Source organism: Pseudomonas sp. 43mfcvi1.1, assembly GCF_900115935.1.
GTDB classification, from domain to species: Bacteria; Pseudomonadota; Gammaproteobacteria; order Pseudomonadales; family Pseudomonadaceae; genus Aquipseudomonas; species Aquipseudomonas bijieensis.
Genome location: NZ_UETT01000016.1, coordinates 112347 through 167086, shown reverse-complemented (window position 1 = coordinate 167086; position 54740 = coordinate 112347). Strand labels below are relative to the sequence as shown.

55 protein-coding genes, 1 tRNA gene, 2 pseudogenes and 1 riboswitch (2 of these 59 cut by a window edge) are annotated in these 54740 nt (G+C 61.4%); of the genes and pseudogenes, 28 read left to right on the top strand and 30 right to left on the bottom strand.

The annotated features are described in order from the left end of the window. Positions 1-286 carry the 3' end of an ACP phosphodiesterase gene (locus DTP52_RS26135; RefSeq protein ID WP_109755940.1) on the top strand. Its footprint begins 299 nt before the window's first position, so 286 of the gene's 585 nt are visible here — the last part of the coding sequence; its start codon lies off the left edge, out of view; its stop codon occupies positions 284-286. Between the two features lie 247 nt (positions 287-533). Here the strand turns inward: DTP52_RS26135 and DTP52_RS26125 are convergent, their stop codons facing one another. Both DTP52_RS26125 and olsB read right to left on the bottom strand, forming a co-directional pair. Beyond that, positions 534-1325, bottom strand: a complete 792-nt coding sequence (locus DTP52_RS26125; RefSeq protein WP_109755938.1) for a lysophospholipid acyltransferase family protein — start codon at positions 1323-1325, stop codon at positions 534-536. Beyond that, entirely contained in the window at positions 1325-2080 is a 756-nt protein-coding gene (gene olsB / locus DTP52_RS26120; protein WP_109755937.1) for an L-ornithine N(alpha)-acyltransferase, read from the bottom strand. The genes DTP52_RS26125 and olsB overlap by 1 nt, the downstream gene beginning before the upstream one ends. Before the next feature lie 144 nt (positions 2081-2224). On the opposite strand from olsB, the gene DTP52_RS26115 reads away from it, so the two are divergent. From DTP52_RS26115 to DTP52_RS26095, 5 genes are all read left to right on the top strand, one after another. After that, the gene (locus tag DTP52_RS26115) at positions 2225-3109 is read left to right on the top strand and encodes an acyl-CoA dehydrogenase (protein ID WP_109755936.1); all 885 of its coding nucleotides are present in this window, start codon (positions 2225-2227) and stop codon (positions 3107-3109) included. 174 nt (positions 3110-3283) lie between these two features. Then, positions 3284-4378 (top strand): serine hydrolase, encoded by a 1095-nt coding sequence (locus DTP52_RS26110; protein ID WP_109755935.1) that lies wholly within the window; start codon positions 3284-3286, stop codon positions 4376-4378. Continuing rightward, positions 4375-4686 carry an amidase gene (locus DTP52_RS26105; RefSeq protein ID WP_109755934.1) on the top strand — a complete coding sequence of 104 codons (312 nt, stop codon included), beginning with the start codon at positions 4375-4377 and terminating at the stop codon, positions 4684-4686. Before DTP52_RS26110 ends, DTP52_RS26105 begins: the two co-directional genes overlap by 4 nt. A 221-nt stretch (positions 4687-4907) precedes the next feature. Next, positions 4908-5498, top strand: a complete 591-nt coding sequence (locus DTP52_RS26100) for a YceI family protein (RefSeq protein ID WP_109755933.1) — start codon at positions 4908-4910, stop codon at positions 5496-5498. Between the two features lies 1 nt (position 5499). After that, on the top strand, positions 5500-6657 hold the full coding sequence (locus DTP52_RS26095) for a phosphatidylserine/phosphatidylglycerophosphate/cardiolipin synthase family protein (RefSeq protein ID WP_109755932.1): 1158 nt from the start codon (positions 5500-5502) through the stop codon (positions 6655-6657). A gap of 125 nt (positions 6658-6782) precedes the next feature. Here the strand turns inward: DTP52_RS26095 and bglX are convergent, their stop codons facing one another. Continuing rightward, positions 6783-9074: a beta-glucosidase BglX gene (gene bglX, locus DTP52_RS26090; RefSeq protein ID WP_109755931.1), complete on the bottom strand. Its 2292-nt coding sequence runs from the start codon at positions 9072-9074 to the stop codon at positions 6783-6785. A gap of 249 nt (positions 9075-9323) precedes the next feature. Here bglX and DTP52_RS26085 point away from each other — a divergent pair, with 249 nt between their 5' ends. The 6 genes from DTP52_RS26085 (at position 9324) to DTP52_RS26060 (ending at position 14134) form a co-directional block, all read left to right on the top strand. Further along, positions 9324-9932 carry a LemA family protein gene (locus DTP52_RS26085; RefSeq protein WP_109755930.1) on the top strand — a complete coding sequence of 203 codons (609 nt, stop codon included), beginning with the start codon at positions 9324-9326 and terminating at the stop codon, positions 9930-9932. Between the two features lie 136 nt (positions 9933-10068). Beyond that, positions 10069-10818 carry a YgcG family protein gene (locus DTP52_RS26080; protein WP_109755929.1) on the top strand — a complete coding sequence of 250 codons (750 nt, stop codon included), beginning with the start codon at positions 10069-10071 and terminating at the stop codon, positions 10816-10818. A 28-nt stretch (positions 10819-10846) separates the two neighbouring features. Then, positions 10847-11464 (top strand): TPM domain-containing protein, encoded by a 618-nt coding sequence (locus DTP52_RS26075; RefSeq protein ID WP_109755928.1) that lies wholly within the window; start codon positions 10847-10849, stop codon positions 11462-11464. A 227-nt stretch (positions 11465-11691) separates the two neighbouring features. Continuing rightward, complete coding sequence (locus DTP52_RS26070) at positions 11692-12909, top strand: SAM-dependent methyltransferase (protein WP_109755927.1); 1218 nt, start codon at positions 11692-11694, stop codon at positions 12907-12909. A 219-nt stretch (positions 12910-13128) separates the two neighbouring features. After that, positions 13129-13710 (top strand): DJ-1/PfpI family protein, encoded by a 582-nt coding sequence (locus tag DTP52_RS26065; protein ID WP_109755926.1) that lies wholly within the window; start codon positions 13129-13131, stop codon positions 13708-13710. A gap of 79 nt (positions 13711-13789) precedes the next feature. Further along, a complete protein-coding gene (locus tag DTP52_RS26060; protein WP_109755925.1) occupies positions 13790-14134 on the top strand; it encodes a YegP family protein in 345 nt (114 codons plus the stop codon). A gap of 160 nt (positions 14135-14294) precedes the next feature. On the opposite strand, the gene DTP52_RS26055 is transcribed toward DTP52_RS26060, so the two are convergent. Then, positions 14295-15314, bottom strand: a complete 1020-nt coding sequence (locus tag DTP52_RS26055) for a DUF4917 family protein (protein ID WP_109755924.1) — start codon at positions 15312-15314, stop codon at positions 14295-14297. A gap of 141 nt (positions 15315-15455) precedes the next feature. Here DTP52_RS26055 and yiaY point away from each other — a divergent pair, with 141 nt between their 5' ends. Beyond that, a complete protein-coding gene (gene yiaY, locus DTP52_RS26050; protein WP_109755923.1) occupies positions 15456-16604 on the top strand; it encodes an L-threonine dehydrogenase in 1149 nt (382 codons plus the stop codon). Here the strand turns inward: yiaY and DTP52_RS26045 are convergent. Beyond that, positions 16601-17764: an MFS transporter gene (locus DTP52_RS26045; protein ID WP_109755922.1), complete on the bottom strand. Its 1164-nt coding sequence runs from the start codon at positions 17762-17764 to the stop codon at positions 16601-16603. The genes yiaY and DTP52_RS26045 overlap by 4 nt on opposite strands. A 13-nt stretch (positions 17765-17777) precedes the next feature. Beyond that, the gene (locus tag DTP52_RS26040; RefSeq protein ID WP_109755921.1) at positions 17778-19013 is read right to left on the bottom strand and encodes an aminotransferase class I/II-fold pyridoxal phosphate-dependent enzyme; all 1236 of its coding nucleotides are present in this window, start codon (positions 19011-19013) and stop codon (positions 17778-17780) included. A gap of 258 nt (positions 19014-19271) precedes the next feature. Between DTP52_RS26040 and fos the strand changes: the two genes are divergently transcribed. From fos to DTP52_RS26025, 3 genes are all read left to right on the top strand, one after another. Further along, a complete protein-coding gene (fos, locus tag DTP52_RS26035; protein ID WP_109755952.1) occupies positions 19272-19688 on the top strand; it encodes a fosfomycin resistance glutathione transferase in 417 nt (138 codons plus the stop codon). 183 nt (positions 19689-19871) lie between these two features. Next, positions 19872-21221: a GGDEF domain-containing protein gene (locus DTP52_RS26030; protein WP_109755920.1), complete on the top strand. Its 1350-nt coding sequence runs from the start codon at positions 19872-19874 to the stop codon at positions 21219-21221. A gap of 253 nt (positions 21222-21474) precedes the next feature. Further along, the gene (locus tag DTP52_RS26025) at positions 21475-21978 is read left to right on the top strand and encodes a DUF4142 domain-containing protein (protein ID WP_109755919.1); all 504 of its coding nucleotides are present in this window, start codon (positions 21475-21477) and stop codon (positions 21976-21978) included. 86 nt (positions 21979-22064) lie between these two features. On the opposite strand, the gene DTP52_RS26020 is transcribed toward DTP52_RS26025, so the two are convergent. The 4 genes and pseudogenes from DTP52_RS26020 to DTP52_RS26005 all read right to left on the bottom strand — a co-directional run bounded on the left by DTP52_RS26020 (position 22065) and on the right by DTP52_RS26005 (position 24380). Further along, positions 22065-22469: a low affinity iron permease family protein gene (locus tag DTP52_RS26020; RefSeq protein ID WP_109755918.1), complete on the bottom strand. Its 405-nt coding sequence runs from the start codon at positions 22467-22469 to the stop codon at positions 22065-22067. 371 nt (positions 22470-22840) lie between these two features. Further along, positions 22841-23251 carry a type II toxin-antitoxin system HicB family antitoxin gene (locus DTP52_RS26015; protein WP_109755917.1) on the bottom strand — a complete coding sequence of 137 codons (411 nt, stop codon included), beginning with the start codon at positions 23249-23251 and terminating at the stop codon, positions 22841-22843. 40 nt (positions 23252-23291) lie between these two features. Further along, positions 23292-23468: pseudogene (locus DTP52_RS26010) on the bottom strand (type II toxin-antitoxin system HicA family toxin); the annotation flags it as partial. Positions 23469-23750: 282 nt separating this feature from the next. Next, complete coding sequence (locus tag DTP52_RS26005) at positions 23751-24380, bottom strand: LysE family translocator (protein ID WP_109755915.1); 630 nt, start codon at positions 24378-24380, stop codon at positions 23751-23753. Positions 24381-24525: 145 nt separating this feature from the next. Between DTP52_RS26005 and DTP52_RS26000 the strand changes: the two genes are divergently transcribed. From DTP52_RS26000 to DTP52_RS25990, 3 genes are all read left to right on the top strand, one after another. Then, positions 24526-25008 carry an Lrp/AsnC family transcriptional regulator gene (locus DTP52_RS26000; protein WP_024616088.1) on the top strand — a complete coding sequence of 161 codons (483 nt, stop codon included), beginning with the start codon at positions 24526-24528 and terminating at the stop codon, positions 25006-25008. 378 nt (positions 25009-25386) lie between these two features. Continuing rightward, positions 25387-25581, top strand: coding sequence for a hypothetical protein (locus DTP52_RS25995; protein ID WP_109755914.1), 195 nt, complete (start codon positions 25387-25389; stop codon positions 25579-25581). Positions 25582-25714: 133 nt separating this feature from the next. Next, complete coding sequence (locus tag DTP52_RS25990; protein WP_109755913.1) at positions 25715-25900, top strand: hypothetical protein; 186 nt, start codon at positions 25715-25717, stop codon at positions 25898-25900. A gap of 184 nt (positions 25901-26084) precedes the next feature. On the opposite strand, the gene DTP52_RS25985 is transcribed toward DTP52_RS25990, so the two are convergent. From DTP52_RS25985 to DTP52_RS25930, 12 genes and pseudogenes are all read right to left on the bottom strand, one after another. Continuing rightward, positions 26085-26158 (bottom strand) — tRNA-Gly (locus DTP52_RS25985). A 162-nt stretch (positions 26159-26320) separates the two neighbouring features. After that, positions 26321-27205, bottom strand: coding sequence for an alpha/beta fold hydrolase (locus tag DTP52_RS25980; protein WP_109755912.1), 885 nt, complete (start codon positions 27203-27205; stop codon positions 26321-26323). 310 nt (positions 27206-27515) lie between these two features. Beyond that, positions 27516-28208 carry a pseudouridine synthase gene (locus DTP52_RS25975; RefSeq protein WP_109755911.1) on the bottom strand — a complete coding sequence of 231 codons (693 nt, stop codon included), beginning with the start codon at positions 28206-28208 and terminating at the stop codon, positions 27516-27518. A gap of 35 nt (positions 28209-28243) precedes the next feature. Continuing rightward, the gene (locus DTP52_RS25970) at positions 28244-28462 is read right to left on the bottom strand and encodes a cysteine-rich CWC family protein (protein ID WP_109755910.1); all 219 of its coding nucleotides are present in this window, start codon (positions 28460-28462) and stop codon (positions 28244-28246) included. After that, positions 28455-29066 (bottom strand): annotated as a pseudogene (locus DTP52_RS25965) (GGDEF domain-containing protein); the annotation flags it as partial. The gene DTP52_RS25970 and the pseudogene DTP52_RS25965, both read right to left, overlap by 8 nt. Before the next feature lie 354 nt (positions 29067-29420). Beyond that, positions 29421-31196, bottom strand: coding sequence for an allophanate hydrolase (atzF, locus tag DTP52_RS25960; RefSeq protein ID WP_109755908.1), 1776 nt, complete (start codon positions 31194-31196; stop codon positions 29421-29423). Positions 31197-31218: 22 nt separating this feature from the next. Then, a complete protein-coding gene (gene uca, locus DTP52_RS25955; protein ID WP_109755907.1) occupies positions 31219-34848 on the bottom strand; it encodes an urea carboxylase in 3630 nt (1209 codons plus the stop codon). A gap of 303 nt (positions 34849-35151) precedes the next feature. Then, the gene (locus DTP52_RS25950) at positions 35152-35793 is read right to left on the bottom strand and encodes an urea amidolyase associated protein UAAP2 (RefSeq protein ID WP_109755906.1); all 642 of its coding nucleotides are present in this window, start codon (positions 35791-35793) and stop codon (positions 35152-35154) included. Positions 35794-35804: 11 nt separating this feature from the next. Beyond that, entirely contained in the window at positions 35805-36530 is a 726-nt protein-coding gene (locus DTP52_RS25945; protein ID WP_109755905.1) for an urea amidolyase associated protein UAAP1, read from the bottom strand. 13 nt (positions 36531-36543) lie between these two features. Beyond that, positions 36544-37332: an ABC transporter ATP-binding protein gene (locus tag DTP52_RS25940; RefSeq protein ID WP_109755904.1), complete on the bottom strand. Its 789-nt coding sequence runs from the start codon at positions 37330-37332 to the stop codon at positions 36544-36546. After that, entirely contained in the window at positions 37329-38144 is an 816-nt protein-coding gene (locus DTP52_RS25935; protein WP_060738777.1) for an ABC transporter permease, read from the bottom strand. The genes DTP52_RS25940 and DTP52_RS25935 overlap by 4 nt, the downstream gene beginning before the upstream one ends. 15 nt (positions 38145-38159) lie before the next feature. After that, positions 38160-39227 (bottom strand): putative urea ABC transporter substrate-binding protein, encoded by a 1068-nt coding sequence (locus tag DTP52_RS25930; protein WP_109755903.1) that lies wholly within the window; start codon positions 39225-39227, stop codon positions 38160-38162. Positions 39228-39287: 60 nt separating this feature from the next. After that, positions 39288-39389: riboswitch (guanidine-I (ykkC/yxkD leader) on the bottom strand. A gap of 304 nt (positions 39390-39693) precedes the next feature. Between DTP52_RS25930 and DTP52_RS25920 the strand changes: the two genes are divergently transcribed. Further along, positions 39694-40092 (top strand): hypothetical protein, encoded by a 399-nt coding sequence (locus DTP52_RS25920; protein ID WP_109755902.1) that lies wholly within the window; start codon positions 39694-39696, stop codon positions 40090-40092. A gap of 196 nt (positions 40093-40288) precedes the next feature. Here the strand turns inward: DTP52_RS25920 and DTP52_RS25915 are convergent, their stop codons facing one another. Beyond that, on the bottom strand, positions 40289-41401 hold the full coding sequence (locus DTP52_RS25915) for an enoyl-CoA hydratase/isomerase family protein (RefSeq protein ID WP_109755901.1): 1113 nt from the start codon (positions 41399-41401) through the stop codon (positions 40289-40291). A 132-nt stretch (positions 41402-41533) separates the two neighbouring features. Between DTP52_RS25915 and ung the strand changes: the two genes are divergently transcribed. Further along, a complete protein-coding gene (gene ung / locus DTP52_RS25910; RefSeq protein WP_109755900.1) occupies positions 41534-42226 on the top strand; it encodes a uracil-DNA glycosylase in 693 nt (230 codons plus the stop codon). 98 nt (positions 42227-42324) lie between these two features. Here ung and DTP52_RS25905 read toward each other — a convergent pair whose 3' ends face one another. The 4 genes from DTP52_RS25905 to DTP52_RS25890 are packed head-to-tail and all read right to left on the bottom strand — an operon-like array spanning position 42325 to position 46383. Next, the gene (locus DTP52_RS25905) at positions 42325-43365 is read right to left on the bottom strand and encodes an AbrB family transcriptional regulator (RefSeq protein ID WP_109755899.1); all 1041 of its coding nucleotides are present in this window, start codon (positions 43363-43365) and stop codon (positions 42325-42327) included. Next, a complete protein-coding gene (locus DTP52_RS25900) occupies positions 43358-44872 on the bottom strand; it encodes a tripartite tricarboxylate transporter permease (RefSeq protein ID WP_109755898.1) in 1515 nt (504 codons plus the stop codon). The genes DTP52_RS25905 and DTP52_RS25900 overlap by 8 nt, the downstream gene beginning before the upstream one ends. A 1-nt stretch (position 44873) precedes the next feature. Next, the gene (locus DTP52_RS25895; protein ID WP_109755897.1) at positions 44874-45335 is read right to left on the bottom strand and encodes a tripartite tricarboxylate transporter TctB family protein; all 462 of its coding nucleotides are present in this window, start codon (positions 45333-45335) and stop codon (positions 44874-44876) included. A gap of 55 nt (positions 45336-45390) precedes the next feature. Further along, complete coding sequence (locus tag DTP52_RS25890) at positions 45391-46383, bottom strand: tripartite tricarboxylate transporter substrate binding protein (protein ID WP_109755896.1); 993 nt, start codon at positions 46381-46383, stop codon at positions 45391-45393. 163 nt (positions 46384-46546) lie between these two features. On the opposite strand from DTP52_RS25890, the gene DTP52_RS31095 reads away from it, so the two are divergent. Genes DTP52_RS31095 through DTP52_RS25880 form a run of 3 tightly spaced genes read left to right on the top strand, consistent with a single transcriptional unit; the run spans position 46547 to position 48851 of the window. Then, on the top strand, positions 46547-46780 hold the full coding sequence (locus DTP52_RS31095) for a hypothetical protein (RefSeq protein ID WP_146206884.1): 234 nt from the start codon (positions 46547-46549) through the stop codon (positions 46778-46780). Positions 46781-46795: 15 nt separating this feature from the next. Next, positions 46796-47467: a response regulator gene (locus tag DTP52_RS25885; RefSeq protein WP_109755895.1), complete on the top strand. Its 672-nt coding sequence runs from the start codon at positions 46796-46798 to the stop codon at positions 47465-47467. After that, on the top strand, positions 47460-48851 hold the full coding sequence (locus tag DTP52_RS25880) for a sensor histidine kinase (RefSeq protein WP_109755894.1): 1392 nt from the start codon (positions 47460-47462) through the stop codon (positions 48849-48851). Before DTP52_RS25885 ends, DTP52_RS25880 begins: the two co-directional genes overlap by 8 nt. Before the next feature lie 59 nt (positions 48852-48910). Here DTP52_RS25880 and DTP52_RS25875 read toward each other — a convergent pair whose 3' ends face one another. Together DTP52_RS25875 and DTP52_RS25870 are read right to left on the bottom strand one after the other, a co-directional pair. Next, entirely contained in the window at positions 48911-49732 is an 822-nt protein-coding gene (locus DTP52_RS25875; protein WP_109755893.1) for an HDOD domain-containing protein, read from the bottom strand. 35 nt (positions 49733-49767) lie between these two features. After that, positions 49768-50709, bottom strand: a complete 942-nt coding sequence (locus DTP52_RS25870) for a folate-binding protein YgfZ (RefSeq protein WP_109755892.1) — start codon at positions 50707-50709, stop codon at positions 49768-49770. 149 nt (positions 50710-50858) lie between these two features. On the opposite strand from DTP52_RS25870, the gene DTP52_RS25865 reads away from it, so the two are divergent. Further along, positions 50859-51113, top strand: coding sequence for a succinate dehydrogenase assembly factor 2 (locus DTP52_RS25865; RefSeq protein ID WP_003184348.1), 255 nt, complete (start codon positions 50859-50861; stop codon positions 51111-51113). Beyond that, positions 51097-51549 (top strand): protein YgfX, encoded by a 453-nt coding sequence (locus DTP52_RS25860; RefSeq protein WP_109755891.1) that lies wholly within the window; start codon positions 51097-51099, stop codon positions 51547-51549. The genes DTP52_RS25865 and DTP52_RS25860 overlap by 17 nt, the downstream gene beginning before the upstream one ends. Here the strand turns inward: DTP52_RS25860 and nadB are convergent. Continuing rightward, a complete protein-coding gene (gene nadB / locus DTP52_RS25855; protein WP_109755890.1) occupies positions 51518-53134 on the bottom strand; it encodes an L-aspartate oxidase in 1617 nt (538 codons plus the stop codon). The two genes, DTP52_RS25860 and nadB, sit on opposite strands and share 32 nt — an antisense overlap. Positions 53135-53693: 559 nt before the next feature. Here nadB and rpoE point away from each other — a divergent pair. Both rpoE and DTP52_RS25845 read left to right on the top strand, forming a co-directional pair. Beyond that, positions 53694-54275, top strand: coding sequence for an RNA polymerase sigma factor RpoE (rpoE, locus tag DTP52_RS25850; RefSeq protein ID WP_003172477.1), 582 nt, complete (start codon positions 53694-53696; stop codon positions 54273-54275). A gap of 31 nt (positions 54276-54306) precedes the next feature. Further along, positions 54307-54740, top strand: the 5' portion of a protein-coding gene (locus tag DTP52_RS25845; protein ID WP_109755889.1) for a sigma-E factor negative regulatory protein. Its footprint extends 154 nt past the window's final position; 434 of the gene's 588 nt are visible here — the first part of the coding sequence; it begins with the start codon at positions 54307-54309; the stop codon falls past the right edge of the window.

Below are 54740 nucleotides of genomic sequence, written 5' to 3'. Positions count from 1 at the left end.
CACGGCCCGGGTGTACCAGGTACTCAATACCGAACCGCAGCTACCAGGGCGCTTGGCGCACATCGCGCCGCATATGGCGGCGGATGACTGGCTGGGGTCTTACCGGGAGTTCGAGGTGCTTGGGCAGGTACTGCGCGGGATTTCCCGGCGTCTGTCCCGGCCGGAGGAACTGGCGGGTGCGATGGAAGAGTTGATCAGGCTCTATGAGCCGTTGAGCGAGGATTTCCGGTTGTTCTACCCACAGCTTCAGGATTTTGCTCAAAACCAAGTCACACCGCAGGACTAATTGTGGGAGCGAGCCTGCTCGCGATGGCGTTGGTCCAGTTAACATCTCTGCTGAATGTTATGCCGCTATCGCGAGCAGGCTCGCTCCCACACAGGACTTTTGCCAGGCCGAATCTCATGGCCGCCGCAGATCAAATGTGGGAGCGAGCCTGCTCGCGATGTGTTGGTACAGTCAACATCTCTGCTGAATGTTAAGCCGCTATCGCGAGCAAGCCCGCTCCCACAAGGGATTTCCACAGGTTCTCGGATCAGGCCGCAATGGCAGGTCGCATCGGGGCTTGCTGCTTCTCCGGGATCGCCCCGAACAACGCCTTGTGCACCGCCTGTTGCGCCTGGAACGCCAGCGCCGCACGCTCCTGGCCGTGGCAGGCGATGGGTTGCAGCAGATGGATGTGCACCTCGCCCCGATCATTGGCGAACAGGCGCATCAGGTGCGACAGCAAATCATCATCGCCAATGAACGGTGCCAACGCGTCAGGTTCACCGTTACGCACATAGCGGATCGCCACAGGCTGCAAGGCGACATCGGCATCGATGGCCGCCGACAACAAGCGACCGTGGAAGGTGCGCAGGGAGCGACCATCGGTGGTGGTGCCTTCCGGGAACATCAGCAGCGGATGGGCCTGTTCCAGATGGCGGCTCATTTGCTTGCGGATCAATTGGCTGTCACCCGAACCGCGTCGGATAAACAGGCTGCCGGCCTTGGCGGCCAGCCATCCGGCAACCGGCCAGGTGCGCACTTCGGCCTTGGACAGAAATGACATCGGTGTGAGCATGCCCAGCAACGGGATGTCGGTCCAGGACACATGGTTACTGACCCACAGCATCGGCCGTTGTGGCAGTTCGCCGTGGACCGTCACGCAAAAGGGCAGGGCATGGCTCAGTCGCGCCATGAAGAACCTTGACCAACGCTGGCGACGGACCATGGAGTTGGCAATCCCCAGGCGCTCGAACAGGCCGAACACGCTGGCCATGCTCAGGCCCAGGGTCACCACCAGCAAGACTCGCGCGATACGCGCGTACACCCGCAACCGGCTCATTACACCGCTGCCTTGAAGTGGCGGGCGTAGCGCGGGCAGAGTTCGTCGCGCTTGAGCAGGATGAACACGTCGGCCACCTGGAAATCCTCGTCCCAGCATGGCTCGCCGCAAATCTTCGCGCCCAGGCGCATATAGGCCTTGAGCAGCGGCGGCATCTCGGCAATGACGTTGGACGGTACGTCCAGGCTCGGCAGCGGTTTTTTCGGTACGGCTTGCAGGTGCTCGGTGCACAGGTAGCGTTCGCGCAGGCGCTGCATGATCGCCTGGGCCTGGACGCCACCATCCTGCATCGGAATGCTCGCGCAACCCATCAGGTAGCTGTAGCCGCCTTCGTTCAGGACCTCGGCCAGTTCGCCCCACAGTACGGCGATGGTGCCGCCGTTGCGGTAGGCCGGGTCGACGCAGGTACGGCCGATTTCCAGGATCGGGCCCTTGAGATGGACCAGGCCGTGGAGGCTGAATTCTTCTTCGCTGTAGAACCGGCCCAGGCTGCTGGCGGCCTGGTGGTCGAGCAGGCGAGTGGTCGCCACGAGGCGACCGGTGTTCAGGTCGCGTACGCCGATGTGGGCGCAGTGAACATCATAGTCATCCATGTCCAGACCCTTTTCCGCGCCTTTGAGCTTGGCGTTGAATTCGCCACTGAAGACGTTGAAGCGCAGGGCCTGGGCTTCTTGCAAGGCGTGGGCGCCGATCAGGCGTTCGGCTTGCAGGCGGCGTTCATTGCCGGTGTCGCTGATGCGGGCGATCTGGGTCATAGCGAATCTCCGTGCGGGCTGTTCAGTTGCAGCCTGTCGACTTTCTTTATGCAGCCATGTTGTGCAAAGTCAGGCTATGTAGCCCCGGTGTCATCGCCATGAAGCTTTGGTGATGCTTATATGACAGCCCTCAAGGAGTCCCCCATGCCCTGGCACACTCTGATCGAACGCGGCGAGCGCCTGCCTGCCCATCCGGACCTGGCCGAAGGTTATGCGACCTTGTTGCAACGCCTGGGGCCGGTGACGCCGTTCGAACTGGCCGTGGCCGGGGCGCGGTTGATGGCGACACCGGGGCTGGCGTTCCTGGTGGGGTACCAGGCGGCGCTGCGGGTGCTTTGGCCCAGCGCGCCCCAGAGCCTCGGCGCCTTGTGCGCCACCGAACAACGCAGCTTGCGCCCGGCGGACATGCAGACCCGCCTCAGTGATTTGCGCCTGAGCGGGCGCAAGGATTTCGTCACCGCCGGCGACGCCGCCGAGTGGTTGCTGATTGCCGCCCGCTGCGAAGCGCCCGGTGAAACGCCGCGACTGAACCTGGCGGTGGTCTATCCCGGTGAGCCTGGCGTGACCCTGGAAAAACTCCCGGCCATTGCCCTGATGCCGGACGTCAGCCATGGCCGCGTCCTGCTCGATGGCGCGCTGTGCGAGTTGCTGGCAGGCGACGGTTGGGATGCCTACGTCAAGCCGTTCCGCACCCTGGAAGACCTTTATGTGCTCAGCGCGATGACCGCCTGGTTGTATGGCGTCGGACAAGAGTGTGCCTGGCCCCAGGCGTTGCAATTGCGCCTGCTGGGGCTGCTGGCCGGTTGCGCGGAGGTGAGCCGTCACAACCCTTCGAGTGCTGCCGGGCATGTGCTGCTGGGTGGGTTGTTCGCCCAGTTTGACGGGCTCGCTGGCGAGCTGAAGGACGCACTGGCCGCCGGGCCTGCAACGTGGTGCGAGATGTGGACGCGGGATAAGGCAGTGATGGAGATGGCAGCGGGCGCGCGGGCCAAGCGGTTGGCCAAGGCTCTGGAATATTCATTGGCTTGACGAGCCTCATCGCGGGCAAGCCTTGCTCCCACAGGTTCAGTGTTAAATGACAGTCTGTCGTAGACCTGTGGGAGCAAGGCTTGCCCGCGATGGCGTCGGTACTGTCGGCACAAACATCCAAACTGTCATCAAGCCTGCCTAAGCTCATCAGGTTCAATCCTGCGAGCCCCAAGCATGTCCAAAGGCTGGTTCCTGATCCCACTCCTGTTGCTCACCTTGGGCGCTCACGCCGAAGATTGGCCCAGCGAGCAGTGGCCAACCGCTCCGACCCCTACCGGGCCGGCCATCGAAGCCTTGGAGCAATATGCCTTCCCACCCCGGGACGACGTCACCCGCCGAGGCATCCGCACCGACGCGCTGCTGGTGATCCGGGACGGTCGGCTGGTCTACGAACGCTACGCCGGGCCAACCACTGCCCAGACCCCGCACCTGACCTGGTCCATCAGCAAAAGCCTGCTGGCGACGGTGTTCGGCGTCGCCTACGGGGAAAAGCGCTTTGCCCTGGATGATCCGGCAGCCAAGTACTACCCGCCCCTGAGCCGGCACCCGGGGCTGACCCTGGCCGATCTTTTCCATTGGGCCTCGGGCCTGGACTGGCAGGAAGACTACGAATACGCGCCACTCAACTCCTCGGTGGTGGCAATGCTGTATACCCGTGGACGGCGCGACATGGCGGGATTCACCGCGGAGCATGAAAGCGCCGGTCCGCCAGGCCAGGTGTTCCGTTATTCCAGCGGCGACAGCAACCTGCTGGCTGGCGCGTTGAAAAACATCGTCGGCCCGGCGCGCTACTCCGACTACCCCTGGACGGCTTTGTTCGACCCCCTGGGCATCCGCCATGCCACCTGGGAAACCGATGCCAGCGGCACCTTCGTGGGATCGTCCTACGCCTACCTCACGGCGCGGGACTTGGCGCGTGTCGGGTTGTTGATGCAGCGGGACGGCCGCTGGGGCCAACGGCAACTGATCCCCAGGGAGTGGGTCGCGTTCAATCGTGAACCTTTCGTCCACTTCCAGGCCGGCCAGGACGAGGCCGTGCCCGGCGGGCATTGGTGGCTCAACCGCGCTGTCGACCCGGCAATCCACCCCTGGCCCGACGCGCCGCCGGACACCTTCGCCGCGCTGGGCCATTGGGGCCAGGCGCTGTACATCATCCCCAGCGCCAAACTGGTGATCGTGCGTTACGGCGACGACCGCGACGGTAGCTATCGCCATAACGAACTGCTCAAGCGCGCCATGGCGGCGTTCGCCGCAAAGGTGCAGCCATGAAGCGCAAAATCTTGCTTAGCCTGCTGTCGGTGCTGCTCATTGCCTTGTTCGGTTGGGTCTGGCTCGAGCGGGTGGCGTTGCGGGCCTTTCCCGACATCATCAGTGCCTACACCGCCAAGGAATATTGCTCGTGCCGCTATGTGATGCAGCAACCGGCCGAGTATTGCCGGGGGTATGTGAAGCAGTCAGTGCCCACCAGCGATTTTCTCGAAACCGTTGAAGCCAAGCGCGTCACCGTCAGTGGATTGGGGCGCAGCAACAGTGCGCAATGGCTGGGGAAGCGGCAGGGGTGTCGGTTGGAACTCTGAGCTAACTTTTGGGTGCAAGGTCTGACGCCGTTCCTATTGTGGGAGCAAGGCTTGCCCGCGATGGCGATTCCTAAAACGCCATCGCGGGCAAGCCTTGCTCCCACAAACGAATCCCTTTACCACAGGTTCTGTGTGTTCTTGCAGTTATTGAAACAGACAGTTTGCAAGTGCCCTCGGCCCGGTTAAGGTTCGCCACAGGTTTATGTGCCCTGCGAGTGTGTATGTTCAAGCGGTTTTTCCCTCACGCTGTCGCCAGCTTGCTGCTGGCCTGCGTAGCGCTGCCGGCCCAGGCCGACTGGTACCTGGACGGCGAGTCTTCGCGGCTGTCGTTTATCAGCAGCAAAAATGGCAATGTCTCCGAGGTCCAGCGTTTCCTGGTACTTCACGGCCAAGTGCAGCCCAACGGCCTGGCCCGCCTGGAAGTGGAGCTGGAATCCGTCAACAGCGGCATCCCCCTGCGCGATGAGCGCATGCGCGCCGAGCTGTTCGAGATCAAGCAATTTGCCGAAGCCACCATCACCGCACAAATCGACCTGATGCCGATCCAGGACCTGGCCAGCGGCGCGCAGTTGGAGTTGCGCCTGCCGCTGACGGTGAACCTGCACGGCAAACAGCACGAGTACCCTGTCGAACTGCTGGCCACGCGCCTGGACGAACGCCGCTTCCAAGTGGTGACCCTGGAACCGGTGGTGCTCAACGCGGCGGATTTCGATCTGGCGCCGGGGCTGGAAAAACTGCGAAACCTGGCCGGGTTGTCGGCCATCAGCCTCTCGGTGCCGGTGAATGCGGTGCTGATTTTCACGGCGCGCTGACATGAGCGGCCCGGTATTCCCCTGGCGTGAAGGCAATCGCTTCGAGCTGTTGATCGACGGCCCGCAGTTCTTCCCGCGCATGCTGGTGGAAATCGCCCGTGCCCAGGAGCAGGTCGAGCTGGAGCTGTACCTGGTGGAAGCGGGCGCTTGCGCCGAAGCGATGGTCCAGGCTCTGGTCCAGGCCGCCGAACGTGGCGTTCGCGTGCGTTGCCTGTTCGATGACTACGGCAGCCTGGCGTTTACCCTGGCCCTGCGCAAGCGCCTGACCGAGGCCGGAGTGGAGTTGCGTTTCTACAATCGGCTGAGCTGGCGCCGTTGGGTGCGCAACCTCTACCGGGATCACCGCAAGCTGCTGTTGGTGGACCAGCGCCTGGCCGTGGTCGGTGGCACCGGAGTGACCGATGAATTCTGGAACCCCCTCGACGACCGCAGTGAGTGGCACGAAGTGATGGTGGAAATCGTCGGTCCGCTGGTGCTCGACTGGCAATTGCTGTTTGACCGCCAGTGGCTCGCCAACCGTCATCGGAGAGCCTGGAAACCGGCGTCCAACTTCGGCTTGCCGCGCCTGCCGCGCGTTCCTCCGGTGGGCGAGGGCATGGGGCGTGTGGCGTATGCCGACGCCCGCCAGCATCGCGACATCCTGCAATCGCTGTCCCGGGCACTGAACAGCGGCCAGAAACGCATCTGGATGGCGACGCCGTATTTCTTGCCGACCTGGAACGTGCGCCGTTCCTTGCGCAAGGCCGCCTCCCGGGGTATCGACGTGCGCCTGCTGCTGACCGGCCCGCGTACCGATCACCCATCCGTGCGCTACGCCGGGCATCGTTATTACCCACGATTGCTCAAGGCCGGCGTACAGATCTTCGAATACCAGCCGTGTTTCCTGCACCTGAAGATGGTGTTGGTGGACGACTGGGTCAGCATCGGCTCCTGCAATTTCGATCACTGGAACCTGCGTTTCAATCTGGAAGCCAACCTCGAAGCCTTGGATTCCAGGCTCAGTGGCGCAGTGGCGGCCAGTTTCGAACGGGACTTCGCCCAGAGCCTGCAGGTCAGCCTCGACGCCTGGCAGCGCCGGCCGCTGTGGAAGCGGTTCAAGCAGCGGGTGTGGGGGTTGGTGGATCGGGTGGTGGTGAATCTGTTGGATCGGCGGGGGTAAGGTTCACCGAAGACCCATGTGGGAGCGAGCCTGCTCGCGATAACGACCTGACAGTCAGTGATGCTGTGACTGATAGGCCCTCATCGCGAGCAGGCTCGCTCCCACAGGGTTTTGCAGTTATTGGGTCAGAGCAACTCAAAACTCTGCTGCTTCACGTCCTGGGAGTCCAGGCCGATCTGCACGTTGAACTTGCCCGGCTCAGCCGCGTACTTGAGCTGGGCATTGAAGAACTTCAAGTCGTCTTCGGTGATGGTGAAGTGGATGACTTTCTTCTCGCCGGCCTTGAGCATCACCTTGCGGAAGTTCTTCAGCTCCTTCACCGGGCGGATGATCGAGCCGGTCACGTCCTGGATGTACAGCTGCACCACGGTTTCGCCGTCACGCTTGCCGGTGTTTTCCAGGGTTACGCTGGCGTCGAGCTTGCCGGTCTTGTTCAGCGTGGTGGATGACAGGGCCATGTCCGACAGGCTGAATTCGGTGTAGCTCAGGCCATAGCCGAACGGATAGAGCGGGCCGGTGGTGTCATCGAAATATTGCGAGGTGTAGTTGCCCGGCTTGCCCGGCGTGAACGGCCGGCCGATGCTCAGGTGGTTGTAGTAGGTCGGAATCTGCCCCACCGAACGAGGGAAGGTAATCGGCAGCTTGCCCGACGGGTTGTAGTCGCCGAACAGCACGTCGGCGATGGCGTTGCCGCCTTCGGTGCCGCTGAACCAGGTTTCCAGGATCGCATCGGCCTGCTGTTTTTCTTCCAGCAACGACAGCGGACGGCCATTCATCAGCACCAGTACCAGCGGCTTGCCGGTGGCCTTCAGGGCCTTGATCAATTCGCGTTGGCTGGCCGGGATGTTCAGTTCGGTACGGCTCGACGACTCATGGGACATGCCGCGGGACTCACCCACGGCGGCCACCACCACATCGGCATCCTTGGCGGCTTTTACCGCTTCGTCGATCAGCACCTGGGCCGGGCGCGGGTCGTCCACCACTTCCGGGGCATCGAAGTTGAGGAAGTTCAGGTAGTCGAGCACCTTCTTGTCGCTGGTGATGTTGGCGCCACGGGCATAGATCAGCTTCGACTCAGCACCCAGGGCGCGAGTCATGCCATCGAACAGGGTGACCGATTGCGCAGGACGCCCGGCGGCGGCCCAACTGCCCATCATGTCGATCGGTGCCTTGGCCAGCGGGCCGACCAGGGCGATTTTCGCCGTCTTCTTCAGGGGCAGGGTCTGGTTGCGGTTTTCCAGCAGGACCAGGCTGCGGCGCGCCACGTCACGGGCATCGGAGCGGTGCATGCGGCTTTCGGCGTAGGTGTCGGCCGGGTCATCCTCGGCCTTGCCGATGCGCAGGTACGGGTCCTTGAACAGACCCATGTCGTATTTGGCCGCGAGCACTTCCCGTACCGCGTTGTCGATGTCGCTCTGCTCGATCTCACCGGCCTTGAGCAGCCCCGGTAGCTCCTTGCCGTAGAGCGAGTCGTTCATGCTCATGTCGATGCCAGCCTTTATCGCCAGCTTCGCCGCTTCGCGACCGTCCTTGGCGACGCCGTGCTTGATCAATTCGAAGATGGCGCCGTGGTCACTGACCGCCAGGCCCTTGAAGCCCCACTCCTTGCGCAGCAGGTCGTGCATCAGCCAGGTATTGGCGGTGGCGGGCACGCCGTTGATGGAGTTCAGCGCGACCATCACCCCGCCAGCTCCGGCGTCGATGGCGGCACGATAGGGGGGCAAGTAGTCCTGGTACATTTTCACCGGGCTCATGTCCACGGTGTTGTAGTCCCGACCGCCTTCCACCGCGCCGTACAAGGCGAAGTGCTTGACGCTGGCCATGATGCTGTCGGCCGCGTTGGCGCCGTTGCCCTGGAACGCCTTGACCATCACCCCGGCGATGCGCGACACCAGGTAGGTGTCCTCGCCGAAACCTTCGGACGTCCGGCCCCAGCGCGGGTCGCGGGAAATGTCGACCATCGGCGCGAAGGTAATGTCCAGGCTGTCGGCCGCCGCTTCCTGGGCGGCGATGCGGCCGGAGTGGTAAATGGCGTCCATGTCCCAGCTCGAGGCCAGGGCCAGGGGGATCGGGAAAATGGTGCGGTGGCCGTGGATCACGTCGTAGGCGAAGAACATCGGGATCTTCAACCGGCTGCGCATGGCCGCGTCCTGCATCGGACGGTTTTCATCGCGAGTGATGGAGTTGAACGTGCCACCGATATTGCCGGCGGCGATTTCCTTGCGGATCATCTCCCGAGGCATTTCCGGGCCGATGCTGATCAGGCGCAACTGGCCGATCTTCTCTTCGAGGGTCATTTGCTTCATCAGGTTACTGATGAACGCGTCCTTGTTCTCTATGGGGGCTGGCAGGTTGTCGGCAAATACGGATTGACTGGCCAGACTGACAAACAGGCCCAGCAAACACAGCTTCTTCATGAATAGTTTTCTCGCAAGCCTAAAGGGCGGGGATCACGCCACGCCGGTCAGCCAAAATGTGAGGAGCGGCTATTGTTGTTCAGTTAAATGCAGCACACTTTCGAACCCATTGGGCTGAACTTAGTTTCGCACTGCGCATCTTTTAGCCCATCGACCCGATTCAATCCAGTGCGGCGCAGATTATGCCCCAGACGCCAGTGAGATAGGTGCCGGGTTTTTCCAATGTCATGCCAGGGAGCGCTTCATCCCATGAATCCACGACTGAACCACCTTCGCAGCCTGCCGATGCTGGCCTTGATGCTGCTCACCACGCTGCTGGCCGGTTGCGGCATCAATAACATCCCGACCCTGGACGAACAGGCCAAGGCCGCCTGGGGCCAAGTGCAGAACCAGTACCAGCGCCGCGCCGACCTGATCCCCAACCTGGTGGAAACCGTCAAGGGCTATGCCCAGCACGAACAGGACACCCTGACCGCGGTGGTTGAGGCGCGGGCCAAGGCCACGTCGATCCAGGTGGACGCCAGCACCTTGGACAACCCGGAAAAGCTCAAGCAGTTCCAGCAGGCCCAGGACCAGTTGAGCGGTGCGTTGAGCCGGCTGATGGTGGTGGTCGAGCGTTATCCGGACCTCAAGGCCAACCAGAACTTTCTGGCCCTGCAATCGCAGCTCGAAGGCACCGAGAACCGCATCGCCGTGGCCCGCCGCGACTTTATCCTGGCGGTGCAGAAGTACAACACCGAGATCCGCACGTTCCCGGGACGCCTGTGGCACAGCGTGATGTACAGCGACTTGCCGATCCGCGAAACCTTCGAGGCGACCAGCCCCAATGCCGAGAAAGCGCCTGAGGTGAAGTTCTGAAAAAACTGTGGGAGCGAGCCTGTGGGAGCAAAGCTTGCTCGCGATGAACGATAACGCGGTCATTAGAAAGACCGAGGTGCCTTCGTCGCGAGCAAGCTCAGCTCCCACACCCGCTCGCTCCCACACAGGAGTTACGATGCGAGTGTTGAAAATTGGCCTGGTGCTGTTGCTCTGGGTGTTTGCAGTCACGGCCCAGGCCGAATTGAAGTTTCCGGCGCTGACCGGGCGGGTGGTGGACACCGCCCAGATGCTTGACCCGTCGGTGCGCGGGCAACTGGAGGCGCAGCTCAAGGCCCATGAACAGGCCACTGGTGAACAAGTGGTAGTGGTCACGCTGGCGGACCTGCAAGGCAGCAGCATCGAAGACTTCGGCTATCAACTGGGACGCCACTGGGGCATCGGGCAGAAGGACAAAAACAACGGCGCGCTGCTGATCGTCGCCCGGGATGACCGTAAACTGCGCATCGAAGTGGGCTACGGTCTGGAGGATCGCCTGACCGACGCCCAGAGTTCGGTGATCATCAACCAGGTGATTACCCCGGCCTTCAAGACGGGCAATTTCAACAAAGGCATCAGTGATGGCGTCGCGGCGATGCTGGTGGTGTTGGGCGGCAGTCCGCTGGATGAACCGACGCCGGCATACAGTGCGGACGGGCAGCAGGAGCAGGGTGATTTCGTCGAGCGCCATCCGGGGCTGTTCATCTTTCTGGTGATCCTGTTTATTTTGACGATATTGGTGTGCCAGATGCTCGGTATCCTGCCGAGCGGAAGCGGTGGCTCCAGCCGTTCGGGCGGAGGCGGTGGAGGCTTCGGCGGTGGAGGCGGTGGGGGCTTCAGTGGTGGCGGTGGCAGTTTCGGGGGCGGCGGTTCGTCGGGCGGCTGGTGACAATAATAATGAGCAGGCACTTTTGACCATGGCATTACTGACTGAACACGAACAACGCAAGGTCGCCGAAGCCATTGCCCGGGTCGAGCGAGATACCGACGCCGAGCTGGTCACCGTGTTGGCCGCTCGCGCCGACGACTACGCCTACATCCCATTGCTTTGGGCCAGCCTGTTGGCTCTGGTGGTGCCCGGCGTGGTCCATTACCTCACCGGCTGGCTGGCCATGCACAGCCTGTTGCTGGTGCAGTGGGTCAGTTTCATTGTGCTGTGCCTGGTGTTTCGCATCCCCAGGATCACCACGCACCTGATCCCCCGTTCCGTGCGTCACTGGCGGGCCTCCAACCTGGCGCGCCGGCAATTCCTCGAGCAGAACCTGCACCACACCGTGGGCAGCACAGGCATGCTGATCTTTGTTTGCGAGGCCGAGCGCTATGTGGAAATCCTGGTGGACGAAGGTATTTCCAAGCGCCTCGACAACAAGAACTGGGACGCCATCGTCGCGGCGTTCACCCAGCAGGTCCGCCAGGGACAGACGTTGCAGGGCTTCGTGACGTGTATCGAGGCCTGCGGCGAATTGCTCAAGGAGCACGTGCCGGTGACCCAGGAGCGCAATGAATTGCCGAATCGGTTGGTGGTGCTGGGCTGAAAATTTCCCGCCAGCACAAGCCTGTGGGAGCAAAGCCTGTGGGAGCAAAGCTTGCTCGCGATGAACGATAACGCGGTGAGCCTGCACTATCGCGGCGTATTCATCGCGGGCAAGCCTTGCTCCCACAGAGGCTACTGCTCACTACACGAACTTTTCCGTGCCCTCGCTGCCCATCCCCCCTAAAATACCCGCCATTCCCGATTCGCCCGCCCCGAGGCCGCTTGTTCATGTCCGCCACTGCAACCCCCGCCCGTTCCGCGCCGAATCACCACGCCCAGTTCATCGAGCTGCTGAACGCCAGCCTTGCGCAAAACACTTTCATCAAACTGGTTCTGGCCAAGTACGTCGGCGACGAAGCGGACCTGCAGCGGCTGATCATCAAGCAACTGACGGTCAAGGACCAGCCGTGCCTGTCCTTCGTCTACCGCTACAAGACCCGCGACATCACCAAGAATTTCCCGCTGGCCGAAGGCGTGGACACCATCGCCGCGCTGTTGCCAGCGTCGTTCAAGAACGCGCATTTGCTGGCGGTCACCGACGAGGCGCAGTTGGAATACAGCAAAAAGGGCAAGAGTTCGCTGTTCAAGAGCAAGCCCCAGCAACTACGGGAAGTGCCGTCTGCCGAGCACAATCGCGAGAAAAACCGCTTCCTCGACCTGAGCCGGCCTTTTTTGGCCGACCTGGGCGTGACCAACCACAAGCACGAGCTGATCCCGGCGATGTCGCGCAAGTGGAAGCAGATCAACAAGTTCATCGAGGTCTTCAGCCATGCGCTGACGTCTTCGCCGCTGGCCCTGGACAAACCGGTGCGGGTCTCGGATTTCGGTTCGGGCAAGGGTTACCTGACCTTCGCCATCCATGATTACTTGCGCAACACCTTGCAGGCCGAAGGCGTGGTGACCGGTGTCGAGTTGCGCGAAGACATGGTCAAGCTGTGCAACGAAGCCGCCGCGCGCCTGGAACATCCTGGCCTGAGCTTCCAGCACGGTGACGTGCGCAGCGTGGCGCCAAGTGCGGTGGATGTGATGATCGCCTTGCACGCCTGTGATATCGCCACTGATTACGCGATCCACATGGGCATTCGTTCGGGCGCCTCGATCATCATGTGCTCGCCGTGTTGCCACAAGCAGATCCGCCTGCAGATTCAGAGCCCGGCCTTGCTCAAGCCGATGCTGCAATATGGCCTGCACCTGGGCCAGCAGGCGGAAATGGTTACCGACAGTTTGCGGGCGCTGTTCCTGGAAGCCTGCGGCTACGAGACCAAGGTTTTCGAGTTCATCTCCCTGGAGCACACCAACAAGAACAAGATGATTCTGGCCGTCAAACGCGCCGAACCGGCGGACCCCTCCGAGCTGCTGGCCAAGATCCAGGAGCTCAAGGCCTTCTACCACATCTCCGAGCACTGCCTCGAAACGCTGTTGCGGGCGGATGGATACCTCGCCTGACCTACTGACACATTACCCCCTGCTCGCGATTGAACGATGACGCGGTGTGCCTGATAAACCGCGCCGCCTGAATCGCGAGCAGGCTCGCTCCCACAAGTTGCATCCAGCCTCCTGCGGTATGCAGCCCGTCAGGTAATCGCCGCTTATCCCTCATCTACCGACGTGCCGGTCTACCTTTAATGCGTTAACCCCTCACGCATTCCCAAAGGAGCCCTTCCCATGGCGGCCAAGAAAATCCTGATGCTGGTCGGCGATTACGTCGAAGATTATGAAGTCATGGTGCCGTTCCAGGCCTTGCAGATGGTCGGCCACACCGTGCATGCCGTGTGCCCGGACAAAACCGCGGGGCAGACGGTGCGCACAGCGATCCATGATTTCGAAGGTGACCAGACCTACAGTGAAAAACCGGGGCACTTGTTCGCCCTCAACCATGACTTCGCCAACGTCCAGGCCACCGACTACGACGCATTGCTGGTGCCGGGTGGACGCGCGCCGGAATACCTGCGCCTGAATGAAACCGTCCTGCAACTGGTGCGTGATTTCGACCTGGCGGGCAAGCCAATCGCCGCCGTATGCCATGGCGCGCAACTGCTGGCGGCGGCGGGCATCCTCGAAGGGCGCGAATGCAGCGCCTACCCCGCGTGTGCCCCGGAAGTACGGCTGGCGGGCGGGACCTATATCGACATTCCCGTGACCCAAGGCCATGTCCAGGGCAACCTGGCGACCGCACCGGCCTGGCCTGCGCATCCAAGCTGGCTGGCGGGGTTCCTGACTTTGCTGGGCACGGCCATCACTTTGTAAACGCTGCATAGCGCACTGGCAGGACAAGCGCAGCGGGTCTTTACTCTCGGGGCATGTCTTCATTGCCAGGAGAAAAATCATGTCCGGATGGTACGAAATCAGCAAAAGCAGCAGCGGCCAGTTTCGGTTTGTGCTCAAGGCGGCCAACGCCGAGACCATTTTGACCAGCGAGCTGTACACCACCCGCAGCGGTGCCGATGGTGGCATTGCTTCGGTGCAGAAAAACAGTCCGTTGGCCGAGCGCTATGAACTCAAGAACACCAAGGACGGCCACCCGTACTTCAACCTCAAGGCGGCCAACCACGAAGTGATTGGCAGCAGTGAGGCGTATTCATCGGACGCCGCCCGGGACAAAGGCATCGCCAGCGTCAAGGCCAACGGACCGACGACGGTCATCAAGGACAAGACCGTGGTGGCGCTCTGACAGGACGGTAATAAGAGGATCTGTGGCGAGGGGACCTGTGGGAGCAAGGCTTGCCCGCGATGCAGGCGCTGCGATTGTGCAGGCTAGCCGAGTTATCGTTCATCGCGAGCAAGCTTTGCTCCCACAAGTGAACCCCTCGCCACTCAGGGTTACCCTGCCTTTAAACCTCCACCGGCACCGACAGCTTCGGATCGCCCAGCGGGTGGCTCTTGGCATCGAAGAAGCGCAATTGCACCTCCAGTCCCTGGAACACCTTGGCGTAATGGCGCTTCTGATGCTGGATGAACGCCTGGCTACGGGGATAGATCGAAATCGCCACGGTTTTCGGTGCGGCCAGGCGCAGGGCATGGACAATATGCCGGTCTTGCTCGCCCAGGGCCTGGCCGAACAGACACAAGTTGTCGCCGTGCTGCAGCAACTGCTCATAGCAGAACGACAGGTAGTCGCTGCTGCGGATGGTCTTGAGCTTGTCGCTGCTGGGGCCTTCATTGACGAACAGCGGCACGTCGTCGAGGGTCTTGAGGGTGTTGTTGATGGCGAAACTGCCGAGCAAGGTGCCTTCGGTGGAGGTGAGCTTGCGCGCCGTGCCGTCCTGGTTACGCACCAGGTGCAGGCCGCCGTGCAAGTACAGCAGGCGCGGTTTGTCCGTGGTCGCCTGGCTCAGGTCGAAACTGTGGTCATCGCCCAGGAACAGGTCGCTGATGGTCTCGGGCGCGTGCTGGATCGCCCAGTAGTTGAGCAGGTCGTAGTTGGTGGTGAACACCGTGCGGTAGCGTCCCAGCTCCTGGTTGAGCGTCGCCAGGGTCGAGGGTTGCACCAGGCGCCATGGGATATGCACCGCATGCACGGTGTTGATCAGCGCTTCCTTGATCGCGTAGTAGCGATTGCGCGGGGCGGCAGAGCTGACGGCCAGGGCCTTGTTGATCCGACTGGTGGTTTTCAGCGCACCGAGCACCTGTTCGAAACTGCGGGTTTGCATCGCGTCGAACACGCTCAGCTCCGACGGGCTCAGGGGTTTTTCTTCGACAACGCGGGCATTTTCGAACAGCGAGTCATAGCCGAAATCGTCCCACACCGCGCGGCTGGCTCCATTGCCCACCAGCAGGCCGCTGAAGGCGGTATCGGCGCGCACGGCCTCCCAGTCTTCGAGCCGGGTGTCGTATTCCTGGAAATCGGTCATCGCAAGGGTCATCTCAAAAACGTGGCAAAGGCAGGTCGCGACTTTATCACGACCCAGTCTTGAGCCAGATCAAGATACGTCATGACTACTGGGTCATTCTGTAGGCCCGCCGATCCGGCCTCTATCCTGGAGCATGACCTCATGAGCAGCACTTTTTTCATTCCCGCCGTGAACATCATGGGGCTGGGCTGCCTCGATGAAGCAATGACCGCCATTCGCAACTACGGCTTTCGCAAGGCCCTGATCGTAACCGACGCGGGGCTGGCCAAGGCCGGTGTCGCCAGCAAGGTGGCTGAGCTGCTGGCACTCCAGGATGTCGACTCGGTGGTTTTCGACGGTGCCAAGCCCAACCCAAGCATTGCCAATGTCGAACTCGGGCTGGGGCTGCTGAAGGAGAGCCGGTGCGACTTCGTCGTGTCCCTGGGTGGCGGTTCGCCCCACGACTGTGCCAAGGGCATCGCCCTGTGCGCCACCAATGGCGGGCAGATTCGTGACTATGAAGGCGTCGATCGTTCGAGCAAACCGCAATTGCCGTTGATCGCCATCAACACCACAGCAGGCACCGCCAGCGAGATGACCCGTTTTTGCATCATCACCGACGAGACGCGCCACGTGAAAATGGCAATTGTCGATCGCAATGTGACCCCCCTGATGTCGGTCAATGATCCGGCGTTGATGGTGGCAATGCCCAAGGGCCTGACGGCCGCCACCGGTATGGATGCGCTGACCCACGCGATCGAGGCTTATGTCTCCACCGCCGCCACGCCGATTACCGATGCCTGTGCGCTGAAGGCCATCACCTTGATCAGCAACAACCTGCGCCTGGCCGTGCGCGACGGCAGCGATCTGCCAGCCCGGGAGAACATGGCCTACGCGCAGTTTCTCGCAGGGATGGCGTTCAACAATGCGTCGTTGGGTTTCGTCCACGCCATGGCGCATCAACTGGGTGGTTTCTACGACTTGCCTCACGGTGTGTGCAACGCGGTGCTGTTGCCTCATGTGCAGAGTTTCAACGCCTCGGTATGCGCTGCTCGCCTGACCGACGTGGCCCATGCCATGGGCGTCGATACACACGGAACCAGCCCGGAAGAGGGGGCCCGGGACGCCATTGCGGCGATCCGCAGCCTGGCTCATGACGTGGACATTCCGGCCGGTTTGCGTGACCTGGGCGTACGCCTCAACGACGTACCGGTGCTGGCCGCCAACGCCTTGAAAGACGCCTGCGGCCTGACCAACCCACGGGCGGCGGACCAGCGGCAGATCGAAGAGATTTTCCGCAGCGCGTTTTAAGCGGCCCGGGGCGGCACGCACCTCACACAGAGCATCGCCGCCGCCCCCAGCAGTACGCACAACGCCGCCAGCGGCCATGCCTGTTGGCTCAACGACAGGCTGGCCATGGCGCCGATCACCGAGGCCATCAGTTGATGCAGAAACCCGCTCAACGCCATGGCATAGGCGCCGGCCACCGGTGAGCCTTCGTTGGCCAGGGACAGGCTGATGGGGTAGGTCAATGACTGGCCAAACACCGCGAAACAATACGGCAGCCAGAAGAGCAACGCGATGCTGTCCAGGGTAAGGCTGCCTGCCAGCATGGTCGCGCTGCCGCCCAGCACCAGCGCGATGCCCCAGCCCATCATTCGTCGTTGGCCGGTACGCAGTACAAAAGCGTTCACCGCCAGCGCCCCGAGCAAGTACGCCGCACTGACCGGCCAGCCCAGCAGGCCGTATTCAATGGGCGACCAGTGGAAGCTTTCCTGCAGGATCAGCGGCGCTGCGGTATTGAAGGCGACGATCACGCCGTAACCCAGCCCACCGGCCAATGCCGGCAGCAGGAACGCGCGCTGTCGGAGTATTTGCCCGTAGATACCCCACGCCGATTGCCCGTTGCTGGCGTTTACCAGCACCGGGAACCGAGCCCGGGACACCGCTGCCGCCATGGCCAGGCTGACGGCGCCCAAGCCCTGGAAAATCGCTTCCCAACCGAAAGCGGCCTGGATCAGCGAGCCCAGGTACTGGCCGATCCCGAGGGCAATCACAAAGGCGATGGATATCCATGACAGCGCCTTGGCCAACAGGTCGCCGCTGAAACTGTCACGGATCAATACTCGCGCCATCACCGAGATACCGCTGGCGCCGATGCCCTGGATCAACCTGAGCGTCAGGAACGCCTCCACGGTTGTGCCCATTGGAAGGGCCAGGTTACCCAGGCCGTATAACCCCAAGGCCGCCAGCAAGACCGGCTTGCGCCCCAGGCGTTGGCTCAGGCTGCCCCACAGCAACATGGGCAGCGCCATGCCAATCAGATACACCGACAAACCCCAGGAAACCCGGGACGCATCGGCGCCCAGGTCCCGGGCTATATCGGGCAGGGCCGGCAAGTAGATGCTCATGCCCAGTTGTGCCAGGAAGACGGTGGTGCAGGTGACGATCAGGGTTGTACGGTTCTTCATCGAGCGTCCTGTCTCAAGGGCGGATGTCACGCCCGTGGGTCAGCAGCAGTTCGGTGATCTTTTCGCAAAACGAGCGAATCACGTTCGGCTCCATGTCGGCGCGCAGGGTAATGCGAATAGCCGCCTTGCCTTGCGGCACCACGGGGAAAAAGACCGCCGAGGTGAAATACCCCAGTTCGGCCAGTTCGACCGCCAGGCTGTTGGCCAGGGCCGCTTCACCGCAAGGCACCATACGGATTGCCATGGGGTTGCCGCGCTGTTCGGTACGCACGAGGCTGTCGAAGAGGCGAATATTAGCCTGTAAGCGCTCCTGCAAGGTGCTGAATTCCCGGCTGCGGTGCAGGCGGATCGAGGCCATGCCGGCGCCGATGGCTGCTGCGTTCAGGCTCTGGGACCAATTGCTCGGCCCACCATAACGCTGCACCAGCGCCTTGTGCCGTTCACTGCCAAACATGACCAGCCCGCCACTGGCGCCAAATGACTTGGCCAGGGAAGCCACGATCAGGGTGCGTTCATCCACGGCAGGGACGCGCGAACGGACCAGGCCCGCGCCGGACTCCCCGACTGCGGACAATGCGTGGGAGTCATCCAGATAGAGAAACAGACCGTAGCGTTGCTTGAGATACATCAGGCTGTCGAGGTCCGCCAACCCGCCCATGCTGTAGGCGCCGTCAGCCACGTACGCCACGCTGCGCTGGCGTTTGCACATGTCTTCAATGAAATCCATGTCGTTGTGGGGGCAGGTGATGACCTGGGTTTCATCGGCGCAGGCGGCCTTGCTGTGGTTCATCGAGTAATGGGCGTGTTTGTCGAACACCATGACGGGCGAACAATTGTTGGTGAACGCACCGCTGGCCAGCAGTGGCAGGATTCCAGCGCTCGCCGCGCTGCACGACAGGGCACTGAGACAACTGGCGCCAAACAGCTCCGACAATTGGGTTTCGTACTGGTCCAGGATCGCCAGCTTGCAGCGATTCTTTGAGTTGGCGACCCGAAGGGTTCCGGTTTCCCACAGTGTGGTCATGGCGCCGTCCAGCAACGCGGGGTGGTAGTCCAAGCCCAGGTAGGAAGTGGTGCAGAAGTGATGGAAGGTGCGACCGTATTGGTCGACCAGCACGTTGGGTGTCTTGACCTCGACATTCAGCCCTGAGACTTTTCCGGCCTCGGTGCTCTGCCAGTTCTGGTCTGCGAGGGAAATGACCTTGCGATAGTTGGTGAAGTGGTGGGGCGCTTGAGCAGTCTGGTTCATGGTGCGATTACATTCCTTGGTGAGTGGTGCTGTCCGTGGGGTGTTTCAATAGCGGTGTGTTTCCAGACTTTACAGATTGTTGTGCAGGGCTTTGAATCGGCTGTTTCCGGCGTGTTTGAGTGTCACTGGAGATTTCTGCGTAGGACTTTGCCTAAGGCCCTGGGCGGGGAATCCCTCGGCGACGTCGGAGCTTGGGAACGTCATGGGTTCGCCCCAAGCCCGCTGGGTTATCACTATTTTTCTGAAGGTTGCTTGCTGATGCTTTCTGGCCTCAATCATCTGACCCTTGCCGTCACCGACCTGGATCGCAGTGTGGTTTTTTATGGCGAGCTGTTGCAGCTGCGTCTTGAGGCCAAGTGGAACAGCGGGGCCTATTTGTCGCTGCCGGGATTGTGGTTGTGCCTGTCTTTTGACCCGTTGCGCAGGGCTGAGCCGGCGCTGGACTACACCCATTACGCTTTCAGCACCAACGCCGAGGATTTCCCGGCGCTGGTGGCGCGGCTGAACGCGGCCCGGGTGGCGTCGTGGCGGGATAATCGCAGCGAAGGGGATTCGTTCTACTTTCTCGACCCGGATGGGCACAAACTCGAGATTCACGTAGGAGACCTGGCATCCAGGCTGAAGGCCTGTCGGCATGCTCCTTATGCCGGAATGGAGTTTTTTACGGAGCCGTGAAGGGGCGGCTCTCTGGAGGCGCAGGCGATGAGCCCTGCTTATCTCGCGCAGTTTGCATACTGATCACCTACGCTATCCTCATCGTATGATGGGTGCGCGTCGGGTCCGCACGCTGTACCAGCGTGGTGAACCGGCGATCCCCGGTTCACTCACCGCCGCATTGTCCGGATGACCTCCTGCCCCATGGACACTCGAAGCTCCGCGCCGCTGGCCAGCTACATCGACCTTCTGCTGGACGCCGTGTGTGCCGTCGACGGTCAAGGGCGTTTCGTGTTTGTCAGTGCCGCCTGCGAACGCATTTTTGGCTACACCCCGCAGGAGCTGGTCGGCCAACCAATGATTGACTTGGTGCATCCCGCCGACCGCCAGCGAACCCTCGAGGCGGCGCGGGAGATCATGAACGGTGAGCCCAAGCTCAATTTCGAGAACCGCTACCTGCGCAAGGACGGTCGGGTGGTGCATATCCTGTGGTCGGCACGCTGGTCGCCGGCGGATCAACTGCGCATTGCCGTGGCCCGGGACATCACCGAACGCAAGCAGGCCGAGTCCCGCCAGGCGGCGTTGTATGCGATTTCCGAGGCGGCCCATGCCGCGGCTGACTTGCTGGCGCTGTTCAAGCGCATCCACCTGATTATTGGCGAGTGGCTACCGGCGCTGAATTTCTCGGTGGCACTGTATGACGAGCAATGCGCGCAACTGAATTTTCCCTATCACGTTGACGACCGGGAAGGGCAGCCTGAACTGCCGGGCACCGTTACCGGGCGTTTGTGCGCCGAGGTGATTCGCAGCGGCCAGCCAATCCTGCTGACGCCCGGTTGCAGCCAGCTGCCGTCGGGGTTCGCCGACCTTGTGGCGCAGCCGGACGCGCCGTGTTGGCTGGGCGTGCCGCTGAACTCGCAAAGCGGCACGATTGGTGCGCTGATCGTCAGGAGTGCGCCGGACACCGAGCGCTACACCGAGCAGGACAAGGAACTGCTGCAATACGTCTGCGCACAGATCACCATCGCCATCGAACGCAAGCAGTTGCACGCCCGGTTGCAGCACATGGCTCAATACGATCAGCTGACCCAGGTACCCAACCGCGAATTACTCCGTGAACGGTTCAAGTGTGCACTGGCGACCGCCCGCGCTGCATCCGGGCGCATGGCCTTGTTGTACATCGACCTGGACCGTTTCAAGCAGGTCAATGACACCTATGGCCATGGGGTTGGCGACATGCTGTTACAAGCGGTGGCTAGTCGGCTCAAGGGCTGTATACGCGACACCGATACTGTGGCGCGTATTGGCGGAGATGAGTTCGTGGTCTTGCTGCATAGCATCCAGGCCCTGGAGGATGCCCACGGCGTGCAAGAAAAAATCCGTCATGCACTGGCCCAGCCACTGCGTCTGGACGGCCACTGCCTGAGCATCGAACCGAGTATAGGTGTGGCCTGTTTCCCCGACCATGGCACTGAAGATGTCGCACTGTTTCGCCATGCCGACGAGGCGATGTATGCCGCCAAACGCCACAATCACAGGGCGTTCGGTATCTGATAGCGCACCACCGTTCGTCGTGGTGCCGCTGGCTTTTTTCAACCTTTCGAGCGTTGTCCTTTTCAGATGTCAGGCGGGCTCCGCTCGCCGGAAACATCGTCCATGATCGAACGAAGAGGCTTGAAGCGGGTCGCAGAAGTAGGAGAACCCCCCTCGCGGCTGTTGACAGCTACTCAGCGGAAAGCGAAATCGGGTGGGTTCTGATTCAGAGGCGGGAACCCCGCCAGAACTTTTATCAGAGGAGGGCGCGACCATGAGCCGTATGGCCAGCTTTTTTCGCACCACCAGTGTCATCGTACTGATGGGCCTGGGTGCCAATAGTGCCTGGGCCCAATCGCCTGCCGAATTCATCAACGATGCTTCAGCCAAAGGCATGGCCGACATCGAAGCCAGTCGCATGGCCCACGGGAAAGCCGAATCCAGAGAGGTCAAGGATTACACCATCATGGTGATCAATGACCGTACCACCGCCAATCAACACCTGGCGAAGATCGCCAAGAAGCTCGACTTGCCTGTCGCTCCCCGGGAGGAAGTGGCTGACAAGGCCAAGGCCTTGATGCCGCAGGTCCAGGAAGGCGAGTCCTTCGAGGCTGCTTATGCCGCCAGCCAGGTCAAGGCCACTGAAGAGGCCATCGCGCAGATCCAGCAGCAGGCCCAGACTACCGAAGTGCCGGAAATCAAGGCCTTCGCCGATGAGACCCTGCCTAAGTTGCAGACCCATCTCGAAATGGCCAGGGCGTTGCAAGCCAGCCGCTGATCCGCTGGTTTTTGTATCCAGGACCGGGACGTTCGCGTCCCGGTTGATTTTTGCCTGTCGAAGGAGAACCTTTCAGCGCATCTGCGTCAGCACTGGTTCAGGTCCACTTTGTTCTTTTCTTCCAGGCCTTCAAGGTTCTTGGCTTCGCCCTGGCCCATGGCTTGGTAGTGCTTTCTCAGCGCCTCCAGTTGCTTGAGGTCCAGCGACTCGAGCCCGAGCATTGCATTCTGCGCCTCCTTGGTTGCTCGCAGTAACTCATCGACCTTGAGGTGCAGGATGTCGGTATCGCGGTTCTGCGTGTTTTGGATCAGGAACACCATCAGGAAGGTAATGATCGTGGTTGACGTGTTGATGATCAGTTGCCACGTGTCATTGAACTGGAAAAGAGGTCCGCTAAGGGCCCAGAGCACCAACAACACGATGGCCCCCAGAAATGTCTTTGGGCTTCCCGCCCAGAGAGCCAGTTTTTGAGCGATTTTTGCGAAGGTCATTGCTGTGTTCCTTATGGATGCACCTGTCTGGTGTGACAGCAATGAAACGATGAAAATTCTACTTACATTTCAGTCGCCAACATCCGTCGACGTTCATCGGCCGGCACGATGACAGTCGCAACGATTGCCACTCTCGCAGGTCACTGCTGAAAGCCCTCGGTATCGGAGTACATCATGAATCTCGCCCGCACTTTTTGCCTCGCCTGCGCTTTGTCGCCCTGCAAGGCTGTTTCGACAACTCGGATAACGAGACCAAGGACAACACTGATGGCACCAAGTCTTCGGTGCAGATGCAAGAGTCTGGAAAGGAGAGCAAATAACGTATAGCTGAAACCTGTGGGAGCTCGCTCCCACAGGTTGTGGCGGTTTTCTCACCGGCCTTGCTGCAACACCTTCAGCGCTGCCGAAGCGAGGAAGCCGGATCGGCTCTTCTCTTCAGGATGGTGCAACACATATTCATCAATACGATTGAGCAGGTAGCCGGGCAGCGTGATGTTGAGTTTCTGCGCCTTGCCCAGGTACTTGGTCACATCGATGTCCACCAGCGCCCAGGTGCAGCCGGCAAATTTCGGATTGGCTGCGTGCAAGGTAACGGTGTTGGCCGGTGGAATCGGCGAACCATCTTCAGCCAAAATCTCGAAGTGTCCCTCAATGGCCTCACGGGCCATCGCCATGGCCTCGTCCAGGTCGTCGCCTGCAGAAAAACAACCGGGAATATCCGGCACTTCAACACCCCAGGCGTGCTTGTCATCGCCCATGGAAATCGCAATCGGGTAAAGCATATTCATCGTCCTCCGGGAACGTCGCGCAACGAGCCGGCTGAAGCAGCGCCTGTTGCAAAATACTGATGGCCGTCTTCTTGAGCAGGTCCTTCTTCGGATGAGGAACCGTGACCAATCCCGGTTTGGTCGGGTGCCTGAAGTGATGGTGGCTGTCCCGAACCCGCACCAGATACCACCCGTCTGCAATGATTTGGCTTATCAAAAATCGGCTATTCACAACACCTCCGTGTGGTGTGCTTGGTGGGTACTATACCTACTGAAAATTAATGATCAACACTATACCTACCAGGGACGCCACTGGTGGGTTCGCGCAGGCATTGCAACGAAGTCTAGAAGCGGTGTTGTACAAGGGCGGCAGAGGGGCAGGGTGGGTTTATTTCGGGATGTGAGACAGGGCGAAAAATGCGGGTGGGGCGAGGGAGCTTGCTCCCGGTGGGGGGCGAAGCAGCCCTGGATTTACAGCTCAAACACCAGGAGCCACTCCGCGAAGCTGCGGTCGCTATGACTGCTGCACAAACGTCAGCCGTACAGCAAAACCAATCAGAAGACTCCCGAACAACCACTGCTGTACACGCTGGGCCGAAGGCGATCGCTGAAGCCAGCGTCCAAGTGCGACACCCACCAAGGCGTAAGTGCTATCGAAGAGCAGGCCGACGCCGACCAGCACCACGCCCAGGGTCGCGAATTGCCCCAGCACCGGCCCGCCCTGTGGATCGATGAATTGCGGTAACAACACTGAACAAAACAGCAAGGCCTTGGGGTTGAGCAGATTGGTCAGCAGCCCACGCCGAATCGCCTGGTACCAACGCCGCTTTCCGACCTCGACAGTGGCGTTTTCAAAACTCGGCACCAACGTGCTCCGCAGGCATTGAAAACCGATCCATAACAAGTAGGCAGCCCCGGCCAGGCGCACGACATCGAATGTCCATGGCGCGGTCTTGAACAAGGCCGAAAGCCCCAGCGCCGCCAGTGCAACATGACACCCACGAGCAATCCCCAGGCCCACCGCCGTCGCCAGCGCAGCGCCCCTGCCCTGACGGGCACCGGTTTGCAGCAGCAGGATCATGTCCGGCCCGGGCAACACGTAGACCACCATCAAGGCCATCAGGAACAACCAGAGCTCTGCCATGCCACACCCCCTTCATCGACGATTCGCGAGTGCCCAGTCTATGGCGTAGGGGCAGGGCAGGTGGTTGCGAAGTCAGCTTCTAAAGCTTCATTAATGGGCATAACCTGCCAGCTATTCGCACCATTCCATCGGAAACTGCCAATTCATGAAACTGGATGCCTTCGATCGCAAAATCCTCGCCGCGCTGCAACGCGACGGCCGCCTGAGCAACGTGCAACTGGCCGAAGAAATCGGCCTGTCCCCGTCACCCTGCCTGCGCCGGGTGCGGATGCTCGAAGAGGCCGGTGTCATTCGCGGTTATCAAGCCATCCTGGACCGTGATGAAGTGGGGCTCGGACTGACGATCTTTGTCGGCGTGAAGGTTGAACGGCACAACGACGAACAAGCCGAAGCGTTTCGCCAGGCGGTTACGGCATTGCCGGAGGTGATCTCGGCTTTTCTGGTGTCGGGTGAATCGGATTTTCTGTTGCAAGTGGTGGTGCCGGACCTGCGGGCCTACGACCGTTTTCTCACCGGGCGGCTGCTGAAACTGCCGGGGGTGAGCGATATCCGCAGCAACTTTGCGATCCATACGGTGAAGACGCCGGGGGCGTTGCCGTTGGGGCATTTGCCGGGCACTGAGCAATGAACGACACAAGTGGGCGGCCAAGATCCCAAAAGCCCCGCTGTGAAAAACACCGGGGCTTTTTGTCTTGTCGTTAGGTGGGAATTTTGCGACTCCCATTCTCAAGCGTTGGGTCTATCTATTGTTTCTCGGCTTTTTTTCTAACTCAACTTTCGGTCTTGGCGTAATGACTAACAACGTAGGCGCGCGCCCTACGCAATTCTCGGATTCTGCCTACAAGCTAAGCGAGAGTCGCCCGCTATCTCCAATTGCTCGGATAGGAAATAGTGCTTCTCCGACGGACTATGCAATGGGCAATGAGTGATTGACGCCCGACAGATTTTGTCGGCGTTGCAGAAAGCGACGCTTGGGGCGGTGTCCCAAACCTTGGAAGGATGATCAATGCTTCAGAACGACCGCGATAATTTAGAGCTCGATAAACTATTGGTCGAAACCCGAAAATTGTTGGCTGAGACTCGCAAGCTTACGGCCGAGGAAACGAAGCTGAAGCACGAAGCCTTCTGGTACCCATACGCAGTAGGGGCTGGAGTAGTGACCGCCATTGTCGCTGTTGCGGGTTTTGGGATTAAAATTTGAGCGCCGGTTCGCCGCAATGCGCCAATACCCACCCTACATGACGGGTACTTGAGCTTTGCAAGCACACGGCTCACATTGCTCGAAATGGTTTACAGACTCAGCACGGCCCGCGACCTCGGAGGAGAATGAGACGATGCCTACACATCGCAGTTATCAAGCCAGCATCGAGCAATTGCATCAAGAGGTAGAGGCGTTAGCTGAAGAGATGAGGCGCCCGACTCCGACCACAATCCGGGTTACGTTGCTGCCGTTCAGCATCGGTGCTGCGTTCGCCCTGACCCTGTTTACCGTTGTCGCTTTTGTCGCAAAGCATGTTTGATTCCTGGTCGCCCTGTGAGATCGCAAACAAATTATCGGCGTCTATGCACCCTTGCTCTCTTTCATAGATCCTTGGTGTGAGCGTCAGGGGCGCAACCTCCACAAACACCAGACCAAAAAAAACCGGCCACCAAGGGCCGGTTTTTTATCCCTCGCCAACACACAGCGCGGGACCAGAATTCGATTGGAGCGGGTGAAGGGAATCGAACCCTCGTTATCAGCTTGGGAAGCTGGAGTAATGCCATTATACGACACCCGCTCAGAGCGGCTGACTTTGTACCAGATGTGGGCACGGATTTGAAGTTTTTCTTCACATGGCGTGCGGTCAGTCGTCTATGCGAGCCTCAAACCAGAGCGGTCGTTGGCGGGCAAGCCCCGTTGCTGAAGGCGCAGGATGGGGCTTGCTCGCCAGGACTCGGTTTCAGATGGCCAGTGCATGGTAGCTCTGCACATAGCTATAGCGCGGTCGGCTTTCGTGGTGTTCCGGTGTGAGGAAACCCATCAAGGCGTTGCGGCTGTCGCGGCAGGCGGCTTTGTGTTCCATGTCCAGGAAGTGCCCGGTGGCTTGCAGTGTGCTGAAGGTGCTGTGCTCGACATGGTTGGCGAAGAGCCTGGCGTCGTCGGCCGAGGTGTATTCGTCCCATTCGCCGTTCAGGAACAGCACCGGCACGTTGATTTTCTTGGCCGCATTGATGTAGCACTGCTGGTCGCTGTTGAGCACGTCGGTGATGTGGAAGCGCATCTGCCCGTACTCATGTTCGGCCAGACTGCTGACATGGCGATAGTTGAAGCGCTTGAACAGTGGCGGCAAATGCTTGCCGATGGTGCTGTTGACCAAGTGCCCGACACGGTCGCCGTCCAGGCTGCCCAGGTAATCCACACCGCGTTCAAGGTAGTCGCGCATCGGCGCATTGAGCACTGGCGAGAACGAGCTGATCACCGCTTTTTCGATGCGTCGTGGCCGGTGGGCCAAGGCGCTCAGCGTGGCGGCGCCACCCCAGGAAAACGACAGCACGTGCTCGGCGGCGAAGTGGTCGATCAGTTCCAGGAGGATCTGCCCTTCGATCTCCTTCGTCAGCATTTTCTCGTGCCGATTGTGGGCCTTGGACTTGCCCGCGTAGGGCTGGTCGTACAGCACGACATTGAATTGCGGGTAGAGGTTTTTGGCGGTCTGTGCAAACGACGCGGTGGTGGCCATTGAGCCGTTGACCAGAATGATGGTCTTTTGTGCGGCGTCTGCGCGATAGAACTCCGTGTAAACCCGATACTGACCCTGTATATCCAGCACAGCGATTTCTGGCCTCATGTCATAAGACTCCTGGCAAGCGGGTATGCGCGCAATGAGATTGCACGGGCAATGTGACAGGTAGGCATACGCCTGGAAGATAAGGCCCATGTCGATCCAGAAAAATGGTCGACGGGTGTTGTTATAGGCGGGCAGTTCGCCGGCGGCACAAGGCGGAACCTGAGGGTTCCAGCCGGCAAAAAGTTTCTTGGAAGTATGTTGTGACTCATCGGTCACATTTCGGCCGACGGTTTGATTCAAGCAGGGGGACGAGCGTTGCGCAAGTACCTCTTGGAAAATTGTTCGACACTTCTGCCCAGCGGTAGCGGGTTCAGATGAGATGGACTTCTTCGGAGCTCAGGGCGCGGTATTGGCCCGGTTCGAGATCGGCGTCCAACGTCAGCGGGCCCATGCGCTCGCGATGCAGGCGCAGTACCTTGTTGTTGAAGTGGCCGAACATGCGCTTGACCTGATGGTAGCGCCCTTCAACGATGCTCAGGCGCGCCGATCTTTCCCCCAGCAGCGTCAGTTCTGCCGGTTGGGTGGTGAGGTCTTCGAAGGCAAAGTACAGGCCCCGGGCGAAGGTGTCGGCATATTCGGCGGTAATGATTTGCTCGGTTTCGACGTAGTAGACCTTGGGCAGTTTGGTCTGCGGTTGGGTCAGGCGCCGTGACCAGGTGCCGTCATTGGTGATCAGCATCAGCCCGGTGGTGTTGAAATCCAGGCGCCCGGCGATGTGCAGGTCATCCTTGTCCGCTTCGTCCAGCCAGTCGAGGACAGTGGAGTGTTGCGGATCGCGGGTCGCACTGACGCAGCCGGGTGGCTTGTGCAGCATGAAGTAGCGCGCGGGGCGGCCTGCTTGCAGCACTTCATCGTCGATTTCAACGCGACTGAATTCACGTACGGAAGCATGGGGATCGCTGACGACTTGGCCATCGATCCGCACCCGGCGCTCCACCAGCAACAGGCGTACTTGTTGGCGATTGAATCGCGGCAGATTACTGAGGAAACGGTCGACGCGCATGGGCAGTTCAGGCAGGGCAGCGGAGGGCGGGTATCTTACGCGATTGGTCGAGGCTTGGCGCGCAACTGGGCTTCGACCTGCGCGCAACGCGGGCACAGGCAGGCGCGATCACGCAGCTCGGCTGGCAATGCCTCGAGCACGGCCGGGTCGATGCTCACGCCGAAACACCAGCAGGCCCGGTCGACGGTTCGTGGGTCGGCCAGGGTGCAGTCATTGGCGCCACCGCAGGCCGGGCAAAGGTCGGGTTTATTCATAACTGGAGTGAGGCATTTCCACGCAGGTTCGGTTGCACCCGGTTTGCCGGGCGCGTTGCAGTGCATGATCGGTCCGCGACAGCAGGCTGTGCAAGGTGTCTTTGTCCTGCAAGGTGGTGAGGCCGAGACTGACGGTGACCAGCAGTTGTTTTCCACTGCAGAAATAGCGCTGCTTTTCGATGTACTGACGAATTTTCTCAGCGATTTTCAGACCGGTCTGTCCATCGGTGTCCTTGAGCAGGACGACAAAGGCTTCAGTGCTCCAACGACATACGATGTCCGAATGCCGCAGGCTTTGCGTCAGGTCGCGAGCGAATCCGGTCAGTAGTTGATCGGTGGCGATATGACCATGGAGGGTATCCAACCGTTTGAAATCGTCCAGTTCCAGCAGCAGCGCAGTCAAGGGTTTGGGCTCGCGCTGGGCTTCATGCAGGGCCTGCACAGCCAGCAGGTCGAAGCCACGGCGGTTTGGCAGTTCGGTCAGGCTGTCGAGAGTCGCTTGGGCATCAATGCGCTGTTGGTAGCTGTTGATCAGCCGATAAACGATTATCAGGACAACCAGCATCACGAGGGCGCCGATCAGCAGGTTCAAGTACAGCGTCTTGAGCATGTGGTCGCGTACTGAGGCATGGGCTGCGTAATAGCCCAGCAATGCAATGATCAGGAATCCTGTACCGAGCAGCGCCGCCACGGCCAGGAGCGGCTTGTGCTGGGAATACAACGGCGAACGGAGCGACATGGCGTTTCCCTTGGCGCAGACCCAATGAAATCAGTTTAGTGGCCCTGTGGGAAAAGGTGCTCGGATTTGCAGGTTTGCAAGATTGTGGCGAGGGGATTTATCCCCGCTGGGTCGCGAAGCGGCCCCAATGCACTCTGTCTGATACACCGCGCTGACAGGTTTTGGGGCTGCTGCGCAGCCCAGCGGGGATAAATCCCCTCGCCACAGAGTACTGTTTACTCAAGGGTAATTTAGATAAGCCCGCCATCCCCCCAAATGACTGATGTCCTGCGCGCCCTCCAAACCATATGCCTCGCAGATGAATCCGCTTTCCCAGCGGCCATCGGCCAGTTGCACCTTGCCCAGTCCCAACGGTGCGGGGATGCCAGTCAGGAATGAGCCCAGTTCACTGCTTGGCAGTTCCCAGACCTCGACCTCGATCGCCACGCCGCCTTCGTCGACCCGAAGCATGCCGGGACGCAAGGGTGGGCCGCCGGCCAAGGCATAAAGGCGGTAGTCCGCCGAGCTTTGGGTGACCTCGATCAGCCGGGCACCGCGTTGCTTGAGTTGCCAGTTCAGCGCCAACCCGTCCAGGTGTGCGCCACACACCACCAGCCGCGCGCGGTCGTGGCGAGCCGGGGCACCGGGAACTGGCAAGGCCTTGTCCCGTTGACGCTGCAAGGCATCGGCCACGCTCAAGAGGTACTGATCGGTGAAGGCTCGACCGAACAGCGTCACTCCCCAAGGCAAGCCGTTGGCCATGAACGCACTGGGAACGGCGACGGCGGCGTAGTCCAGCAGATTCATGAAGTTGGTGTAGTAACCCAGCTCCGAGTTGCGTAGCACGGGTTCGGCGGCCAGTTGGGCGAGGGTCACCGGACGGCCGATGGTGGGTGTGAGCACGCAATCGAGCGCGTCCATGGCGCGGTCGCATTGGGCTTTGAGCGCTTGCAAACGGTACCGGGCGCGGAAGGTTTGTACGCCATCTACCGTCGGTGCTTTCGCCAGGACGGCGCGGATGACCGGCAGTACGGCCTGCGGCTCGCGCTCTATCAATGGGCCGGCAACGCTGTAGCGTTCGGCTACCCAAGGTCCTTCATAAAGCAACCGCGCCGCTTCCAGGAATGGCGACAAGTCCAGTTCCACGGCTTCGCCGCCCAGGCGTTCGAGCCGCTCGATGGTTTCCATAAACAGTTGCGGACCTTCAGGGCAGCCGAAAAATGCCAGGTCCTGCTGGCGCGGCACGCCGAAGCGAAAGCGCCGGGGCGCGCCGAACGCGGAGCCATCGTTCCACTGCGGGTTGTGGCGGCTGTAGTCGTCACGAGGGTCTGGACGGGCCGTCAGTGCCAGTAACTGGCTGGCTTCTTTCGCCGTGGCCGTGAAGGTCGTGACGCAGTCCAGCGTGCGACAGGCCGGGACCACGCCCGCCGTGGAGATCAACCCCAGGGTGGCCTTCAACCCCACCAGGTTATTCAGTGCTGCAGGCACTCGACCGGAGCCGGCGGTGTCGGTGCCCAAGGCAAAGCTCGCCACGCCCAGGGCCACGGCCAGCGACGAGCCGGCGCTCGAACCGCCTGCCGGGTAGTCGGGCAACACGCTGTTGCGGCAAGCGCCGTAGGGCGAGCGAGTGCCATTGAGCCCGGTGGCGAATTGGTCGAGGTTGGTCTTGCCCAGGGGGATCGCGCCCAGTGCCAGCAATTGCTCGACGACGGTGGCCGAACGGTCCGGCACGTAGGCAAACGCCGGGCAGGCGGCCGTGGTCGCAATGCCGGCCAGGTCGATGTTGTCCTTGATGGCAAAAGGAACACCGTACAGGGGCAGGCTTTCCAGGTCGCGGCTTTCCAACGCGGCCAGGTAGGGTTCCAGTTCTTCGACCGTGAGCAGGTGGATGAACAGGTGATAGTCCGGATTCAACGCCGCGGCTTTTTCCCGCAGGCCCAATAGCAATGTGCGTGGCGTCAGTTCGCCGCTGCGGTAGGTATTGCGCAGGTCGTCCAAGCGAAGAGAGAGGTTCATGGTGTTAATCCTTTGATTGAGTTCAGTCACGGTCCAGTACCACGACGCGCTGTCCGGCGCGCACCGCCGAACCGGGCTGCACGCGCACCTCGCGCACTACGCCAGCCGAGGGCGCAAGCAGCGGGATTTCCATCTTCATCGACTCCAGAATCACCAGCACATCACCGGCGGCGACCCGCGCGCCAACATCCACCTGAACCTGCCAGAGGTTGCCGGCGATGTGGCTGTCGACGCTCAGTTGATTCTCGCTCAGCAGCGAATCTTCGCTTGGCGCGATGGCCGCTTCTTCACTGTCGAAGTGCGCCTGGCCACTGGCGATCCAGCGCTCGCGCTCGGCATCGAAGGCGCGTTGTTGCTGCTGTCGGAACGCGGCGATGCTGTCCGCCTCCTGCATCAGGAAACGCTGATAGTTAGCAAGGTTGAGCTGGCTGTGTTCGATGTTCAGGTCGAAACGGCCCAGGGGGAAATCCCGGCGAATGCGCAGCAGTTCATCGGCGCTGACCGGGTAGAAGCGGATCTGGTCGAAAAACCGCAGCAGCCAGGGCTTGCCGTCGAATGCGGCGACATCCCGATAACGATTCCACATCTGCAACGTGCGGCCGACGAACTGATAACCGCCGGGACCTTCCATGCCGTACACGCACATATAAGCACCGCCGATGCCCACCGAGTTTTCCGCGGTCCAGGTCCGGGCCGGGTTGTATTTGGTGGTCACCAGCCGATGGCGTGGGTCCAGCGGCGTGGCGACCGGTGCGCCGAGGTAGACGTCTCCCAGGCCCATCACCAGGTAGCTGGCGTCAAACACCGTGCGTTGCACTTCGTCGAGGTTGGGCAGGTCGTTGATGCGTCGGATGAACTCCAGGTTGCTCGGGCACCAGGGCGCGTCCTTGCGCACCGTGGTCATGTATTTTTCGATGGCCAGTTGGCAGGCCGGATCATCCCAGGACAATGGCAGGTGGACGATGCGCGAGGGTACTTGCAGGTCCTGTGCGGCGCACACCGCGTCCCATTCACCGACAATGATGCTCAACAGGTCGGCCAGGGGCATTCGCTCGGGTTGGTAGTGCACTTGCAATGAGCGAATGCCCGGCGTGAGGTCGATCACGCCAGGCAGTTGCTTGTGTTCCAAAGCCTGCATCAAGGCGTGGCCGCGAAAGCGCAGTGCCAGGTCCAGTTCGGGGGCGCCGATTTCCAGCAGCAGATGGGTGTCGCCGGCTAATCTCGCCACGAGGCGGGTATCGTCCTGGGCGATATCCAACACCACAGGCGACCCCCACCCCTGTGGGAGCGAGCCTGCTCGCGATGGGGCCATATCAGACACCGCATCAACTTCATTGCGAGCAGGCTCGCTCCCACATTGATCCCATTCCAAGGCCAGTGAGCGGGCGGTCTTCAGGTCCACCGGCACGAACCGCACCTTGTCCCCCGCCTTGAGTTGCCCCAATTGCCAGAGGTCGGCCTCGATCACCGTCACCGGGCAGACGAAACCGCCCAGGCTCGGGCCGTCGGGGCCGAGGATGACAGGCATGTCGCCGGTGAAGTCCACGGCCCCGATGGCGTAGGGGTTGTCATGGATGTTGGAAGGATGCAGCCCGGCCTCGCCACCGTCGACGCGTACCCATTCGGGTTTCGGCCCGATCAGGCGTACGCCGGTGCGGCTGGAGTTGAAGTGCACTTCCCAGGCCGTGTCGAAGAATGTCTGGATGTAGCGCTCGGTGAAGTATTCGGGCGCGCCGTGCGGGCCGTAGATCACGCGGATCTGCCGCACGCTCGGCAAGTCCAGCAGCGGCGCGCTCGTTGGCGGCAAGGTCGAGTGCTCATCCAGCGGCGCCAGGTGCAGCACGTCACCGGTGCACAGCGCTCGTCCGCCGTGGCCGCCAAACTGGCCGAGGGTGAAGGTGCTTTTACTGCCCAGGTAATCCGGCACTTGCACGCCGCCTTGCAGGCACAGGTAGCTGCGCGCCCCGGCGCCAGAGATGTTGCCGATCGCGAGGGTGGCACCGGCACCAATCGACAACGGAGTGTTCATCGGCACGGCTTCACCGTCGAGCGTGAGGGCAATCGCCGCACCAGTCACCGCCACCCGGGCAGCGCAGTTGAAACGCAGCAGCGGCCCGTTCATGGTGATTTCCAATGCCGCTGCCCCGTCTTCGTTGCCCAGCAGGCGATTGCCCAGGCGCAGCGAACGGCTGTCCATCGGCCCTGACGGCGGCACCCCGACCGCCCAATAACCGAGGCGGCCGGGATAGTCCTGGACGCTGGTCTGGGTGCCGGGGCTGAGGACTTCAACGGTATTGGCGCGATAGACCAACGCTTCCAGGCAACGCGTCCACGGCTGGCCGCTGGCGAACGGCGCGTCGAGGAGAATCTGTTGCAGGTATTGGCGGTTGGTTTCGACGCCGTACAACAGGCTTTCGTCCAGCGCTTGATGCAAGCCCAGGCGCGCCTGCTCGCGGGTCGGCGCCCAGCGAATGACTTTGGCGATCATCGGGTCGAAATAGGGCGGGATCTGGCAACCGGCCTCGACCCACGTGTCGATTCGCAGTTGTGTACCGTCGGCCTGGGGGAAATTCACGGCAGTCAGCAGCCCTGGGCTCGGCTGGAAATCCCGGCCCGGATCTTCGGCGTACAAGCGCGCCTGGATCGCGTGGCCCTCGGCTTTCAGACCCTGGCTCAATTCGCTCAGTGGCGGCAGGTCACCGGCGGCCAGTTGCACCATCCAACGCACCAGGTCCACGCCCCACACCTGCTCGGTGACGCCGTGCTCCACTTGCAGGCGGGTGTTCACTTCCAGGAAATAGAAGCGTCCCGCGTCGCTGTCGAAGACGAACTCCACAGTGCCGGCGCTGCGGTAGTTCACGGCCTTTGCCAGTTGGATCGCCGCTGCGCAGAGCTCGTCGGCCATGCCCTCGGGCAGATTCGGCGCAGGCGTTTCTTCGAGGACTTTCTGGTTGCGCCGTTGCACCGAGCAGTCGCGCACGCCCAGGGCGATCACCTGGCCCTGGCCGTCGCCGAACACTTGCACCTCAAGATGCCGCGCGCGCTCGATGTACTTCTCGATGAACACCCCGGCATCGCTGAAGTTGTTCTGGCCCAGGCGCTTCACTGTTTCGAAGGATTCGCTCAGCTCGGCGGCACTGCGACACACGCGCATGCCGATGCCGCCGCCGCCGGCAGTGCTTTTGAGCATCACCGGATAGCCAACCTGCGTCCCCGCCAGCAGCGCGGCGTCGAGGCTGTCGAGCAGTTCGGTGCCTTCGAGCAGTGGTACGCCGTGTCGGCGCGCCAGGTCGCGGGCGGTGTGCTTGAGGCCGAACACCCGCAGTTGCTCTGGCGTCGGACCGATGAAGGCGATTCCGACAGCCTCGCAGGCTTCGGCGAAGGCGGCGTTTTCCGAGAGGAAACCGTAGCCGGGGTGAATCGCCGTCGCGCCGCTGCTTTTGGCGATCGCCAGGAGCTTGTCCACCGCCAGGTAAGTAGCGGCCGCCGCGCCTTCGCCCAGGCAGTGGGCTTCATCGGCCTGGAGGATATGCAAGCTGGCGGCGTCGGCCTGGGAATACACCGCGACGCCTTCGACTTTCAGTTCGCGCAAGGTCCGCAGAATGCGGCAGGCGATGGCGCCACGGTTGGCGATGAGGATTTTTTCGAACATGGCATTGCCCCCTCAGGCATGAGCGCTGCCTGAACTGGGATGCGGGCCGTCCCGCGGTTTTCGATGGCCGCCGGGGTCGTCCCTGGCGGCAAACTTCCAAACACCACTGCCCCCCTTGTGGGAGCGAGCCTGCTCGCGATAGCGGTGGTACATCCAACATCAATGTGACTGACAGATCGCTATCGCGAGCAGGCTCGCTCCCACAGGGGATTGGTGGTGTTCATAAAATCTGTGTTTATTTAATGCACTGCCCCGACCGGCTCTGGCACAACACAAACAGCCAGCGCCGCAGGCGGCTGAATTTCAGTTCCATATCAAGAGCTCCGCTGGCGTGGGGTTGTAGGCGTTGCACGGGTTGTTCAGTTGTGGGCAGTTGGAGATCAGGACGATCACATCCATCTCGGCCCGCAGGTCGACGTATTTGCCTGGCGCCGAGATGCCGTCTTCGAAGGTCAGGCCGCCGTCGGCGGTGACCGGCACGTTCATGAAAAAATTGATGTTCGGCCCGATGTCGCCCTTGCCCAGGCGCCCGTCGTGGGCGCAGGCCCGCAGGTAGTTGTCACGGCAGCTGTGCATGTAGCGTTTTTCCAGGGCGTAGCGCACGGTGTTGCTTTCCTGGGCACAAGCGCCGCCAAGGGTGTCGTGGCGCCCACAGGTGTCTTCGACGATGGTCAGCATCGGCTGGCCGAGGTTGGAGTACAGGACGCTGCCGGTGCTCAGGTAAACGCTGTTTTGTCGGCGCAGGGTGCGCTGTACGTCATAGCGCTCCTTGGGGTTGGCCAGGCTGTAGAACAGCGTATCGACCGCCTGGTTGCCTTCCAGGTCGAGGATGCGCAGGGTCTGGCCCTTCTTGACTTCCGTCAGCCAGGGCTCCCCGGCGGGAATGGTGGCGCGGTAGATAGCGCTTTCAGGCTGCTTTTGTACGGTGGCGATGGCGAGTGACATGGCAGCGATCCTCAGGCGAACAGGCGGTCGGTGTTGATGAAGCCGCGCTGGTTTTCCGGGCGCGACTGGCGGCAGTGCTCGGCGACGCTGGGGTCAGCGTTCATCCAGCTGAGCTTGAGCGGTTGCGGGGCGTATTGTGGATTCGGGTCCATCGGATGTTGCAGCGCGGTCAGCACCACCAGGGTGTCCATCGGTGCATAGAGCTCGATGTAGTCGCCGGCCTGGGAGTTGCCTTCAACGAAATGAAAGCCTCCGGCCTCATCGACATCGACCCGGCTGAACAGGTTGAGGGTCATCAGCAGGTCGGACAGGCCCAGCCCCCATTTGCCCAATTCCACCAGCAGGTTGTCGGTGCCGTTGCGAAAGAAGCCGTTGCGCAGTTCCTGGTAGCGGCCCTGGCCGTATTTTTCAGCGACTTCCTCGGCGCAGAGCACGCCGCCCAGGCTGTCGCTCCAGCCGCAGGTGTCGGCGGTGATGGCCGCCAGTACCCGGCCCATGTCCGAGTACAGGCAATGGCCGGCGGTGAGTTTGGCGGTGTGTTGGCATTTGAGGCTGTCGGGCAGGTTCAGGCGTTCGGTTTTTTCGTGGGCATTGAGCAGCGTCAGGCTCACGTTGGCTCCGCCGCGCAGATCGGTCAGGCGCAGCAGTTGGCCGCGCTTGAGCACGAAGGAACGGTGGCCGCCACCGGGCAGCAATTCTTCGGCGAAGGGTGGAAACATAGAGATCGAATCGGTCATGGCAAAACTCCTTTCAAGCGATACGCAACGTACCGGCCAGTTCGGTGGGCAGGGCGTCGACGGCGGCCCGGGCGGTGCGGCGGTCGCTGTTCAATGGAATGTCGTAGGTGATGCGTGCGCCATAGGCGCTGGGGGCGTGCGGGTCGACACGGACTTTGTCGAACACCAGCAGGCGTGTGCCGAGGCTGAAACCTTCGGACAGGTCATGGGTGACCATGAACACCGTCAGCCGGGTCTCGCGCCACAGCTCCAGCAACAGGGCGTGCATGTCTTTGCGGATGCCCGGGTCGAGGGCGCCGAAAGGTTCGTCCAGCAGCAGGACACGAGGCTTCATGATCAGCGCCTGGGCAATGGCCAGCCGTTGTTGCATGCCGCCGGACAGTTGCGCCGGGTATTTGTCCAGCGCGTGGCCGAGGCCGACTTTTTCCAGCAGTTGCGCAGCCTCTTCACGGGCCTGACGCTTGGCGTTGCCAAACAGCCGTCCCAGCAGCGCCGAACGCGGCAATTCCAGGCCCAGGACTACGTTGTCCAGCACGGTCAGATGCGGGAACACCGAGTAGCGTTGGAACACCACGCCCCGGCTGGCATCCGGTTCGCCGGCTAACGGCTCGCCATCCAGGAGAATCTGTCCGCGACTGGCGCGTTCCTGGCCCAGCAGCAAGCGCAGGAAGGTCGACTTGCCGCAACCGGACGCGCCCACGAGTGTGCAGAACTCACCCTCGGCGACCCTCAGGTTCAAGCGTTCGAGCACTACCTGATCGGCGTACTGTTGCCAGACATTGTTCACTGTGATGAAACTCATGCCTTCGCCCCCTCATACCACGGGAACGCTTGCCGGGTCAGGCGCTTGAGGCCCCAGTCCATCAGCCAGGCGAGCAGGGTGATCCACACCACGTACGGCAAGATCACGTCCATCGCCAGGTAACGTCGTACCAGGAAAATCCGATAGCCCAAGCCATCGGTGGAGGCGATGGCTTCGGCAGCGATCAGAAACAGCCAGGCCGAACCGAGCATCAGCCGCAGGGAAATCAACAGGCGTGGCAGCAACTGCGGTAGTACCACCCGCAACATCAGGGTCCAGGTCGAAGCGCCGAGGGTCTGGGCCTTGATCAGCAGCTCGGGCGGAATTTCCCGGGCGCGCTGTTCCAGGTCCCGGGCCAGGCACGGCGTGATGCCAATCACGATCAGCATCACTTTCGACAGTTCCCCCAGGCCGAAGACGATGAACAGGATCGGCAGGATCGCCAGCGGCGGTACCATCGACACCACGGTGAGCAGCGGCGATAACGGCGCGCCCAACAGCGGCAACGTGCCGGCGGCGATGCCCAGGCACAGTCCGGCCAGGGCGCTGATGCCCAGGCCGATGGCCAACCGCCGCAGGCTCGACGCGGTGTCTTGCCAGAGCAGGTATTCGCCGCTGCGGGCATCGGCGGTGAAGGCCAGGCGTTTGACCGCATCGGCCATTTGTACGGCGCTGGGCAGCAGTTTGTCGTTGGGGTTATCCGTCAACCGTTCGGCCGAGCCCATGAAGTAGGCGAACAACACCAGCGCGAATGGCAGGATCACCAGCAACAAGCGGCTGGGCCGATCCGGGTAGCGGTTGATCAGGCGCATGCCAGGTCCTCCGGTCTACAGCTTGGCGTCGGCGGCCAGCTGCACGTAGGTCGGATCAAAGCGCAGCTTGAGGTTGGCCTTGTCGCCGCGGGTCACGCCATTGGCGAATGTCATGCCGACCGCGTCGGTGCTCTTGGCGCCTTCGCCCAACAAGCCGTGCTGGAACGAGAACGCGGCCACCTTGCCCATGGTGGCGGGCAGTTGTTCGCTGGTGGCGAAGTCGAGCGCTTCCTTGGGCGTGGCGAACAGCTTGGTGGTGTCCAGTTGCGATTGGAAACCGGCCAGGTCGGTGCCCGAGGCCTTGGCCATGTGCTCCAGTGCTGCCTTGCTTGCGGCGTTTTTCGCGTTCATCAGGGCCACCACTTCAAACCAGGCACCGGTCAACGCCTTGCCCAGGGCCGGGTTGTCGTGGAGGGTCTGGGTGTTGACCACCATCATGTCCATGATCTCGCCGGGGATCTGGCTGGAGTTGAACACCTCGCTCACGTCGGGTTGGGCCTTGATGTCCGAGAGCATCGGGTTCCAGGTGGTGACGGCCTTGACCTGGTCGGTGTTGAAGGCGGCGGAAATATCGGCGTCGGAGGTGTTGACCACTTTCAGGTCTTTCTCGGTGAGACCGACCGAATCGAGGGCGCGGGCCAGCAGGTAATGGGAGACCGACAGTTCGACCAGGTTGACGTCCATGCCCTTGAGGTCAGCGACCTTCTTGCCCTCACCCTTGAGGACGATGCCGTCGTTGCCGTTGGAGAAGTCGCTGACGATCAGCGCGGTGCTGTCCACGCCACCGGCGGCGGGAATGGTCAGGGCGTCCATGTTGGTCATGGTGCAGCCGTCGAACTGACCGGCGGTGTACTGGTTGATGGATTCGACGTAATCGTTGAGCTGCACGACATCGATCTTGATGCCGTACTTTTTCGCCCACTTGTCGACAATGCCTTGGCTGCCGGCGTATTCCCAGGGCATCCAGCCGGCGTAAATGGTCCAGCAGACGCTGAAGTGGTCTTTTTGTGCGGCGGCGGACGAGAAGCTCATGAAGGCCGAGAGGACGGCGAGGAGCAGGGCGGACAGACGAAGCTTGAACATGGTGGTTCTCCAGTTGATCAAGGGCGGACAGGAGCAACGCGGCACCGCGAACGGTGGCTTGTCTCCCGGGCTTTTGTCCCGCCGTGTAACCTCAACTGGAGGTCGCCAACTCTCGGACCAGCCACTCGCCAGAAGCGAGCCGGAACCCTAGTCAGCCATTGCAAATTGTGGTGCCGCGAACCTGTGATGACTCCTGCACAGCGTTTGTTAAAGCGAGAGCCGTGCCAAGTCTGCCAAAGGCCCGGGCCAGAGAGGGCAGGTGTTGGGAAGGGATGACTGAGGGCACATTTGTGCTTGCTTGTGGTGCCATCGCGCACCGGAAGAGGGCGACGAGGGACATGTTTCTAGTTGTTGCCGAATCGCACCAGATTCCGAATTTGCTGTCTGAATATTCGTCAGTCACACAAAGTTGACTGCCGCCCATCAGCGTCGCTGATGTGGCCCATCCGCGGTCCAGGAGGCCGCCATGTATCGACGACTGCTGCTCATTGCGTTTCTCGGTTTGACTCTTTCGGCATGCGTGCCTTATTACGACGGAGACTCGAGCTACTACCGTTCCGAGGTCTACACCTCACCGGCGCCGGTCTATTACGGTTACGGTGGCGGGAGTTATTATTCGGCACCGCGTGGTTATTACGCCCCGCGGTATTACCAACCGGCGCCGCGCTATTACTCGGCACCGCGCTACTACCAACCAGGGCCGCGCTACTACTCGCCACCGCGAGCGGCGTACCGGTCTTATCCGAATCGGGGTGGCTGGGACGGCCACAACCGGGGCGGCTGGAATGACGACCGAGGCGGTGGTCGAGGCGGGCGTGATCATCGGGGACGCGGCGATCACGATGGACGGGGTGGCCACCGCTGATCTTTGGGCAACAAGAAGCGGCGCATTGAGCGCCGCTTTTTTATGCCTGTAATAAACCCGATAGGACAACGCTTGTGGGAGCAAAGCTTGCTCACGATAGCGGTATGCCAGTCACAGGGAGGCTGACTGATACCCTGTCATCGCGAGCAAGCTTTGCTCCCACAGATGTCACTCTCCCAGAATGTCACCCGGATCTTTACTCGTTGGACAAATCCGCCAACGGATGCCGCCCTTCCCACGCCTTGTGGAAGTGCGCCTCGACCGCCGCTTCGGGCACATGGTTGATGTCCGGCCAGTGCCAGCGAGGCTTGTGGTCCTTGTCGATCAGACGCGCCCGCACGCCTTCGCTGAATTCGGGATGACGGCAGCAGTTGAGGCTCAAGGTGTATTCCATCCGGAACACACCGGCCAAGGACAAATGCCGGGCCCGGGCGATCTGCTCCCAGACCAGATGAGCGGTCAACGGCGAGCCGTCGGTCATGGTCTTGGCGGCGCGGGCGATCAACGGATCCGGGTGGTCCACCAGCAGGCTGAGGGCTTTCCAGGCGCAGCGCACATCGCTGACATCCAGCCATTCATCGATTTTCTGCCGCCGTGGCAGCCATTGGGCTTCGGGCAATTGGCCGATGGCTTCCTGCTGCAGGGCCTTGAGCAAACTGTTGAGCTGCATCTCGGTCTGCTCCTGCCAGTTGAGTTGCAGCAGGCCTTCGATCAAGTCGTCCTGTTGTTCATCCAGCAGGAAGCGATCGGCCAGGCCCAGGTCGATGGCATCCCGGGCATTCATGTGGGCGCCGGTCAGGCCGAGAAACAGCCCGAGCTTGCCGGGCAGGCGTGACAGAAACCAACTGGCGCCGACATCCGGGTACAGGCCGATGCTGATTTCCGGCATTGCCAGGCGACTGCTTGGGGTGACGATACGGGTACTTGCGCCTTGCAGCAGCCCCATGCCGCCGCCCAGCACATAACCGTGGCCCCAGCACAGCAAGGGTTTTGGGTAGGTGTGCAGATTGAAGTCCAGGCGGTACTCCGCCGCAAAGAATTGCGCAGCCAGCGGCGGTACCTCGCCGGGGTGGGCACGGCAGGCCTCCACCAGGCTGCGCACTTCACCGCCGGCGCAAAATGCCTTGGCACCATTGCCGCGCAGTAACACACAAACGACCTGCGGCTCCCTGGCCCAGGTATCGAGACGATCACGCAAGGCGTTGATCATTGGCAGGGACAGGGCGTTCAGGGATTTTTCGGCGTCCAGGGTGGCGACGCCAATACGAGCACCGTCGATGCCGGTGAGTTCTTCGAAGTGCAGATTCATTCGTGACCTCGATCAGAAATTTGAATGATCAGTATGACCGCTGCGTAGGAAAGTGCCGGTTCTGCGTCAGATCAATTGACAAGCCATGTAGGCTTTCCTAGGGTGCGCCCATTGTTTTTACCGGATGCGACCATGACTGCTGACGACCGTATCAAACTCGAACCGAGCTGGAAGCAGGCACTGCGTGCCGAGTTCGACCAGCCCTACATGGCAGAGTTGCGCGAATTCCTGCGTCGGGAATACGCCGCCGGCAAGGAGATTTATCCACCGGCATCGTTGATTTTCAATGCCCTCAATTCCACGCCGCTGGATAAGGTCAAGGTGGTGATTCTCGGCCAGGACCCGTACCACGGCCCGGGCCAGGCCCACGGTTTGTGCTTCTCGGTGCAACCGGGCGTGCCGACTCCGCCGTCGCTGGTGAACATCTACAAGGAATTGAAGCGCGATCTGAACATCGACATTCCGAATCACGGCTACCTGCAAAGCTGGGCCGACCAGGGCGTGTTGCTGCTCAACACGACCCTGACCGTGGAGCGCGCCAATGCCAACGCCCACGCCAAAAAAGGTTGGCAGCACTTTACCGACAGGATCATTGAAGTCGTCAGCGAACACCAGCCGCACTTGGTGTTCCTGTTGTGGGGTGCCCATGCCCAGAGCAAGCAGAAGTTGATCGATGCGACCAAGCATCTGGTGTTGACCTCGGTCCACCCGTCGCCGCTGTCGGCCCACCGAGGCTTCATCGGCTGTGGGCATTTCAGCCGGACCAACAAATTTCTCCAGCAGCAGGGTGAGAAGCCGATCGACTGGCGGTTGCCACCGGTTTGAACGGTTGGCAATGAAGGCCTCATCGCGAGCAGGCTCGCTCCCACAGGCAACACATATCCCTGTGGGAGCGAGCCTGCTCGCGATGATGGCGACTCGGTCTATAGATCCGAACCCGGCCTGCGCATCCAATACCTGAACAACGGCTCCGCCAGAAACAGCACGAACAGCAATCGCATCACCTGCAACGCCGTCACCAATGGCACCGACAGTTGCAGCGTCTCCGCTGTCAGGCTCATTTCCGCAATGCCGCCGGGCATCATGCCCAGTGTCAGCGAGCGCAGGTCCAGATGGGTCAGGGTACTCAGGCCCAAGGCCGCCAGGGTGGCGATCAGCATCGTCAATACCGTGCCGACCAGGGTGCGCCCCATGAACGATGGTGCCCGACGAAAGAACTGCCGGTTGAAATGACAGCCCAGGCCGCTGCCGATCAGCCACTGGCCGACCTGGCTGGCGCCATTGGGCAGGCCAATGTGCAGGTCCCCACCGATGCTGACCGCCGCACTCACCAGCAACGGCCCGAACAACCAGGGATTGGGTTGGCGCAAGCGCTCCCAGACCCAGGCGAGCAGAGCGCCCGCCGGGAACAGAATCGCCAGCCACAGCCAGTCCACCGTCGTGGCGTGTTGCACCGGCTCGCCTTCGCCCAACAGATACTTGAAGGCCGCCGGCACGCACAGCACCACCACCAGCACCCTCAGGCTCTGGCCCGCCGCGACACGGCTGAGATCCGCGCCGTTGCGGGCACCGAGGTTGACCATTTCGCCGGAACCGCCCGGCATGCTCGAGAAAAACGCGGTGGCGCGGTCCTCGCCGGTGCGACGCATCAGCCAGACACTTACCACGCTGGACACGCTGGTGATCAGCGCGCCGAAGAAGATCAGGCCGAAGTGGCTCAGCACCTGCTCCATCACCAGCGGGGTGAAGTGCAGGCCGATGCCGATGCCCACCACCCATTGGCCGCATTTACGGCCGCCGGGGATTTCCATCAACTGCCACGGCGTGAGACAGCGCACCAGAATGATCGCCAGCAACGAGCCGACCATCCAGGGCAAAGGCCAGCCGATCAGGCTGGCCAGGTAACCGCCGGCCAGGCCGACCAGCGGTGTTCCCCACCATTGTCTGAAAGTTGCTTCAGACATTGGCCAGGGCGCGACGTTGTGCGGCGCGGCGACGCCAGATTCGCAGCAATGGCATGAACAACATGATCGCCGTCAGGATCCAGCAGCCGAAGGTGATCGGGCTCGACCAAAGGATCTCCAGCGCACCGTTGGAGATCGACAGCGCACGCCGCAGGTTCTGCTCCATCAGCCCACCAAGGATGAAGCCCAGCAGCACAGGCGACAGCGGGAAGTCCAACTTGCGCAGGATGTAACCGAAGATGCCGATGCCGATCATCAGGAACAGGTCGAACGTGGTGGCATGCACCGCATAGACACCGATCCCGGTGATGATTGCGATGACCGGCACCAACGCCCAGTTCGGCACCGCCAGGATGCGGGTGAAGATGCGGATCATCGGGATATTGAGAATCACCAGCATGATGTTGGCGACGAACAACGACGCGATCAGGCCCCAGACGATATCCGGCTGTTGCTGGAACAGCAGGGGACCGGGGGTGATGTTGTACAGCGACAGGGCGCCGATCATCACCGCCGTGGTGCCCGAGCCGGGAACCCCGAGGGTCAGCATCGGCACCAGCGCACCGCAGGCTGCGCCGCCGATGGCGGTTTCCGGAGCGGCAAGGCCGCGCTTGTCACCCTGGCCGAACGTGCCACTGGCACCGGCGATGCGTTTCTCGGTCATATAGGCCACGGCGCTGGCCAGGGTCGCACCGGCACCCGGCAGCACGCCCATGATGAAACCGAGCACGCCGCAACGCAGGTTCACGACGAACACCGACGCCGCTTCCTTGAAGTTGAACATCATCCGTCCGGTGGCTTCCACCGCTTCCTGGCCGCGATGGGTTTTCTCCAGCAGCAACAGGATTTCACTGATGGAGAACAGGCCCAACACCAGCACGACGAACTGAATCCCGTCGGTCAAGTGGATGTTGTCACCGGTGAAGCGGTAGACGCCGCTGTTGGCATCGATCCCGACACTGGACAGGAACAGGCCGATCAGCGCCGCGATGAAGGTCTTGAGTGGTCGGTCGCCGGCCATGCCGCCGAGGCAGACAATGGCGAATACCATCAGGACGAAGTATTCCGCCGGCCCGAACGCAATCGCCCATTTGGCCAGTAGCGGTGCGAACAACACCATGCCGCAGGTGGCGATGAACGCGCCGATGAACGAACTCCACGCCGACAGCGACAACGCCACGCCGGCCAGGCCCTGACGGGCCATCGGATAGCCGTCGAGGGTGGTCATCACAGTGGAGGCTTCACCGGGGATGTTGAGCAGGATCGAGCTGATACGTCCGCCGTATTCACACCCCAGGTACACCGCTGCCAGCAGGATCAGCGCCGATTCCGGCGGCAACCCCAGCGCGAAGGCAATCGGAATCAGCAGCGCCACGCCGTTGATCGGGCCCAGGCCCGGCAGCAGGCCGACCACGGTGCCGATCAAGGTGCCGCTCAGTGCCGTGACGAGGTTGTAGGGGGTCAGTGCAACGCCAAAACCCTGGCCGAGATAATTCAGGGTATCCATATCAATTCTCCAGGACGTCGAGCAGGCCCAGGGGCAGCGGCACGTCCATCAGCTTGTCGAACAACAGATAAAGACCGATGGCCATCAGGCTGATGATCACCACGCTCGGTACCCAGCGACCGCCATACAGGCGCGCCATCGGCACACCGATCAGGATGCTGGCGACGATGAAGCCCAGGGGTTCGAAGGTTCCGGCGAAGACCAGCAGCAGCACCACGCAGATGCCGATCTTCTGCAGGGTTTCACGGTCCAGTTGGGGATCTTCCTCGCTGTGCACGATGGGTGTCGGACGAAACAGCATGTACAGCAACGCCAACCCCATCAGCCCGAGCATCAGCAAGGGGAAGGCCCGCGGGCCGACCGGTTCATAGGAAAAAGCAGCCTGATAGGGCCAGGCCATCAGTGCCAGGCCGATACAGACCAGTAGCAGCACCGCGGCAAAAATACGTTGGATGGTGAGCATGACTAACTCCTGGGCGGCGCCGGCACTGCCAGCGCCGCCGCGAGAACAGAGACGGTTACTGGATCAGGCCGAACTCTTTGGCCAGTACCTTGTAATCAGCCACTTGCTTCTTCACGTAGGTGTCCAGTTCCGGACCGGTCATGGCAAACGGGAACAGCTCGCGCTGGTCACGCAGCTTGGCGAACTCCTCGGAAGCGAGCAGTTTGTCGAAAGCGTCTTTCCACCAGGCATAGTCTTCGTCGCTGACCTTTGGCCCCAGGTAGAAGCCGCGGACCACCGGCCAGACGATGTCGTAGCCTTGTTCCTTGGCGGTCGGAATGTCTTTCATTTCCGGCTCGTCGATGCGTTTCTCGGCAAACACGGCGAGCAGGCGCATGTCGCCGCTCTGGATGTGCGGCATGGAGTCGGAAATATCCGTACTGCCGACCTGGATGTGCCCACCGAGCAGCGCGGTGGCGATTTCGCCGCCGCCTTCGAGGGCCACGTAGCGCAGGTCGCGAGGGTTGATGCCGGCGGCCTTGGCGATGAGGGCGGTCTGCATCCAGTCCTGGCTACCCACGGTGCCGCCGGAGCCGATCACCACCGAGCCAGGATCCTTCTTCAGGGCTTGTACCAGATCGTCGAGGGTCTTGTAGGGCGAATCGCTCTTCACGGCGATGGCGCCATAGCTGGTGCCCACGGCGGCCAGCCAGCGCACCGCGCTTTCATCGAAACGACCGAACTTGCCCTGGGCCAGGTTCAACAGCGAACCACTGGACCAGGCCACCAGCGTGCCAGCGTCGGCCGGGCGTTGGGCAACCACTGCGTTGTAGGCCACCGCGCCGACACCGCCGGGCATGTAGGTGACGCGCATTGGCTTGGTCAGCAGCTTCTGGTTGACCAGCGCGCTTTGTGCCAGCTTGCACGTCAGGTCGAAGCCGCCGCCGGGGGAGGCCGGGGCGATGCACTCGGGGCGCTTGGGTTCTTTGGATGGATCAGCGGCGAGCAACTGCCCGGCGAACATCAGGCATCCGGCGGCCAGGGCTACTTTACGCAGTGATAGGTTCATTGTTGTCTCCACAGGAATTGTTGTTGTGTGTGGTGAAAATGTGTCGTGGACGAATCCCCGCCCAGGTCATCGCTGATAGGGTGCACAGGTCGTTACCGGGACTGAATGCAAGGTGGTCTGGTTCAAGCGAGAAGGGCGAGCAGGCACTGGGGCCTGGAGCTGCATGGACAGCATGGTGAATACTCCGCTTTTATTTTTCTTATTAGGACGAAAACGCTTCGTGGCATTTTTCATTCGCGAGCTGGCGTCGCGGCGGGCAGTCGAAACTATCCGTAAAGGGACTCTAATGGCTCAACCTTTCGCTAACCTTTCAAAAGCTTTCAGCGTTTTTTTTGGCTTCACAGCGGCGGATGCGGCTGTAAACTCCGCGCCAAAGAATGGCGCCGGCCATCCCTGAATCGAGGAATAACCCATGCGTGTTCTGCTCGTCGAAGACCATCTGCAGCTCGCCGAAAGCGTTGCCCAGGCGCTCAAGAGCACCGGTTTGACCGTGGACGTGCTGCACGACGGCGTCGCGGCCGACCTGGCTCTGAGCAGCGAGGAGTACGCCGTGGCGATCCTTGATGTCGGGCTGCCACGCATGGACGGTTTCGAGGTGCTGGCGCGTCTGCGCGCCCGCGGCAAGACCTTGCCGGTGCTAATGTTGACCGCCCGCAGCGACGTCAAGGACCGCGTCCATGGCCTGAACCTCGGCGCCGACGATTACCTGGCCAAGCCCTTCGAACTCACTGAGCTGGAGGCCCGGGTCAAGGCACTGTTGCGCCGCAGCGTACTGGGCGGCGAACGCCAGCAGCGCTGTGGTGGGCTGATCTATGACCTGGACACTCGCCGCTTCACCCTCGACGATGAATTGTTGACCCTGACGTCTCGCGAGCAAGCCGTGCTGGAGGCGTTGATCGCCCGGCCAGGACGGGTGATGAGCAAGGAGCAACTGGCGGCCCAGGTGTTCGGCCTGGACGAAGAGGCCAGCCCCGACGCCATCGAAATCTACGTGCATCGCTTGCGCAAGAAACTCGATGGTCATGCGGTGGCGATCGTGACGTTCCGCGGCCTGGGCTACCTGCTGGAAAACCGCAATGCATAAGCCCGACAGCCTGCGCTGGCGGCTGCTATGGAACCTGGCATTGCTGCTGGTGGTGCTGATGCTCGCCAGCGGCTTGAGCGCCTACTGGAACGGTCGCGAAGCAGCGGACACCGCCTATGACCGGACCCTGCTGGCCTCGGCCCGGACCATCGCCGCGGGCCTTTCCCAGCGCGATGGCAGCCTCAGCGCGGACGTGCCCTACGTGGCCCTGGATACCTTCGCCTACGACAGCGCCGGGCGCATTTATTACCAGGTCAATGACATCGACAAGAAGTTGATTTCCGGCTACGAAAACCTCCCCGGTCCGCCACCCGGAACGCCCCGCACGGACGATTACCCAGCCCTGGCGCGCTTCTATAACGCCCAATACCAGGGGCAGACCGTGCGGGTGGTGAGCCTGCTCAAGGCGGTGAGCGAGCCGAACATGAACGGCATGGCGGAAATTCGCGTGGCGGAGACTGAAGAGGCCCGGGTCAGCATGGCTCGCAGCCTGATGGCCGACACGCTGTTGCGCTTGGGCATGCTGGCCGTGGGCGCGCTGCTGTTGGTGTGGTTCGCGGTCAGTGCAGCGTTGCGCCCTCTGGAGCGTTTGCGCACGGCGGTGGAGGAGCGCCAGCCGGACGATTTGCGGCCGTTGCCGCTGGTGGAGGTGCAGCACGAGTTATGGCCGCTGGTGAGGGCGCTCAACCATTTCACCGAGCGTCTGCGCGGGCAATTCGAGCGGCAGGCACAGTTCATCGCCGATGCCGCCCATGAGCTGCGCACGCCCTTGGCCGCGCTCAAGGCGCGTCTTGAGCTGGGCTTGCGTGCCAGCGAACCGGCAACTTGGCGCGAGACCCTGGAAACGGCCGCCCAAGGCACCGACCGGCTGACCCATCTGGCCAACCAATTGCTTTCCCTGGCTCGCGTGGAAAACGGCGCCCGGGCCATTGCCGAAGGCGGCGCGCAGTTGCTTGACCTGAGCCAACTGGCCCGGGAATTGGGCATGGCCATGGCCCCGCTGGCCCATGCCCGGGGCGTGGCACTGGCCCTGGAAGCCGATGAGCCGGTATGGCTGCGAGGCGAGCCGACCCTGCTGAATGAGTTGCTGAGCAACCTGGTGGACAACGCCCTGGCCCACACCCCCTCCGGCGGCAACGTGATCTTGCGGGTCACCGCACCGGCGGTGCTGGAAGTCGAAGACGATGGGCCTGGTATTCCGCTGCATGAGCGGGACCGGGTGTTCGAGCGCTTCTATCGACGTAACCAGCAAGTGGCCGGTTCCGGGCTGGGGTTGGCGATCGTCGGCGAAATCTGCCGCGCGCACTTGGCGCAGATCACCCTGCATGACGGACAAGAGCGTGGCTTGAAGGTGCGAGTCAGTTTCATCCCAGGCTCAGACTGAGCCGGAGCCAACTCGATTCCGTGGCTGGCTCAATTTCATTGACCGTCAGTCTGGGCTACCTAATAGAACATCGACCGCGCTTCTTCGATATCCGCGCAGCGAGCCTTGTTGTCCAGGTCGATACCCAGCTTCCTGAAAGCCGGGACGGAGAACAGATCGACATCGCTGAGGGGATGGTCAGTGTCCTTGTAGCAATACAGCGCAGCGACCTGCACGAGGTCGACGTAATCGATGTGCTTCGAGTCCCGGGTGAAGTCCAGATACAGCCCCGGCAGCTTCACCAACCGTTCCGGAAACTCCCAGACACTGAGGAGTTTGTCTCCCAGCACCGGGTGAATCGTTTCGATGACGTGGTTGAGGCTGACCGGGTCCGACAGCAATTCATTGTTGTCTTGGGCATACGTCAGGATCGGCAGCACGCCGATCTGGTGCACCAGCCCACCCAAAGCGGCCTGATCGGGCTTGAGTTGGGTATAACCGCGACACAGGGCATAGCTGACGCCCGCGATCTGCAGGCTCCTGCGCCAGACTTCGCGCATCTTCAGTTCCACCACTTCGGAGCGGGCGTGGAAAATCTGCTCCATGACCAGGCCGATGGCCAGGTTGCTGCTGTAGTTGACGCCCAGTCGAGTGATGGCCGTGTGCAGGTCCGTGACTTCCTGGGTCGCGCGTAGCAGTGGACTGTTGACCACTTTTATCAGGCGTGCCGAGAGAGCTGTATCGCGGCCGATCACTTTGCTCAGGTTGCTGACGCTGATTTCCGGGTCTTCGGCGGCCCGGCGAATCTGCAGGGCCACTTCCGGTAATGTTGGCAGAACCAAGTCATCGTTATCGATGGCCTGCACCAAATCCCGTTGGACCTTATCCGCCAAATCGCTCATTTCGGTTCTCTAGGGTATTGCGGCAAATGCTGCGATCAGCGCTGGATTTCGCGGTCGCGGTCCAGTTCGTAAGGCAGGTCCAACATTTGAAGGCGTGGGCCTTCCAAGGTGCCGAGGTGCAAATTGTCGTCTTCTGCTGCTTCGGCCTGTAATACCGCCAGCAGTTCAATGTTTCCCTCGCCGCGGGCGGCAATCACCACTTCGCCGATGGAGCTGCCGTGCGTGGGGGAGAATAGCGCGGTCCCGGGTTCTGGCAATTGGCTGGCGTCCAGTTGCAGGCGATACAGGCGCCGCTTGAGCTTGCCCAGGTATTGCATGCGGGCGACGATTTCCTGGCCGGTGTAGCAACCTTTCTTGAAACTGACGCCACCGACGGCTTGCAGGTTGAGCATCTGTGGGATGAACAGTTCACGGGTGGCCGGCATGACCTGGCCGATCCCGGCACGGATCTGCCCCAGTAGCCACTGGTTCAGGTCTGCCTCGGTCAGTTCTGCCCGCAGGCGGGTTTGCAGCGTCTGTGCCTGTTCGGCGGGCGCCCATAGTTCGGTGCGGCCGGGAGAGACGCGGATGGCGATCAAGGATTCGTGGCGTGCCACGCTGTCGGTCTCGCTCGGCAGTTCGAGGCCCAGGCCAGCCAGCATCTTGTCGGCGTTTTCCAGGCCGAAGCGAACCCAGGCTGCACTTTCGTCGGTGAGCTTGGATTTGGAGAACACGGCATATTTTTTCAGGTCGGCCAGTTGCGGTTCGAGCAATTCGCTGGCCATGGCCATCAACACGCCGTCACCTTCGAGCAGGATGCGGAAGCTCGATTGCATCCGGCCTTTCTGGGTGCAGCGGGCACCGAGGCTGGCCCGGCTGTCGCTCAGGTAGTCGAGGTTGCAGGTCAATTGGCCTTGCAGGAATTTGCCGGCGTCCACGCCGCGGACCGCGAGAACGCCTTCGTGGGACAGGGTGCAGAAAAAAGCGGAATCAGCCATGGGTCATCGCAGGGTAAAAAGTCTGGTAGACATCATAAGGGGACGCCCTTGAAATGGGTAGTTCACAAAGGATCGGTGGTGCCCGACCAAAGCCGTCTGTTCCAGTGCCGCGGGGCCTGTATACTTGCGCACTATTTGAGGAGCGCTCCATGGTCGAAGATGTTGAACTCAATCGCCTCTACTGGCACAGCCGCCGCGGCATGCTGGAACTGGATGTGTTGCTGGTGCCGTTCGTGAAAGAGGTTTATCCCCATCTCAATGAAGTGGATCGTGCCTGCTATGTCCGCCTGCTCGAATGCGAGGATCAGGACATGTTCGGCTGGTTCATGGAGCGCAGCGAATCCGAAGACCCAGAGTTGCAGCGCATGGTCCGGATGATTCTGGACCGTGTCCAGCCCAAGTAATCGCTTCGAATGCCGCTGGCAGGCCTCCGGGCAACTGCTGGCGGCCTATCTGCTGGCCCAGGTGTTCGCCCTGGGGTCGTTGTTCCTGTTGTCTGTCCCGTCCGGGTTCGCAGCGCTTGGCGTTGTATTGTGCCTGGCCCATGGCGCCTGGGTGATTCCCCGACATTTGTTGCTGACCCATCGCCGGGCCTTTTGCGGGTTGCGTCGTAATGCCGCTGGCTGGCAGCTCTGGAGTCGGGCCGATGGGTGGCGGGCGGTGCAACTGCGCCCCGATAGCTTGGCGCTGCCGATGATCATCGTGCTGCGTTTTCGCTTGCAGGGTGAACGGCGGGTCCGGTCGTTGTGCGTACCGCGCGACGCGCTGGCACCGGATATCCATCGGCGCCTGCGCGTGCGGCTCAGGTTCAGTCGGCGTAGGTGGGCGGTACCAGGATAGTGTCCCGTGCCTCGGGCAGCAGGCTCGGGTAGTCGAGGGTGTAATGCAGCCCCCGGCTTTCCTTGCGTTCCATGGCCGAGCGAATCATCAGTTCAGCCACCTGGGCCAGGTTGCGCAGTTCGATGAGGTCGCGGCTGACTTTATAGTTGCTGTAGAACTCATCGATCTCATCCAGCAGCAAGCGCACCCGGTGCTGCGCCCGTTGCAGGCGCTTGTTGGTGCGCACGATGCCAACATAGTCCCACATGAAACGCCGCAGTTCGTCCCAGTTGTGGGCGATGATCACGTCTTCGTCCGAGTCGGTGACCTGGCTGGCGTCCCATGAGGGCAGGGCGGCCGGAATGACGACCTGCGGTAATTGTTCCAGGATGTCTGCCGCCGCCGAGCGGGCATAGACGAAGCACTCCAGCAGTGAGTTGCTGGCCATGCGGTTGGCGCCGTGCAGGCCGGTGAAGCTGGTTTCGCCGATGGCATACAGGCCTGGCACGTCGGTACGCCCCCGCTGATCGACCATCACGCCACCGCAGGTGTAATGCGCCGCCGGCACCACCGGGATCGGTTGCTTGGTGATATCGATGGAAAATTCCAGGCAGCGCTCGTACACCGTCGGGAAGTGGCTCTTGATGAACGCTTCGGGCTTGTGGCTGATGTCCAGGTAAACGCAATCGATGCCCAGGCGCTTCATTTCATGGTCGATGGCCCGGGCGACGATGTCCCTTGGCGCCAGTTCGGCGCGCGGATCGAAGCGCTGCATGAAGCGTTCGCCGTTGGGAAGCTTCAAGTGTGCGCCTTCGCCACGCAGGGCCTCGGTCACCAGGAAACTCTTGGCCAGCGGGTGATAGAGGCAGGTGGGGTGGAACTGGTTGAACTCCAGGTTCGCCACTCGGCAACCCGAACGCCAGGCCATGGCGATGCCATCGCCGCAGGCACCGTCGGGGTTACTGGTATAAAGGTAGACTTTCGCCGCGCCACCGGACGCCAGGATGACGAAGCGCGCGCCGTAGGTGTCGACTTCACCGGTGCCGCGATTGAGCACGTAGGCGCCCAGGCAGCGATCACCGTCCAGGCCCAGGCGTTTTTCAGTGATCAGGTCGATCGCGACGCGCTGCTCCAGCAATTCGATGTTCGGCCGTTGCCGAGCCTTGGCCAGCAGGGTCTTGAAGATCGCCGCGCCGGTAGCATCAGCCGCGTGAATGATGCGCCGGTGGCTATGACCGCCTTCGCGCGTGAGGTGGAACTCGAAGCCGCCGTCTTCGGTGCCCGATTGTTCGTCACGGGTAAACGGTACACCCTGGTCGATCAGCCACTGGATGGCTTCCCTGCTGTGTTCCACGGTGAAACGCACCGCTTGCCGATTGCAGAGGCCGCCGCCGGCGTTGAGGGTATCCTCGACATGGGATTCAATGGTGTCGGTATCGTCCAGCACGGCTGCGACGCCGCCCTGGGCCCAGAAGGTCGAACCGTTGGCCAGGTCGCCCTTGCTCAGTACTGCAATGCGCAAATGTGCAGGCAAAGTCAGGGCAAGGCTCAATCCGGCGGCTCCGCTGCCGATTACCAGAACATCGTGTTGAAACTGTTGGCTCATTCGAATGGTTTCCGCTCAAGGCGACCCGGGTCGGGGTTGGCGCAAGACACCGCTTCAACGGGTCAGGCAGCCACGCAGCCCACTAGTATATAGAGGGGGGGATCGGCACAATAGCCGGGCGTACATGGCAATGTGAAACCAGCGTGACAGAAAAGTGGCACGCTTCGTCGGATCGCCGGTTTTGGTGAAAGGGCGATAAGGCCGCCGTTTCGAGGACAGAACGCTGTTTATCTCGTCACGGTTGCCTGATATTCAGTGCACAACGCTATAAATAGTGGGAACTTTTGCCAAGCGCCTACGTTCAATAGACGGTTGTCTGCAAAAGGGAGCAGCGTCGGGTTGGTGCAAGATTTCGATTGGGGTCTCTGCCAGCAGACCCGGTGACAGATTATTCGCGCAGCCGGGGAATCTCCTGCTGCGTTTTTCGTGCGTGCCGAGATCAGAGCGCGCCGGAAACTTGCTTGGAAGGGGGAGAACTTTTGCGAAAAGCCCGAGTCTATGTTTGCAAGCCCGGTCAATTAGTAATGCAAGCCTCCTTCGAGCTTATCGAGGAGTGTTCATGCTAACCCAGGAAGAGGATCAGCAGCTGGTCGAGCGCGTGCAACGCGGCGACAAGCGAGCTTTCGATCTGCTAGTGCTGAAATACCAGCACAAAATTCTCGGGTTGATCGTGCGTTTCGTGCACGACACCCATGAAGCGCAGGATGTTGCTCAGGAAGCCTTCATCAAGGCCTACCGTGCACTTGGTAATTTTCGCGGGGACAGCGCGTTTTACACGTGGCTTTACCGCATCGCCATCAACACGGCGAAAAACTATCTGGTTTCACGCGGCCGCCGGCCGCCGGATAGCGATGTAAGTTCTGAGGATGCCGAGTTCTATGATGGCGATCATGGCCTCAAGGATCTCGAATCACCGGAACGTGCGTTGCTGCGGGATGAGATCGAAGGCACTGTCCATCGAACCATCCAGCAATTGCCCGAAGATTTGCGTACGGCTTTAACTTTACGTGAGTTCGACGGTCTGAGTTACGAAGACATTGCGAGCGTCATGCAATGTCCTGTAGGCACCGTGCGCTCCCGGATCTTCCGCGCCCGGGAGGCCATTGATAAAGCCCTGCAACCTTTGTTGCAGGAAAACTAGAGACAGCGGCGACAGCCAAGAGAGGAACGCCATGAGTCGTGAAGCCCTGCAGGAATCGCTGTCCGCAGTGATGGATAACGAAGCGGACGAACTGGAATTGCGTCGGGTATTGAATGCCTTCGACGATGTTGAAACCCGTGAGACCTGGGCTCGTTACCAGATCGCCCGGGCTGTGATGCACAAGGACTTGTTGCTTCCACGCCTGGACATCGCTGCGGCCGTTTCTGCTGCCTTGGCTGACGAAGCCGTACCGGCAAAAGCTTCTCGCGGACCATGGCGCAGCCTGGGTCGCCTGGCGGTAGCCGCTTCGGTCACCGTGGCCGTGCTGGCCGGTGTGCGCCTGTACAACCAGGATGAGATTGCCGGCGTGCAAATGGCGCAGCAATCCAACCAGCCAAGCCTGGCTGCTCCACAGGTCAAGGGCCCAGCGGTACTGGCCGGTTACAGCGAGAGCTCGGAAACCGC

Excerpts from the sequence above, each read along its gene's own strand:
- rpoE (WP_003172477.1), top strand. The coding sequence starts at position 53,694 with ATGCTAACCCAGGAAGAGGATCAGCAGCTGGTCGAGCGCGTGCAACGC.
- DTP52_RS25920 (WP_109755902.1), top strand. The coding sequence starts at position 39,694 with ATGTATCGACGACTGCTGCTCATTGCGTTTCTCGGTTTGACTCTTTCG.
- DTP52_RS25870 (WP_109755892.1), bottom strand. The coding sequence starts at position 50,709 with ATGGCTGATTCCGCTTTTTTCTGCACCCTGTCCCACGAAGGCGTTCTC.
- DTP52_RS26055 (WP_109755924.1), bottom strand. The coding sequence starts at position 15,314 with ATGACCGATTTCCAGGAATACGACACCCGGCTCGAAGACTGGGAGGCC.
- DTP52_RS25915 (WP_109755901.1), bottom strand. The coding sequence starts at position 41,401 with ATGAATCTGCACTTCGAAGAACTCACCGGCATCGACGGTGCTCGTATT.
- DTP52_RS25940 (WP_109755904.1), bottom strand. The coding sequence starts at position 37,332 with ATGAGTTTCATCACAGTGAACAATGTCTGGCAACAGTACGCCGATCAG.
- uca (WP_109755907.1), bottom strand. The coding sequence starts at position 34,848 with ATGTTCGAAAAAATCCTCATCGCCAACCGTGGCGCCATCGCCTGCCGC.
- DTP52_RS25975 (WP_109755911.1), bottom strand. The coding sequence starts at position 28,208 with ATGCGCGTCGACCGTTTCCTCAGTAATCTGCCGCGATTCAATCGCCAA.
- DTP52_RS25880 (WP_109755894.1), top strand. The coding sequence starts at position 47,460 with ATGCATAAGCCCGACAGCCTGCGCTGGCGGCTGCTATGGAACCTGGCA.
- DTP52_RS25945 (WP_109755905.1), bottom strand. The coding sequence starts at position 36,530 with ATGACCGATTCGATCTCTATGTTTCCACCCTTCGCCGAAGAATTGCTG.
- DTP52_RS25935 (WP_060738777.1), bottom strand. The coding sequence starts at position 38,144 with ATGCGCCTGATCAACCGCTACCCGGATCGGCCCAGCCGCTTGTTGCTG.
- DTP52_RS25990 (WP_109755913.1), top strand. The coding sequence starts at position 25,715 with ATGCCTACACATCGCAGTTATCAAGCCAGCATCGAGCAATTGCATCAA.
- DTP52_RS25865 (WP_003184348.1), top strand. The coding sequence starts at position 50,859 with ATGGTCGAAGATGTTGAACTCAATCGCCTCTACTGGCACAGCCGCCGC.
- DTP52_RS26025 (WP_109755919.1), top strand. The coding sequence starts at position 21,475 with ATGAGCCGTATGGCCAGCTTTTTTCGCACCACCAGTGTCATCGTACTG.
- DTP52_RS25890 (WP_109755896.1), bottom strand. The coding sequence starts at position 46,383 with ATGAACCTATCACTGCGTAAAGTAGCCCTGGCCGCCGGATGCCTGATG.
- DTP52_RS25930 (WP_109755903.1), bottom strand. The coding sequence starts at position 39,227 with ATGTTCAAGCTTCGTCTGTCCGCCCTGCTCCTCGCCGTCCTCTCGGCC.
- DTP52_RS26095 (WP_109755932.1), top strand. The coding sequence starts at position 5,500 with ATGAGCGGCCCGGTATTCCCCTGGCGTGAAGGCAATCGCTTCGAGCTG.
- DTP52_RS26125 (WP_109755938.1), bottom strand. The coding sequence starts at position 1,325 with ATGAGCCGGTTGCGGGTGTACGCGCGTATCGCGCGAGTCTTGCTGGTG.
- olsB (WP_109755937.1), bottom strand. The coding sequence starts at position 2,080 with ATGACCCAGATCGCCCGCATCAGCGACACCGGCAATGAACGCCGCCTG.
- DTP52_RS26105 (WP_109755934.1), top strand. The coding sequence starts at position 4,375 with ATGAAGCGCAAAATCTTGCTTAGCCTGCTGTCGGTGCTGCTCATTGCC.
- DTP52_RS31095 (WP_146206884.1), top strand. The coding sequence starts at position 46,547 with ATGGACAGCATGGTGAATACTCCGCTTTTATTTTTCTTATTAGGACGA.
- DTP52_RS25885 (WP_109755895.1), top strand. The coding sequence starts at position 46,796 with ATGCGTGTTCTGCTCGTCGAAGACCATCTGCAGCTCGCCGAAAGCGTT.
- bglX (WP_109755931.1), bottom strand. The coding sequence starts at position 9,074 with ATGAAGAAGCTGTGTTTGCTGGGCCTGTTTGTCAGTCTGGCCAGTCAA.
- DTP52_RS26015 (WP_109755917.1), bottom strand. The coding sequence starts at position 23,251 with ATGCTTTACCCGATTGCGATTTCCATGGGCGATGACAAGCACGCCTGG.
- DTP52_RS25900 (WP_109755898.1), bottom strand. The coding sequence starts at position 44,872 with ATGGATACCCTGAATTATCTCGGCCAGGGTTTTGGCGTTGCACTGACC.
- DTP52_RS25875 (WP_109755893.1), bottom strand. The coding sequence starts at position 49,732 with ATGAGCGATTTGGCGGATAAGGTCCAACGGGATTTGGTGCAGGCCATC.
- DTP52_RS25895 (WP_109755897.1), bottom strand. The coding sequence starts at position 45,335 with ATGCTCACCATCCAACGTATTTTTGCCGCGGTGCTGCTACTGGTCTGT.
- DTP52_RS25950 (WP_109755906.1), bottom strand. The coding sequence starts at position 35,793 with ATGTCACTCGCCATCGCCACCGTACAAAAGCAGCCTGAAAGCGCTATC.
- DTP52_RS26080 (WP_109755929.1), top strand. The coding sequence starts at position 10,069 with ATGCGAGTGTTGAAAATTGGCCTGGTGCTGTTGCTCTGGGTGTTTGCA.
- yiaY (WP_109755923.1), top strand. The coding sequence starts at position 15,456 with ATGAGCAGCACTTTTTTCATTCCCGCCGTGAACATCATGGGGCTGGGC.
- ung (WP_109755900.1), top strand. The coding sequence starts at position 41,534 with ATGACTGCTGACGACCGTATCAAACTCGAACCGAGCTGGAAGCAGGCA.
- DTP52_RS25905 (WP_109755899.1), bottom strand. The coding sequence starts at position 43,365 with ATGTCTGAAGCAACTTTCAGACAATGGTGGGGAACACCGCTGGTCGGC.
- DTP52_RS26075 (WP_109755928.1), top strand. The coding sequence starts at position 10,847 with ATGGCATTACTGACTGAACACGAACAACGCAAGGTCGCCGAAGCCATT.
- fos (WP_109755952.1), top strand. The coding sequence starts at position 19,272 with ATGCTTTCTGGCCTCAATCATCTGACCCTTGCCGTCACCGACCTGGAT.
- DTP52_RS26065 (WP_109755926.1), top strand. The coding sequence starts at position 13,129 with ATGGCGGCCAAGAAAATCCTGATGCTGGTCGGCGATTACGTCGAAGAT.
- DTP52_RS26070 (WP_109755927.1), top strand. The coding sequence starts at position 11,692 with ATGTCCGCCACTGCAACCCCCGCCCGTTCCGCGCCGAATCACCACGCC.
- DTP52_RS25980 (WP_109755912.1), bottom strand. The coding sequence starts at position 27,205 with ATGAGGCCAGAAATCGCTGTGCTGGATATACAGGGTCAGTATCGGGTT.
- DTP52_RS26000 (WP_024616088.1), top strand. The coding sequence starts at position 24,526 with ATGAAACTGGATGCCTTCGATCGCAAAATCCTCGCCGCGCTGCAACGC.
- DTP52_RS26030 (WP_109755920.1), top strand. The coding sequence starts at position 19,872 with ATGGACACTCGAAGCTCCGCGCCGCTGGCCAGCTACATCGACCTTCTG.
- nadB (WP_109755890.1), bottom strand. The coding sequence starts at position 53,134 with ATGAGCCAACAGTTTCAACACGATGTTCTGGTAATCGGCAGCGGAGCC.
- DTP52_RS25970 (WP_109755910.1), bottom strand. The coding sequence starts at position 28,462 with ATGAATAAACCCGACCTTTGCCCGGCCTGCGGTGGCGCCAATGACTGC.
- DTP52_RS26005 (WP_109755915.1), bottom strand. The coding sequence starts at position 24,380 with ATGGCAGAGCTCTGGTTGTTCCTGATGGCCTTGATGGTGGTCTACGTG.
- DTP52_RS26110 (WP_109755935.1), top strand. The coding sequence starts at position 3,284 with ATGTCCAAAGGCTGGTTCCTGATCCCACTCCTGTTGCTCACCTTGGGC.
- DTP52_RS26060 (WP_109755925.1), top strand. The coding sequence starts at position 13,790 with ATGTCCGGATGGTACGAAATCAGCAAAAGCAGCAGCGGCCAGTTTCGG.
- DTP52_RS26085 (WP_109755930.1), top strand. The coding sequence starts at position 9,324 with ATGAATCCACGACTGAACCACCTTCGCAGCCTGCCGATGCTGGCCTTG.
- DTP52_RS26045 (WP_109755922.1), bottom strand. The coding sequence starts at position 17,764 with ATGAAGAACCGTACAACCCTGATCGTCACCTGCACCACCGTCTTCCTG.
- DTP52_RS26020 (WP_109755918.1), bottom strand. The coding sequence starts at position 22,469 with ATGACCTTCGCAAAAATCGCTCAAAAACTGGCTCTCTGGGCGGGAAGC.
- DTP52_RS26040 (WP_109755921.1), bottom strand. The coding sequence starts at position 19,013 with ATGAACCAGACTGCTCAAGCGCCCCACCACTTCACCAACTATCGCAAG.
- atzF (WP_109755908.1), bottom strand. The coding sequence starts at position 31,196 with ATGAACCTCTCTCTTCGCTTGGACGACCTGCGCAATACCTACCGCAGC.
- DTP52_RS26115 (WP_109755936.1), top strand. The coding sequence starts at position 2,225 with ATGCCCTGGCACACTCTGATCGAACGCGGCGAGCGCCTGCCTGCCCAT.
- DTP52_RS26100 (WP_109755933.1), top strand. The coding sequence starts at position 4,908 with ATGTTCAAGCGGTTTTTCCCTCACGCTGTCGCCAGCTTGCTGCTGGCC.
- DTP52_RS25995 (WP_109755914.1), top strand. The coding sequence starts at position 25,387 with ATGCTTCAGAACGACCGCGATAATTTAGAGCTCGATAAACTATTGGTC.